General features: G+C 33.9%; 60 protein-coding genes and 1 other annotated feature (1 of these 61 running past the window's edge). Of the genes, 15 read left to right on the plus strand and 45 right to left on the minus strand.

The window, feature by feature from the left end; all coding sequences use genetic code 11:
- The 14 genes from Q9R40_RS05535 to rsmG all read right to left on the minus strand — a co-directional run.
- Positions 1-309, minus strand: a 309-nt coding sequence (locus tag Q9R40_RS05535) for an ATP-binding cassette domain-containing protein (protein ID WP_304676861.1), incomplete at its 3' end; no start/stop codon positions are given.
- 124 nt (positions 310-433) lie between these two features.
- Positions 434-1,183, minus strand: coding sequence for an aspartate/glutamate racemase family protein (locus tag Q9R40_RS05540; RefSeq protein WP_135014198.1), 750 nt, complete (start codon positions 1,181-1,183; stop codon positions 434-436).
- A gap of 2 nt (positions 1,184-1,185) precedes the next feature.
- A complete protein-coding gene (locus Q9R40_RS05545) occupies positions 1,186-2,757 on the minus strand; it encodes a UDP-N-acetylmuramoyl-L-alanyl-D-glutamate--2,6-diaminopimelate ligase (protein WP_004898025.1) in 1,572 nt (523 codons plus the stop codon).
- Between the two features lie 36 nt (positions 2,758-2,793).
- Positions 2,794-3,951: a cell wall metabolism sensor histidine kinase WalK gene (locus Q9R40_RS05550; RefSeq protein WP_011162523.1), complete on the minus strand. Its 1,158-nt coding sequence runs from the start codon at positions 3,949-3,951 to the stop codon at positions 2,794-2,796.
- Positions 3,952-3,956: 5 nt separating this feature from the next.
- On the minus strand, positions 3,957-4,643 hold the full coding sequence (locus tag Q9R40_RS05555) for a response regulator transcription factor (RefSeq protein ID WP_003649950.1): 687 nt from the start codon (positions 4,641-4,643) through the stop codon (positions 3,957-3,959).
- 150 nt (positions 4,644-4,793) lie between these two features.
- Positions 4,794-6,650, minus strand: a complete 1,857-nt coding sequence (locus tag Q9R40_RS05560; RefSeq protein WP_304676868.1) for an ABC transporter ATP-binding protein — start codon at positions 6,648-6,650, stop codon at positions 4,794-4,796.
- A 13-nt stretch (positions 6,651-6,663) separates the two neighbouring features.
- The gene (locus Q9R40_RS05565; protein WP_023599996.1) at positions 6,664-8,394 is read right to left on the minus strand and encodes an ABC transporter ATP-binding protein; all 1,731 of its coding nucleotides are present in this window, start codon (positions 8,392-8,394) and stop codon (positions 6,664-6,666) included.
- A gap of 135 nt (positions 8,395-8,529) precedes the next feature.
- On the minus strand, positions 8,530-9,363 hold the full coding sequence (locus Q9R40_RS05570; protein ID WP_304676869.1) for a DUF1129 domain-containing protein: 834 nt from the start codon (positions 9,361-9,363) through the stop codon (positions 8,530-8,532).
- Between the two features lie 11 nt (positions 9,364-9,374).
- Positions 9,375-10,475 (minus strand): redox-regulated ATPase YchF, encoded by a 1,101-nt coding sequence (gene ychF, locus Q9R40_RS05575; protein WP_304676870.1) that lies wholly within the window; start codon positions 10,473-10,475, stop codon positions 9,375-9,377.
- 22 nt (positions 10,476-10,497) lie between these two features.
- Positions 10,498-10,746 carry a DUF951 domain-containing protein gene (locus Q9R40_RS05580; protein WP_304676871.1) on the minus strand — a complete coding sequence of 83 codons (249 nt, stop codon included), beginning with the start codon at positions 10,744-10,746 and terminating at the stop codon, positions 10,498-10,500.
- A gap of 19 nt (positions 10,747-10,765) precedes the next feature.
- On the minus strand, positions 10,766-11,647 hold the full coding sequence (locus tag Q9R40_RS05585; RefSeq protein ID WP_300591777.1) for a ParB/RepB/Spo0J family partition protein: 882 nt from the start codon (positions 11,645-11,647) through the stop codon (positions 10,766-10,768).
- Positions 11,631-12,404, minus strand: a complete 774-nt coding sequence (locus tag Q9R40_RS05590; RefSeq protein ID WP_260316692.1) for a ParA family protein — start codon at positions 12,402-12,404, stop codon at positions 11,631-11,633. The genes Q9R40_RS05585 and Q9R40_RS05590 overlap by 17 nt, the downstream gene beginning before the upstream one ends.
- 15 nt (positions 12,405-12,419) lie before the next feature.
- Positions 12,420-13,301 carry a nucleoid occlusion protein gene (gene noc, locus Q9R40_RS05595; protein ID WP_304676872.1) on the minus strand — a complete coding sequence of 294 codons (882 nt, stop codon included), beginning with the start codon at positions 13,299-13,301 and terminating at the stop codon, positions 12,420-12,422.
- A gap of 21 nt (positions 13,302-13,322) precedes the next feature.
- Positions 13,323-14,042, minus strand: coding sequence for a 16S rRNA (guanine(527)-N(7))-methyltransferase RsmG (gene rsmG / locus Q9R40_RS05600; RefSeq protein ID WP_304676873.1), 720 nt, complete (start codon positions 14,040-14,042; stop codon positions 13,323-13,325).
- Positions 14,043-14,240: 198 nt separating this feature from the next.
- On the opposite strand from rsmG, the gene Q9R40_RS05605 reads away from it, so the two are divergent.
- Positions 14,241-14,777, plus strand: a complete 537-nt coding sequence (locus tag Q9R40_RS05605; RefSeq protein ID WP_260316689.1) for a CvpA family protein — start codon at positions 14,241-14,243, stop codon at positions 14,775-14,777.
- A gap of 44 nt (positions 14,778-14,821) precedes the next feature.
- Here the strand turns inward: Q9R40_RS05605 and Q9R40_RS05610 are convergent, their stop codons facing one another.
- The 7 genes from Q9R40_RS05610 to Q9R40_RS05640 form a co-directional block, all read right to left on the minus strand.
- Entirely contained in the window at positions 14,822-15,748 is a 927-nt protein-coding gene (locus Q9R40_RS05610) for an FAD:protein FMN transferase (protein ID WP_304676874.1), read from the minus strand.
- Entirely contained in the window at positions 15,745-16,548 is an 804-nt protein-coding gene (locus Q9R40_RS05615; RefSeq protein ID WP_304676875.1) for a tyrosine-protein phosphatase, read from the minus strand. Before Q9R40_RS05615 ends, Q9R40_RS05610 begins: the two co-directional genes overlap by 4 nt.
- 10 nt (positions 16,549-16,558) lie before the next feature.
- A complete protein-coding gene (locus Q9R40_RS05620) occupies positions 16,559-17,596 on the minus strand; it encodes a MupG family TIM beta-alpha barrel fold protein (RefSeq protein WP_297937341.1) in 1,038 nt (345 codons plus the stop codon).
- A gap of 130 nt (positions 17,597-17,726) precedes the next feature.
- Complete coding sequence (nfr2, locus tag Q9R40_RS05625; protein ID WP_004898036.1) at positions 17,727-18,281, minus strand: NADH-dependent flavin reductase subunit 2; 555 nt, start codon at positions 18,279-18,281, stop codon at positions 17,727-17,729.
- Entirely contained in the window at positions 18,278-18,826 is a 549-nt protein-coding gene (gene nfr1 / locus Q9R40_RS05630) for an NADH-dependent flavin reductase subunit 1 (RefSeq protein ID WP_304676876.1), read from the minus strand. Before nfr1 ends, nfr2 begins: the two co-directional genes overlap by 4 nt.
- A 136-nt stretch (positions 18,827-18,962) precedes the next feature.
- Positions 18,963-19,586, minus strand: a complete 624-nt coding sequence (locus Q9R40_RS05635) for a TetR/AcrR family transcriptional regulator (RefSeq protein ID WP_297937335.1) — start codon at positions 19,584-19,586, stop codon at positions 18,963-18,965.
- Between the two features lie 147 nt (positions 19,587-19,733).
- A complete protein-coding gene (locus Q9R40_RS05640) occupies positions 19,734-19,976 on the minus strand; it encodes a hypothetical protein (protein WP_146282704.1) in 243 nt (80 codons plus the stop codon).
- Between the two features lie 77 nt (positions 19,977-20,053).
- On the opposite strand from Q9R40_RS05640, the gene Q9R40_RS05645 reads away from it, so the two are divergent.
- Positions 20,054-21,466, plus strand: coding sequence for a C69 family dipeptidase (locus Q9R40_RS05645; protein ID WP_146282705.1), 1,413 nt, complete (start codon positions 20,054-20,056; stop codon positions 21,464-21,466).
- Between the two features lie 50 nt (positions 21,467-21,516).
- On the opposite strand, the gene Q9R40_RS05650 is transcribed toward Q9R40_RS05645, so the two are convergent.
- The 5 genes from Q9R40_RS05650 to Q9R40_RS05670 form a co-directional block, all read right to left on the minus strand.
- Positions 21,517-22,194 (minus strand): ABC transporter ATP-binding protein, encoded by a 678-nt coding sequence (locus tag Q9R40_RS05650; RefSeq protein ID WP_297937327.1) that lies wholly within the window; start codon positions 22,192-22,194, stop codon positions 21,517-21,519.
- 14 nt (positions 22,195-22,208) lie between these two features.
- The gene (locus Q9R40_RS05655; RefSeq protein WP_300591759.1) at positions 22,209-23,261 is read right to left on the minus strand and encodes an ABC transporter permease; all 1,053 of its coding nucleotides are present in this window, start codon (positions 23,259-23,261) and stop codon (positions 22,209-22,211) included.
- A gap of 6 nt (positions 23,262-23,267) precedes the next feature.
- The gene (locus Q9R40_RS05660; RefSeq protein ID WP_297937321.1) at positions 23,268-23,789 is read right to left on the minus strand and encodes a TetR/AcrR family transcriptional regulator; all 522 of its coding nucleotides are present in this window, start codon (positions 23,787-23,789) and stop codon (positions 23,268-23,270) included.
- A 131-nt stretch (positions 23,790-23,920) separates the two neighbouring features.
- On the minus strand, positions 23,921-24,520 hold the full coding sequence (locus tag Q9R40_RS05665) for a histidine phosphatase family protein (protein WP_297937318.1): 600 nt from the start codon (positions 24,518-24,520) through the stop codon (positions 23,921-23,923).
- 8 nt (positions 24,521-24,528) lie between these two features.
- Entirely contained in the window at positions 24,529-25,155 is a 627-nt protein-coding gene (locus tag Q9R40_RS05670) for a histidine phosphatase family protein (protein WP_061400515.1), read from the minus strand.
- 120 nt (positions 25,156-25,275) lie between these two features.
- Between Q9R40_RS05670 and Q9R40_RS05675 the strand changes: the two genes are divergently transcribed.
- Positions 25,276-26,007 (plus strand): alpha/beta hydrolase, encoded by a 732-nt coding sequence (locus Q9R40_RS05675; RefSeq protein WP_304676877.1) that lies wholly within the window; start codon positions 25,276-25,278, stop codon positions 26,005-26,007.
- A gap of 57 nt (positions 26,008-26,064) precedes the next feature.
- Here Q9R40_RS05675 and yaaA read toward each other — a convergent pair whose 3' ends face one another.
- Positions 26,065-26,823 (minus strand): peroxide stress protein YaaA, encoded by a 759-nt coding sequence (gene yaaA / locus Q9R40_RS05680; RefSeq protein WP_094497903.1) that lies wholly within the window; start codon positions 26,821-26,823, stop codon positions 26,065-26,067.
- The gene (locus tag Q9R40_RS05685) at positions 26,813-27,172 is read right to left on the minus strand and encodes a hypothetical protein (RefSeq protein WP_300724379.1); all 360 of its coding nucleotides are present in this window, start codon (positions 27,170-27,172) and stop codon (positions 26,813-26,815) included. The genes yaaA and Q9R40_RS05685 overlap by 11 nt, the downstream gene beginning before the upstream one ends.
- Before the next feature lie 114 nt (positions 27,173-27,286).
- Between Q9R40_RS05685 and Q9R40_RS05690 the strand changes: the two genes are divergently transcribed.
- Positions 27,287-27,976: a hypothetical protein gene (locus Q9R40_RS05690; protein WP_297937304.1), complete on the plus strand. Its 690-nt coding sequence runs from the start codon at positions 27,287-27,289 to the stop codon at positions 27,974-27,976.
- A gap of 68 nt (positions 27,977-28,044) precedes the next feature.
- Here the strand turns inward: Q9R40_RS05690 and Q9R40_RS05695 are convergent, their stop codons facing one another.
- From Q9R40_RS05695 to Q9R40_RS05730, 8 genes are all read right to left on the minus strand, one after another.
- Positions 28,045-28,944 carry a haloacid dehalogenase-like hydrolase gene (locus Q9R40_RS05695; RefSeq protein WP_304676878.1) on the minus strand — a complete coding sequence of 300 codons (900 nt, stop codon included), beginning with the start codon at positions 28,942-28,944 and terminating at the stop codon, positions 28,045-28,047.
- Positions 28,945-28,947: 3 nt separating this feature from the next.
- The gene (locus Q9R40_RS05700) at positions 28,948-30,279 is read right to left on the minus strand and encodes a PTS sugar transporter subunit IIC (RefSeq protein ID WP_304676879.1); all 1,332 of its coding nucleotides are present in this window, start codon (positions 30,277-30,279) and stop codon (positions 28,948-28,950) included.
- A 149-nt stretch (positions 30,280-30,428) separates the two neighbouring features.
- Positions 30,429-32,207, minus strand: coding sequence for a glycerophosphodiester phosphodiesterase (locus Q9R40_RS05705; RefSeq protein WP_304676880.1), 1,779 nt, complete (start codon positions 32,205-32,207; stop codon positions 30,429-30,431).
- An 81-nt stretch (positions 32,208-32,288) separates the two neighbouring features.
- Positions 32,289-33,050 (minus strand): serine hydrolase, encoded by a 762-nt coding sequence (locus Q9R40_RS05710; RefSeq protein ID WP_304676881.1) that lies wholly within the window; start codon positions 33,048-33,050, stop codon positions 32,289-32,291.
- A 202-nt stretch (positions 33,051-33,252) separates the two neighbouring features.
- On the minus strand, positions 33,253-34,104 hold the full coding sequence (locus tag Q9R40_RS05715; protein WP_304676882.1) for a MurR/RpiR family transcriptional regulator: 852 nt from the start codon (positions 34,102-34,104) through the stop codon (positions 33,253-33,255).
- Positions 34,105-34,152: 48 nt separating this feature from the next.
- Positions 34,153-34,929 (minus strand): DUF4931 domain-containing protein, encoded by a 777-nt coding sequence (locus Q9R40_RS05720; RefSeq protein WP_300591730.1) that lies wholly within the window; start codon positions 34,927-34,929, stop codon positions 34,153-34,155.
- Positions 34,930-35,080: 151 nt separating this feature from the next.
- Positions 35,081-35,503, minus strand: a complete 423-nt coding sequence (locus tag Q9R40_RS05725) for a type I 3-dehydroquinate dehydratase (protein WP_304676883.1) — start codon at positions 35,501-35,503, stop codon at positions 35,081-35,083.
- A gap of 60 nt (positions 35,504-35,563) precedes the next feature.
- Positions 35,564-36,421: a cytochrome C5 gene (locus Q9R40_RS05730; RefSeq protein WP_297937507.1), complete on the minus strand. Its 858-nt coding sequence runs from the start codon at positions 36,419-36,421 to the stop codon at positions 35,564-35,566.
- 210 nt (positions 36,422-36,631) lie between these two features.
- On the opposite strand from Q9R40_RS05730, the gene Q9R40_RS05735 reads away from it, so the two are divergent.
- The gene (locus Q9R40_RS05735) at positions 36,632-37,315 is read left to right on the plus strand and encodes a gamma-glutamyl-gamma-aminobutyrate hydrolase family protein (RefSeq protein ID WP_304676884.1); all 684 of its coding nucleotides are present in this window, start codon (positions 36,632-36,634) and stop codon (positions 37,313-37,315) included.
- 41 nt (positions 37,316-37,356) lie between these two features.
- Here Q9R40_RS05735 and Q9R40_RS05740 read toward each other — a convergent pair whose 3' ends face one another.
- Both Q9R40_RS05740 and Q9R40_RS05745 read right to left on the minus strand, forming a co-directional pair.
- Positions 37,357-38,967, minus strand: a complete 1,611-nt coding sequence (locus Q9R40_RS05740; RefSeq protein WP_304676885.1) for an ABC transporter ATP-binding protein — start codon at positions 38,965-38,967, stop codon at positions 37,357-37,359.
- Positions 38,968-38,986: 19 nt separating this feature from the next.
- On the minus strand, positions 38,987-39,493 hold the full coding sequence (locus tag Q9R40_RS05745) for an O-acetyl-ADP-ribose deacetylase (protein WP_297937279.1): 507 nt from the start codon (positions 39,491-39,493) through the stop codon (positions 38,987-38,989).
- Between the two features lie 188 nt (positions 39,494-39,681).
- On the opposite strand from Q9R40_RS05745, the gene Q9R40_RS05750 reads away from it, so the two are divergent.
- Genes Q9R40_RS05750 through Q9R40_RS05765 form a run of 4 tightly spaced genes read left to right on the plus strand, consistent with a single transcriptional unit; the run spans position 39,682 to position 42,839 of the window.
- On the plus strand, positions 39,682-40,254 hold the full coding sequence (locus Q9R40_RS05750; protein WP_304676886.1) for an ABC transporter transmembrane domain-containing protein: 573 nt from the start codon (positions 39,682-39,684) through the stop codon (positions 40,252-40,254).
- Positions 40,255-40,311: 57 nt separating this feature from the next.
- Positions 40,312-41,262 (plus strand): ABC transporter ATP-binding protein, encoded by a 951-nt coding sequence (locus Q9R40_RS05755; protein WP_304676887.1) that lies wholly within the window; start codon positions 40,312-40,314, stop codon positions 41,260-41,262.
- 6 nt (positions 41,263-41,268) lie between these two features.
- Entirely contained in the window at positions 41,269-42,639 is a 1,371-nt protein-coding gene (locus Q9R40_RS05760; protein WP_304676888.1) for an ABC transporter ATP-binding protein, read from the plus strand.
- 38 nt (positions 42,640-42,677) lie between these two features.
- The gene (locus tag Q9R40_RS05765) at positions 42,678-42,839 is read left to right on the plus strand and encodes a hypothetical protein (RefSeq protein ID WP_304676889.1); all 162 of its coding nucleotides are present in this window, start codon (positions 42,678-42,680) and stop codon (positions 42,837-42,839) included.
- 417 nt (positions 42,840-43,256) lie between these two features.
- Here Q9R40_RS05765 and Q9R40_RS05770 read toward each other — a convergent pair whose 3' ends face one another.
- Together Q9R40_RS05770 and Q9R40_RS05775 are read right to left on the minus strand one after the other, a co-directional pair.
- A complete protein-coding gene (locus tag Q9R40_RS05770; protein ID WP_053107342.1) occupies positions 43,257-44,051 on the minus strand; it encodes a helix-turn-helix domain-containing protein in 795 nt (264 codons plus the stop codon).
- A 122-nt stretch (positions 44,052-44,173) separates the two neighbouring features.
- Complete coding sequence (locus Q9R40_RS05775) at positions 44,174-46,117, minus strand: sucrose-specific PTS transporter subunit IIBC (RefSeq protein WP_004896489.1); 1,944 nt, start codon at positions 46,115-46,117, stop codon at positions 44,174-44,176.
- Between the two features lie 236 nt (positions 46,118-46,353).
- Here Q9R40_RS05775 and Q9R40_RS05780 point away from each other — a divergent pair, with 236 nt between their 5' ends.
- Positions 46,354-47,823 carry a sucrose-6-phosphate hydrolase gene (locus Q9R40_RS05780; protein ID WP_304676890.1) on the plus strand — a complete coding sequence of 490 codons (1,470 nt, stop codon included), beginning with the start codon at positions 46,354-46,356 and terminating at the stop codon, positions 47,821-47,823.
- Between the two features lie 10 nt (positions 47,824-47,833).
- Positions 47,834-48,820, plus strand: a complete 987-nt coding sequence (locus tag Q9R40_RS05785) for a LacI family DNA-binding transcriptional regulator (RefSeq protein WP_304676891.1) — start codon at positions 47,834-47,836, stop codon at positions 48,818-48,820.
- A 37-nt stretch (positions 48,821-48,857) separates the two neighbouring features.
- Here Q9R40_RS05785 and Q9R40_RS05790 read toward each other — a convergent pair whose 3' ends face one another.
- Positions 48,858-49,634, minus strand: coding sequence for a tyrosine-protein phosphatase (locus Q9R40_RS05790; RefSeq protein ID WP_304676896.1), 777 nt, complete (start codon positions 49,632-49,634; stop codon positions 48,858-48,860).
- Positions 49,635-49,839: 205 nt separating this feature from the next.
- Here Q9R40_RS05790 and thiD point away from each other — a divergent pair, with 205 nt between their 5' ends.
- The 3 genes from thiD to Q9R40_RS05805 all read left to right on the plus strand — a co-directional run bounded on the left by thiD (position 49,840) and on the right by Q9R40_RS05805 (position 52,783).
- Positions 49,840-50,655, plus strand: a complete 816-nt coding sequence (gene thiD, locus Q9R40_RS05795; RefSeq protein ID WP_297937261.1) for a bifunctional hydroxymethylpyrimidine kinase/phosphomethylpyrimidine kinase — start codon at positions 49,840-49,842, stop codon at positions 50,653-50,655.
- A 75-nt stretch (positions 50,656-50,730) separates the two neighbouring features.
- Positions 50,731-51,414 (plus strand): type 1 glutamine amidotransferase, encoded by a 684-nt coding sequence (locus Q9R40_RS05800; RefSeq protein ID WP_304676892.1) that lies wholly within the window; start codon positions 50,731-50,733, stop codon positions 51,412-51,414.
- The gene (locus Q9R40_RS05805) at positions 51,395-52,783 is read left to right on the plus strand and encodes an APC family permease (RefSeq protein WP_094497887.1); all 1,389 of its coding nucleotides are present in this window, start codon (positions 51,395-51,397) and stop codon (positions 52,781-52,783) included. Before Q9R40_RS05800 ends, Q9R40_RS05805 begins: the two co-directional genes overlap by 20 nt.
- A gap of 36 nt (positions 52,784-52,819) precedes the next feature.
- On the opposite strand, the gene Q9R40_RS05810 is transcribed toward Q9R40_RS05805, so the two are convergent.
- A complete protein-coding gene (locus Q9R40_RS05810) occupies positions 52,820-53,722 on the minus strand; it encodes a DMT family transporter (RefSeq protein WP_297937253.1) in 903 nt (300 codons plus the stop codon).
- Positions 53,723-53,839: 117 nt separating this feature from the next.
- Positions 53,840-54,079 (plus strand) — a binding site (T-box leader).
- Positions 54,080-54,140: 61 nt separating this feature from the next.
- On the opposite strand from Q9R40_RS05810, the gene asnA reads away from it, so the two are divergent.
- On the plus strand, positions 54,141-55,139 hold the full coding sequence (gene asnA / locus Q9R40_RS05815) for an aspartate--ammonia ligase (protein ID WP_304676893.1): 999 nt from the start codon (positions 54,141-54,143) through the stop codon (positions 55,137-55,139).
- A gap of 46 nt (positions 55,140-55,185) precedes the next feature.
- Here the strand turns inward: asnA and Q9R40_RS05820 are convergent, their stop codons facing one another.
- From Q9R40_RS05820 to Q9R40_RS05830, 3 genes are all read right to left on the minus strand, one after another.
- Positions 55,186-56,586 (minus strand): APC family permease, encoded by a 1,401-nt coding sequence (locus Q9R40_RS05820; RefSeq protein ID WP_304676894.1) that lies wholly within the window; start codon positions 56,584-56,586, stop codon positions 55,186-55,188.
- A gap of 17 nt (positions 56,587-56,603) precedes the next feature.
- Complete coding sequence (locus Q9R40_RS05825; protein ID WP_300591702.1) at positions 56,604-57,329, minus strand: gamma-glutamyl-gamma-aminobutyrate hydrolase family protein; 726 nt, start codon at positions 57,327-57,329, stop codon at positions 56,604-56,606.
- 163 nt (positions 57,330-57,492) lie between these two features.
- Positions 57,493-57,671: the final stretch of an amino acid permease gene (locus Q9R40_RS05830; RefSeq protein ID WP_304676895.1), read on the minus strand. The gene runs 1,204 nt beyond the window's last position; the window shows 179 of its 1,383 coding nt (coding positions 1,205-1,383); its start codon lies off the right edge, out of view — the gene reads right to left on this strand; the stop codon is at positions 57,493-57,495.

Below are 57,671 nucleotides of genomic sequence, written 5' to 3' on the forward strand. Positions count from 1 at the left end.
ATCTTTTTTCATTCCTTTTAAACTAGCCAAAAAACTCACTTGCTCTAAAACAGTTAATTTTGGCATTAAGCTCCGCTCTTCAGGCAAATAGCCAACAGAGTTATAGTCACGACTGGAAAAAGAATGACCATCAATAGTAATTTTTCCTTGGTATTTAACAAACTTTAAGATGCTATGAAAAAGAGTCGTTTTTCCTGAACCGTTTTTACCAATTAAGCCCAATATCTTTCCATTATCTGCCTTGAAGTTGATATCAAACAAAACTTGTTTGCTTCCAAAGCTTTTATTTAAGTTCTCTACTTGTAACATAATTTTTTCTTTCTAGGTAAATTTCATTAAAGTTAGTTTTAATTATATCAATATTTTTTCTTAAATATACTCTATTGGATCAAAAAAGCCTCTCAGTTGTCCAAATCTGAGAGGCTTTTTATCTTTATTTATACATATATTTTGCAGTAGCTTCTTTAGGATCCATTCCATTTCGAATCTTTAAAGCAAGTTCAATTGAAACATCTGCGATAATTGACTGCGGATCAATGACATTATATGGGTGATCTGGTGCTTTTTCCTGGGCAAGAGATAATTCAGTACATCCCAGTAAAATTACATTACATCCATATTCATCATGCATTGTTTTTAAAATTTTATGGTATAAGTCATGGTCAACAATACCTTTTTCCTTAATGTCACGATAAATCAGCTCATTAACCATTGGTTGAATTTCAGGACCACCTAGTTCAGCTTTTTTACCAACTCGTTCTAATTCATCCACATATAAATGATCATAAATAGAACCTTCAGTTGCAATTAAACCGATTTTCTCTTCTTTTGGAAAATCATCCACAAACTTGTGAACAGCAATACGCATCATATGTAAAAATGGTACATCAGTTAACGCTGCTAAGTCATTATAAAAGTAATGAGCAGTATTGCATGGCATTACGAAAAAATCAGGATTAAGTTTTGATTGACTTAAAACATCGTCCTTTAAATCATAGAAAAAATTAGGTTTACTATGATCCATAATGTATGCAGTTCGATCAGGAATTTGAGCATCATTTACTAAGATATAATTTAAATAGTCCTGATCCTTAGTAATCTTAACTCGGTGATTAATTAAACGGACGTAACTTTCAGTCGCAATTGTTCCCATGCCACCGATAATTGAGAAAAAGTGTTTCATCCCTATTCCTCATCATCTTTTTCTAGTTCATTAATTACACTTTCAGCAACTTTGATGTCAGTTGGATATGGTGTATCTACTCCACGAATCTTTTGGTATGGGTCGGCTCCCTTACCACAAATCAAAACAATGTCATCCTTATCAGACATTGCAATTGCATCATGAATTGCCTTTTCACGATCTAACTCAATTGTTACATCAACTTTTTCATGATCAATACCAGCATCAATTTCCTGTGCAATATCCATTGGATCTTCAAAACCAGGATCATCAGTTGTCAAAAAGGCTTTATCTGCATAAGCAGTTAAACTTTCACTAAAGCCTGGACGACGTGATACTCCTTTATCACCAGGAGCTCCAACAACTACGATGATTTTTGGATTGTTAAATTCACGCTGCATAAAGCTCATTAATGCCATCATTGAAGCCTTATTATGTGCATAGTCAACAATTACAGTACCATGATTCTTTGATGGCAAAGCTTCCATTCTTCCTGGAATAGTTACGTGACGAATGCCTTTAGCACATTCTTCATAATTTTCGCCAGCAAGTCCAGCACCAATAATAGCAGCAGTACCATTCATTTCATTGAAATCACCAATCATTTGAAGAGTGTAGTCACCAGCAATTGGTAATTTCTTAGCTTTATCGGATGCGCAGAACAATTTAAATTCAGTTTCTTTCATATCAGTTTCAACTGATTGGAAACGGAAATCAATTGGTTGCTTTAAGTTAGGATTTTCAAAATCATTTCTGGCAAATAGATAGATACTATCTGGATTAGTAGTAGTAGTTGCAGCTGCATAAATCTCATCAAAGTGATCAGACATTGCGTTGATAATACACTTACGTGAGTTAACCATTAATTGCAGTTTACAGTGCAAATAATCTGCAAAGTTAGGATGTTCATTTGGTCCAATGTGATCTGGAGTAATATTTAAGAAAAATCCGAGATCGTAAGTTAAACCAAAGACACGATTTTTCTTATAAGCCTGACTAGAAACTTCCATTACTAAATGAGTCATACCGTTATCAACAGCTGTTCTCATATCTCTGAACAAGTCTAAACTTTCAGGTGTAGTTAAACTCGCCTTAAATTTGTCTTCAGGCTTTGGTCCTACAATATCATCTACTGATGAAAATAGTGCTGTTCGACCACCATTAATTTGGTCAAGCATCCCCTTCAAGAAATATGCAGATGTTGTCTTACCCTTTGTACCGGTAAAGGCTACTACATACAAATCATCTTGCGGGAATCTGTAAAAGGCAGCAGATAAAAGAGCCATGGCTTTAGTTACATCTCTAACAACTAAAGCATGCATTCCTTTACCTTCTGGATATGGTTGTTCGGCTACATAACACGTAGCTCCACTATCTTTAGCCATTGACAAATAAGTAGGTCTAAAGCCTTTACCTTTACAGAAAAACAAAGTATTTGTTTTTATATCACGTGAATCATAGGAAATATAATCCATTTTAGTTGGAACCGCATCTTGAACAGCGCTTGATTTAAGCAAGTGGTGTTCCTTCAATATTAAGATGCAAGTGTTTAAAGAAATGCTAGAATCGCTCATTTTTTCTCCCCAATTTTTAAATCAATTCAGCCTAAATTATAGCACACCATCTTTTTTCTTTGGGCTATGGAGTGGTAGTTGAATAATAAAACTGGTTAATTCTGCCGTTGATTGACATTTAATATTACCACCATGCAAATCAACAATACTTTTGGTTATCGCTAACCCCAGTCCTGTTCCACCAGTTTTTAAATTTCTTGAACTTTCGACACGATAAAAACGATCGAAAATCTTTTGCAAAGATTTCTTAGGGATTTGTTCCCCATTATTTTCAACTCTAAGTTCTACAAATTCGTTATTTACCTTATTTGCAATTAAGTTGATTTCAGTTGCTCCATGTCCATACTTTAGAGCATTCGAAATCAAATTATTTAACATTCGCACAATCATCTTTGCATCTGCATCAATTACGAGGTCTCTTGGCCTGGTTATCACATTAAAAGTAATGTTTTTCTTTTCAGCTTCTAATTCAAAACCAGCAGCTACTTGTTCAAGCATCGAATTAACATGCAGCGGTGTTAAAACCAATTTATTATTTGTCGAAGAGCGCAGAGTAGTATATTCAAATAGATCTTCAGCTAGGGCCTTCATTTGAAGAGCTTTATCATAAGCTATTTGAATGTACTTAGTTTGATCCTCATTTAGCTCACTGCTCTTTAATAAGCCAAGATAGCCAATAATCGAAGTTAGTGGTGTTCTAATATCATGAGAAACATTAGTAATTAAGTCATCCTTTGATTGCTCTATCTGCCGTTCCTCTTCCATTGAAGCAACAGTACTATCAACTAACGCATTAATTGAATCAATCACTTTTTGCAAATCTGTCTTTACAACAAAGGGAATTCGATGATCAAAATGACCATCTGCAATATAGTGTAATTCATCAATAACGTGACGCAATTGCATTTGTCGATATCTTCTGATTAAGCGCCAGTACACTACAATGGCATCGCCGACTAACATAAAGCTAATAAAAAGCCGTTGCCAAGACCATAAATGCATCCCATTAGCAAAAGTAATAGTTTTCTTCAAAAAGAAAATTCCATTTTCTAATCTAGGATCATTTAAGACAGCTAGGTTAATCAAGATAATGATCGAAAGGTTCAAGAGTAAAAGCAAAATAACGGTTATTACGCCTTCACCGAAAAGTTCGCTTTTTTCTTTTGTGGTTAGGATTACTTTCTGCTTTTTCATCCCTACTAAGCCTCTACTTTATAGCCTACTCCCCAGACTGTTTGAATAACTTCTTCACCATCAGTTGCCTTTTGAATCTTATCACGTAAGTGAGAAACGTGTACCATAACAGTTTTTGCAGAAACAACTGATTCTTGTTGCCACACTCTTTCGAAGATTTCATCAGCACTAAAAACTCTATTAGGATGACTAGCAAGCATATATAAAATTCCAAACTCTAAGGCAGTTAATTGGATAACCTTACCAGTTAAAGTTTTAACTTCATGTGAATCTTTATTAATCACTAAAGGTCCTACTTCTAATACATCTGGCTTATCGTCTTTTACTTCTTTCTGGCTACGACGAAGAAGTGACCGTACACGTGCCATTACTTCTAATGGATTAAATGGTTTAACTACATAGTCATCTGCTCCAGTAATCAAACCTTGAATTTTGTCCATATCACTAGTTTTTGCAGAAACAACTAAAATTGGAATCTCCGAATCTTTTCTAACTTCCTTGATAACTTCAATACCTGACATTTGCGGCATCATAATATCAAGGATCATTAATGCAATTTCTGGATTAGTAGAAAGCTTTGTTAAGGCTTCTTTACCGCTATATGCAGCAATCGGTTCATAACCTTCATTTTTTAAATATATACTTAATAATTCAACGATTTCTTTATCATCATCAACAACTAAGATCTTCATGAGGATTGCTCCTTGTCTATAATTATTTATCACATAAAAAATCTATTATTAACATTCTACCTGTTTTCTTTCTAATTACCTAAATTAAACCACGTTTTTAAAGAATTATAAAAAATGGATCCGAGAAAAGTATCTAGGCTCCATTTTTAACTAATCTAATTCTTTTTTACCAGTGTACAACTCGTAGTAGTAGCCTTTTTGTTTTAAAAGCTCTTCATGAGTACCACGTTCAATAATATGACCATGGTCTAAAACCAAAATGAGATCTGAGTTAACAATTGTTGATAACCGGTGAGCAATAACAAAACTAGTTCTACCAGCAAGTAAGTTGTCCATACCGGCTTGAACCATACGTTCAGTTCTAGTATCAATACTTGAAGTTGCTTCATCTAGAATCATTACCGGTTCATCCGCAATCATCGCTCTAGCAATACTGAGCAGTTGCATTTGACCTTGAGACAAATCGCCGCCATCACCATCAATTACAGTTTCATATCCGTCATCAAGTTCATGAATAAACTCATCTGCATGTGCTAAACGCGCAGCTTGATATACTTCATCATCACTAGCATCAGGTTTACCAAAACGAATATTATCCATAATAGTCCCAGTAAAGAGGTGAGTTTCTTGTAAAACAATCGACAAAGAATGCCTCAAATCATTTTTTCTAATTTGAGAAATTGGAACACCATCATAGGTTATCTTTCCAGATTGAATCTCATAGAAACGATTAAGCATATTTGAAATAGTCGTCTTACCGGCACCAGTTTCACCAACTAACGCAACTTTCATTCCTGGTTTTGCATTAATATTAATATCGTATAAAATTTGATGTTCTGGAACATATGAAAAGTTAACGTGGTCAAAAACAATATGTCCCTTAATTGGTACTTTTTTAATGTCACCATTCTTTTCTGGAACATCCCAATACCAGCTATTCTTGACTTCCTTATTAGGAGACATGATAACATCGCCATTATCAACTTCAGAAGGCTCATCTTCTAGTTCAAAAATTCTTTGAGCACCTGCTAAAGCCAAAACAATTGAATTTAATTGTTGGGAAATTTGAGAAATTGGCATACTAAATTGACGTGATAATTGTAAGAAAGAGGCAATTGCACCTAAAGTCAAAGGAGCCCAACCATTAATTGCAGCCGCGCCTCCAATAAAGGCAATCAAAACATATAATAGGTTTCCCATATTACCCATGATTGGGAATAAAATTGTGGCATATGTATTGGCTTTTCCAGAAGCTCCACGCAATTCTTCATTAAACTTATCAAAGCCTTCTTCAGCTTCAGGTTCGTGAGAGAAAACTTTAATGACCTTTAAACCATTAAGCATTTCTTCATCATAACCATTAATTTGACCTAATTTATTTTGTTGAACTTTGAAGTAATAGCTAGATTTCACTGTTAAAAATCTAACAATTCCAAAGGACAAGGCAAAAATAATAAATGAGAACAAAGTCAATTGCCAACTCAAACTAAACATAGCTGCAATAACAAAAATTAAGCTTAATGCTGAGTTTAAGAATTGAGGTAATGATTGAGAAATCATCTGCATCAAGGTATCAATATCGTTAGTATAGCGACTCATGATATCGCCATAATTATTTTGATCAAAATAAGCAATTGGCAAAGATTCCATATGGGTAAATGTTTCATTACGAACACGGAACTGTACTTTTTGAGCTAACACTCCCATCAACATGCTAAACAAGTAATTGGAAATAAATCCAATTGCATAAATTCCAAACATTACTAAAATAGCGTTTAAAAGTGGTCCATAATTTGGAACTTTTTCATGTAAGAGTGGTGTTACGTAAGTATCAATCAGTCGCTCAATAAATAGTGACCCAATTACAGCAGAAGCAGCAGCCAAAACAATAGCAATTATTGAAACAACTAACATCCATGGGCTAGTTGTTAGAACTAATTTTAGTAAACGTCCCAGGACTTTTATCCGGTTTCCTTTAGGTTGTGTTCTTTCTTTTACTTGATCCATAACTTACTCTCACCTACTTTCCCGCATTATTTTCTTCTTGGAACTTAGCAATTGAACGATAAAGTTCATTAGTTTTCATTAATTCTTCGTGGGTTCCAATTGATTGAATCTTACCGTGATCCATAACAATAATTCGATCTGCATCCTTAATGGAAACAACTCTTTGAGAAATAATAATCTTAGTAGTATGTGGCATGTCTTTTGCTAAGGATTCACGAATTTCACGCTCAGTTGTCGTATCCACAGCAGAAGTTGAATCATCAAGAATTAAAATTTCTGGATTCTTCAAAAGTGCACGCGCAATAGTCAAACGTTGTTTTTGTCCACCAGAAACATTATTTCCGCCTTGTTCAATCATTGTATTATACCCATCTGGCATTTCACGAATAAAGCCATCTGCATGAGCAACCTTAGCTGCAGCTACAACTTCTTCATGTGTTGCATTTTCATTTCCCCATTTCAGGTTTTCTTCAACAGTTCCACTAAACAAAACATTCTTTTGTAAAACCATTGCAACTTTATCACGAAGGGCCTTCAATTCGTATGATTTAACATTATGTCCTGCTACTCTAACAGCACCAGATGTTACATCATAAAGCCGAGGAATCATTGAAACTAAAGTCGATTTAGATGATCCAGTCTCACCAATAATACCAATTGTTTCACCAGGGGTAATGTGTAGGTTAATATCCTCTAAAGCATAATGCTTCTCATCTGGTGAGTATTTGAAGTTAACATGATCAAAAACAATATCTCCATTAGTTACGTCTTTAAGAGGTTTTCGCGGATTTTCGATTGCTGGCTTTTCGGTTAAAACAGCTGCAATACGTTTACCACTAGCTTCAGAAATAACTAATTGAGTAGTGATCATAGCCAAAATATTCAAACTAAACAAAACAGAGTTTGAATATGAAAACATCGAAACTAATTGTCCAGTTTGCAAACTTCCACCAACGATTTCCTTAGCACCAAACCAGCAAATCGCTAAAGTAGAAATATTAAGAACTGCCATTACAACCAACGCATTAAGCGACATAATTTTCTGTGCTGTTGAGAATAACTTATAAATAAACCCTGAAGACTTCTCAAACTTTTCAATTTGAGATTCTTCTTGCACATAGGTCTTTACTTCACGAATTCCCCGAATATTCTCACGAACATCTTGGTTCATTACATCATATCCTCTAAAAATACGTGGGAAGTAAGGATATGCACTTTTAATAATTAATGCCAAAATTAAAACAAAGATAGGAGCAATTACCACAAAAATCAAAGATAGCCTTGGACTGATAATAATCGACATGATAATTGAAAAAATCAGCATTAATGGTGCCCGAACAGCAATTCTAATTAACATTTGATAGGCATTTTGAATATTGGTTACATCTGTAGTAAGTCGTGTTACCAAACTGGCACTAGAAAACTTATCGATATTGCTAAAAGAAAAATCTTGAATATGATAAAACATATCTTTTCTCAAATTAGCCGCAAACCCTGCTGCTGCGTGTGCAGAAACATAACTGGCACTCGCACCTAAAGCTAAAGAAATTAAGGTTAGTACGAAAAGAATTAGTCCCCACTTATTGATATAGCCCATATTTCCTTTCATAATACCTTTATCAATTAGAATACCAACCAAGTACGGGATCAACATTTCAATTAAAGCTTCACCGGCAACTAGGACTGGGGAAGTCAACGACAATTTTTTGTACTGTCTAATTGACTTACGCAACACATTAACCATATAAAACCCCCGTTCTTTACTTAAAAAAGATAAAAATAAATAGACGCCTCGCGCTGTCTATTCACTCCCCTAACAAATAAATTATTTGTTATCTTTATTTATACTGTAGACTAATTTAAATAAATAGTCACGTTTTTAATTTCGACGATTTTGTCTTCTAGCGGCAATTTCATTTTGACGCTTAATTTGCAATGGATCAACAACATGGTACTTTTGACGGAACCATCTGCGAACAAAGAAAGCAATTACCGCTAAAACAATGTAAACCCATGGATTCAAGACCGGGTTAATTACTCGCATAAATGGCATTGATGTAAATGTAATCCAGACCATTATAATCCCGAATAAAAATACACCTATCAAAATAATTTGCCACATTGGTGGACGTTTACTTTTATCTCTAGTAATTAAATCAGTGTAGGATGCCATTAAAATACCAAATAAAATTGTAACTGACGCAACAGTTAAAATTCCCATTTGTTGCATACTATCTTGTTGTTTAGAGCTGGTGTTAAATAGTTGTACTACACCAAAAAAGCCTGCAAAAATAACAAAGTATAATAAACCATTATCTACGGCATGCATCCAAAACTTAGTCTTAGGTGCTTCTTTTTTAGGATTAGCAATTTCAATTGCTTTTTCTCTTGGAGCTTTTTGATATAAGTTAGATGCTGGAATTCCCTTACGTTGCGCAACAATAATTTCTGGCAAAATTTGATCAATTGCTGGCTCTACTTGATCCATAGTATAGTTTTGATCTTCTGTCAAAAACTTCTCCAAACGAAAAATGTAATCTTGGTTTTTATTACTTAACTTATTACGCAACTCTTTTGGAGACATCTTTTTAATCTCTTCATCACGAGCATTTTGTTCATGCGCCTTTTTTAATTTTTCTTGTTGCGCATTATCTACTATTGAGTTCTTGGCAGCTTCAGTATTTTTACTTTTATTTTGATCTTTTGGATCCATTCAAAAAACTCCTAAACATTAAATCTAAATTCAATAATATCGCCATCTTGAACTACATAGTCTTTTCCTTCAAGACGAAGCTTTCCAGCTTCTTTAACTTTTTGCATGGTTTCAAGCTTATTTAAATCATCAAATGAAACAACTTCTGCTCGAATAAATCCACGTTCAAAGTCTGAGTGAATAACACCTGCAACTTGTGGTGCTTTCATGCCTTCATGGAAAGTCCATGCACGAGTTTCAGGACCACCAGCAGTAAAGAAAGTACGTAGACCTAAAATGTGGTAAGCAGCCTTAATCAAACGATCAAGCCCAGATTCTTCAACGCCTTCCATTTCAAGAAATTCCTTTCTTTCATCTTCATCCATTGAAGCAATTTCTTCTTCAGTAGCGGCACTAATTCCTAAAGCTTCTGCATTTTCACTTTCAGCATGCTTTTTGACAATTTGGTAATACTTATCGCTTTCTGGATCAGCCATTGAACTTTCAGCAATATTAGCAACATAAATAACTGGTTTAGAAGTAAGTAAGAATAGTCCCTTAACGATCTTTTGTTCATCTTCATTAAAGTCAATTGAGCGAGCAGCCTTACCTTCTTCAAGAACTGGTTTTAATTTATTTAAAACGGCTAATTCAGCCTTAGCTTCCTTATCGCCTTGCTGAGCAACCTTTTGCACTTTTCCAATTCTACGGTTAACTGCATCTAGGTCCGCAATCGCTAATTCAAGATTAATTGTGTTGATGTCTTCTTCTGGATCAACCTTACCAGTAACTGAAGTAATGTTGTCATCATCAAAAGCTCTTACTACGTGAACAATTGCATCAGTTTGACGGATATTTTCGAGGAACTTATTTCCAAGTCCTTCACCTTTTGATGCGCCTTTTACCAAACCAGCAATATCAGTAAATTCAAATGTAGTATGAACAATCTTCTTAGCTGGAATTAATTCTTGAATACGAGCTAGACGACTATCTGGAACTTCAACCATCCCCACATTTGGCTCGATTGTGGCAAATGGATAGTTTGCCATTTCGGCACCAGCTTTAGTAATCGCGTTAAACAAAGTAGACTTACCAACATTTGGTAATCCAACAATACCTGCAGTTAATGACATATTATTCTCCTCTTAATTGGTTTTATTCAAAGTGTGGTACAGCAATATTTTCCTTAGGAACATAATATCCCTCTTTTAAGTTAACAGGATCATTTGCTGCATGCAGCACTTTTTTTAATTTTTTATTGAATTCTGCTCGAGGCATCATAATTAAATGACCACACCCTAAGCACTTAATGCGAATGTCTGCACCCATTCGCAAGATTTCCCACTTATTTTCACCACATGCATGTGGTTTTTTCATCTGTACTACATCGCCCAAATGATACATGAAAAATCACTCCTATTAATTATTTATCTAAATTAATTCCTAGTAAATCCAAAATTCGATTTAATTCATCCGTTGATGAAAAATCAATGGCTAAATGACCATTTCCTTTTTTACCTTCGGTAATATTTACACTAGTACCAAATTTATCAGTTAATTGTGATTCACTAGCCCTAATGAAAGCTGATTTTTTAATAGCTTTTTTCTTAGGCTTATTTTCTTTTTCGTTTAATTTAGCTACTAGTGACTCTAATTGACGAACTGTAATTCCGTTCTTAACTACTTTTCTAGCCAAGTCATCAATACTGTCCTTATCTTTCAGACCAAGTAATGTTCTTGCTTGCCCCATTGATAGCTCTCCTCTTTGAAGGAGCCGTTTTGTTTTTTGAGGCAAAGTAAGGAGGCGAAGATAATTAGCAATATAGGGGCGAGATTTTCCTAATCTTTTAGAAACTTCTGCTTGAGTTAATCCCAAATTCTTTTGCAGCATCTCATAAGCTTGCGCTTCTTCTAATGGTGTTAAGTCTTCACGTTGCAAGTTTTCTAAAACTGCAACTTCCATCATTTGTGCTTCATCAAAGTCTCGGATGATGGCTGGAATTGTTTTCTTCTTAGCTAACTTAGAAGCACGAAAACGACGTTCACCGGCAATAATTTCGTAACCATTAACGGATTTCCGAATAATAATTGGTTGGAAAACACCATTTTCTTTAATCGATTCGGAAAGTTCCTTTAAGCTTTTATTGTCAAACGTTTTTCTTGGTTGATAAGGATTAGGTCTAATTTCATCTAAAGAGATTTCAGTAATCTCCTCAGTTTCTTGAACTTGTGGGCTCTCATCAAATAAAGCTTCTAAGCCTCGTCCAAGACCACGTTTTTTAGGTTCTTTAGAGTTTTTTACCATGAGCTTTCAACACCTCTTTTGCTAGAGAATCATATACTTGGGAACCGCGAGATTTTGGAGCGTATTCCGTAATTGGTTTACCATAACTTGGAGCTTCAGCTAACTTGGTAATTCGCGGAATAATTGTCTTATAAACCTTTTTATTAAAGTAAGATTGAACTTCTTTAACAACTTCTGCTCCTAAATTAGTTCTAGCATCCAGCATGGTTAGCAATACACCTTCCACACCCAAATTCTTGTTAAAGTGCTTTTGGACTAAGCGAATTGTATTCAATAACTGGCTTAGGCCTTCCATTGCATAATATTCACTTTGAACTGGGATCAAAATCGAATCTGAAGCAGTAAAAGCATTGATTGAAAGCTGACCTAAAGATGGAGGACAATCGATCAAAATAAAGTCATATTCATGGTTAACCTCATCGATTCCCTGCTTCAATCTTGTTTCACGTGCCATCATTGATGTTAATTCCATTTCAGCACCAGCTAATTGAATAGTAGCAGGAACTGCATCTAAATTTTTAGTTTCCGTATGATGAATGGTTTCAGATAAAGGAATTTCATCAATCAAAACATTATAGATATCTTTATCTACAGTTGACTTTTCAATACCTAAACCAGAAGTTGCATTTCCCTGGGGATCAATATCAACTATTAAAACTTTATAACCATGATTTGCAATGCTGGCACCTAAATTAATCGTCGTCGTTGTTTTACCAACGCCACCTTTTTGGTTAGCAACCGAAATAATTTGAACCATATCTACTCCCTTTGCCTACTTTTTAAGCAATTCAATAGTAATTTTATAGGAATCACCTTTTTTATCTTCTTTGTATTTCACGGTCATTCCTGAATCTTTTGCCATCTTAATTGCTTTTTTAATTGTATTTATTTGTACTTTAAAATCATTAGCTGTCCGAACCTGAACTTTCTTCTTAGGCTTTTTAGTTTGTTCAGTTTTATTCTCTTCGAGCGCTTCTTCTTTTTCTTTTTCTTGAGCGGTAAAATAACCATCAAGATCTTTTACCATCTCTTCAGTTTCTTTTACAGTTAAGCCACTTTTAATAACCTCGCTAACAGCAGTATCTTGATCTTCTTCATTCAAAGCTAAAAGTGCACGGCCATGACGTTGAGAAATCTTTTTATCAATTAAGAATCCTTGTACTTTAGGTGTTAGCTTAAGTAATCTTATCTTATTAGCAATGTAAGATTGGGTCTTTCCCATTTGTTCTGCTAATTCAGTTTGAGTTAAATTATTAACCTTCATCAATTGAACGTAAGCTTGTGCTTCATCAATCGGATTAAGATTTTCGCGTTGTAAATTTTCAACTAAGGCCAAAGAGGCTGCTTTTTCATCATCCATATCTTCAACAATTGCTGGAATTTTTGCCCATTTAAGTGATTGAGCAGCGCGAAAACGACGTTCACCGGCGATGATTTCATATTCCCCTTCAGGACCATCAGCTGGCTTACGCAAAATAATAGGTTGTAATAAACCCTGTTCTTTTAGTGTAGTAGCTAATTCCTCAATTGATTCATCACTAAAAGTATGACGTGGCTGATAGCGATTAGGCATAATTTTATCGAGTTCAATTTCTTGAACTTGTTTACTTTCAGGGATCTTTTTTTGACGATTGCCAAATAATGAAAATGCCATAAATTATTCCTCCAATTAAATTTAAAGTGGTTTTTTATTCGGTGTACCAGCTTGACGTGGATATTTCTTAGGAGTTGCTTTTATTTTTTCAACAACAATTAAAGTACGGTCATCAGCTGTATCAGGAAGAGTTAATTCTTTCACATCTTCTACTTTTCCTCCCAACACATCAATCGCATGCTTAGCTTCCGCTAATTCATCTTGTGCCTTGGGTCCTTTTAGAGCAACTAAATAGCCACCAACCTTTGCTAGTGGTAAACAATATTCACTTAAAACACTCATCCTTGCTACAGCACGTCCAGTTACCAAATCAAATTTTTCGCGTAAGTCTTTATTTTGACCGGCATCTTCTGCACGGCTATGAACTAAAGTAACTTTATCTAAACCTAAGTCGTTTACAAGTTCATCTAAAAACTTTAATCTTTTACCCAAAGAATCAACAATGGTAATACTTAAGTTAGGACACAAAATCTTAATCGGTACAGAAGGAAAACCTGCTCCTGCCCCAACATCACATAAAGTTTTTTCACCTTTAAATAGGTCTGGAAATTCTAAGAGCGGAGTAATGCTATCAAAGAAGTGCTTTAAGTAAACCTCATTTTTATCAGTAATTCTGGTAAGATTAACCTTTTTATTAAATTCAACTAATTTATCATAGTATGTCGCAAATTGTTTTTTTTGCTTATCATTAAGTTCAAAGCCATAATTTGCGAGCTCTTTTGCAAAAATTTCTGGATTCATTTTTCACCCGTGAAACCTAGTTTCACACTCCTAATTTACCGCAATTAAAGGCGGTTAACAACACTATTATCATCATAAACTAACGTATTTAATTATGTAGTATTTTTTAAGAATCGTCAAAAAACAACTAAGTCTTTAAAAATATGTATTTAAATTAAAATCGATAAGCTATAATGATTAGCAAAAGGAGTTAAATTCATGATTGTTACGCTTATTGTGATTCTTTATCTCGGTTATCAAACTTATAAAGGATATCAACTGGGATTTGCTCAACGTGTTATTAATATGATTTTTGGTGCAATTGTATTTGCAGCAGCTATTCTAGGCCAAAACAGCCTAGGAAATTGGTTCTATGAACAATTCTCTGGTAAGGTTGTTCCTACAACTGGCAACATTAGTCTTGAAATAATCGGTTACCGTTTCTTAGCCTTCTTTGTAATTTGGTTTATCGGTAAAATGATTTTAAAAATTTTCAAGGGTTGGCTTCCTAAACGTGACCGTACTAAAAAGGGAATCGGTAATCTATTAGACAATGTTTTAGGCGCAATAGTATCTTTTATCGCCGCTTACTTCTTAGTTTACGTAGCCTTATCAATGTGCCAAGCCTTTCAAAATCCTTGGTTTATTCAACAAACAGTTGATTCACCAATTTTACGAGTAATTATTTATAACACACCAGGCCTATCAAATGGCGTATTTAAGACAATATTTGGTATTAGTCGAACAGTTGGTTAAAATACTCAGAAAAAATAGGATTCGGAGTTACCGAATCCTATTTTTTATACACCAATTCTTTCCATTGAATCATCGTCATATACAAAGATTGCACCATAGCGACCTGCTTTATCATTTTTCCAGCCTGGAATAGGTCGCCCGGCAAAAAATAGTCGCTTACATTCAATTTCAGCTTGAACAGAATCACGGGTAAACAAGGTTACACCAGCCACATGCGTCTTAACTGGATATCCAGTCTTAGGATCAATAATATGATGGTATTTTTTCCCATTAATTTCTAAAAAACGCTCATACGTCCCACTCGTTACAGCAGAACATTCATGAACAGTAGCTGTTGTGAGATTATTGCCGCGTTTCTTTTTCGGATCTTGTACGCCAAGAATCCATTCTCCGCTTACTCTTTTAGGAGAATTATTTACAAATAAAACATTTCCCCCTAGATTAATGATCCCAGCACGAACATCATAGGAATGCCATAAATCTCTAATTCTATCGGCGATGTATCCTTTAGCGATTCCTCCTAAATCAAGTTCCATTCCTTTTTTAGTTAAAAAGACAGTCTGATTATCATCATCTAATCTAACATCTGCTGGATTCGTTAGACTCATCTTTTCTTTAATTTGTTCATCCGTTGGAACATGTGCTCCTTTAAAACCAATATGCCATAATTTCACAACTGGTCCAATCAGAGCGTTAAAACCGAAATTTTGTTTACTTTCATAAACGGCTAACTTAATTAGATTATACGTACTTGCAGAAACTTGCACAGGACGAATACCAGCCGCATGATTAATATCCATTACCTCAGAATGATCCCGATTTACTGTTAATCGATCTTCATATCCGGCAATCAAATCAAAACTCTGATCCAAAATCTTCTTATTTTGGTCGCCATAAATTTGCAGCGTGATAACAGTTCCTAATCCACGTCCAACTTTTGAAGTTGGAGTTGAAGCATAATTCTCTATCATTTTGATGCCTTCTTTGGTTCTAAGTATAATTCTCTCAAACTTTGAATCAACTCATCATCAACTTTAAGAACATTTTTAATGTAATTGTCTATCCCATCATACCTTTCATCAATTAATAGGAGAGCTGTATCCAAATATTCATTTGCGACACTGGCTAAGCTTCTAACATTAGCACGCAAAATCACACTACCACCCTCATTGATTATCTTTTGATTCATCTTTGCTTGATAATCACCTAGCATTAAATTAGAAAATAGATAATCTTGTCTGATAGTTTCCATATCGACACCCAAAAGATACAAGATTAAAACTGTAGCTAATCCTGTACGATCTTTTCCCTCAGAGCAATGAAAGATAATAGCTCCATCTTTAGTATTAGCAAAGATATTAAGCAAACTATTAAAAGCTTTTTGAGAATATTCCCTACCAATAGAAGAATGATATTGGTGACACATCGTCTTAAAGCCAGCATATTGATCTTTAGTGTAGGTCCTTTTCAATTGCATGATCTTTTGATCCGTTTCTGCACTTTGATTTCCATGAATTGGATTATCAATATGTTCCACTCCTGCTGGTACAATATCAGGAGCTAATTTAATTTCTTGAGGTGATCGTAAATCGACAATTTTAGTTAAGCCATAATTAAGTAAAAAAGTTTCATCTTCCTTAGTCATTTGGCATAGCTTTCCTGTTCTTAGAAGTCGATGCATCTTAATTTTTCGACCATCAAAACCTACATAACCGCCTAAATCACGAGCATTAGGCACATGTTGCAGTGGTAAAATGTTTGGCCTAATCATTTTGTAATCCCTACTTTTCTAAATTTTTAAAAATAACTTTTTGTCCTGGCTCAATATGAGGAAGCAAGCTGCACTCATTATCGCAGACTCTTCCAAGAACTCTCCCCTCTTTATTAGCGGGCAAGTTGTGCTTAGCAATATGAATTTCGTTACTATTTAAGCCATTACTATTGATACTAATTGTTCCCACAGGTCGATCCAAAGGTAAATCCTGTGCTTCAAATTTTGGAAGTTCACCTTCACTATGGAGTCTAACGATATCTTGAGCAAGATACAAATAATTATGCCATTGATTTTCATTGAGAAAAGTATTTTTTTCATCTACATGAAGCGTGATTGCATGATCCTTCGTATAGCGCGCAAAAGACTTAATCGTCTCACTAGTTAGACGATCGCCAACAATGACGTTATTGCAGGCCAAATCTTTTAAGTTGAGAGCTGCTGCTAATGGATATACGCCTCTTTGTGACTCAAGAGTAGTTTCTCCAGCAAAAAATGGTCCTCTTTTAACTCCATCTCCAGATATAAAAGCTGCTGTTTCTAAATTACAATTGTGAAGCCATCGATTTCTCTCTTCAAACCATTTATTATCCATCCCAGTTTCGGGCTGAGAATAAAAATCAAATAAGGCTCTAATATGATCGAAGTTAGCTGCCTCTTCTTTTAAATGAGTAATATCTTTTGGTTGTAAGTAAATTGCATTTAAAGATACCCACATAGTTTTAGACAATTTTGATACAAAACGCATTAATACTTGATCGTTAATTCTTAACCCAGTAACATTAAGCTTCTTTATTTCTTCTGCATCCGCTAAATCATAGCCTAAATAATGTAAATCATCTTGTGAAACATCTGCCATAACCTTTAATTCTAAATCCTTACACCAGCTAGTTAACTGATCTAACCTTTTTAAAACTATGTCTGCTTCATCCTGTAAGCTGGTCAATGAAGTAAAGACTTCCTTAAAACCAGCATTCCTCATTCCAAGCAAATAATTATGATCATCTGCAGTCAAATCTTTATCTAAATAAACTGAAAAACCGAGCATCTAAATCTCTCTTTTCTAAGCTTTGTGAAAATGCTTTCTTTCATTAAAATAATAAACTTTAATGACAAAAAAAGCTAGATAGAAAATTCTACCTAGTTTCTTTTGCACTATAAGAAAATAAAGTTTTAACTTATTTTTGAGCTTGTTCAACAAATTTAACAAAATTATTAAATGCTAAATCAATAGCATGAATAGTCTCTTGGTCTAATAAGTCTCCGGTATTTTTATCGAACTTATCTGCAGCATGACCAATTAAAACTTCATTTCCTGGCAAAACATTTGCACTTTGATCAGGAGAAAGCAAAATTTCACGCATTTCTTCTTGTGCTCTTGAAGCACCTTGAATTCCGTAAGATGTACCTAATACCATTGCTGGTTTCATCTTCATTACATCTGCATTTCCTTGAGCATGGCTTCCAGTCCATTCCATTGCACTCTTCAATGCAGAAGGAATACCATGGTCATATTCTGGAGTAGCAAAAATCACACCATCTGCTTCACGGATCTTATTTTTGAATTCTTCAACCTTACTATCTGGTTGTGCTTCTTTTTTAAAACGGGGTAAATCAGCAATTTCATATACTTCAATTTCAGCTTGGTCTTTATACCGCTTAGCCATAAATTGATCTAAAAAACGATTATATGAAAAATCTGCATTCGTACCAACAATTGCCAGTAATTTCATGTGTCGTTCCTCCTACTTACTTCAGCATAAAAACTATCAAATTCATCAAAGAAATGATCTAAAAACTTAACAGTTCCTGCTGGTAAGTTTCCATTTTCGTCAAATTGCTCTGGGGCTGTTCCCATCATAAACTCATCCCCATTAAATACTTTAGCTCCAAAACCAGGAGAAGAAAGCACCAGCTTTAAATGACTTTGTCCACGAGCAGATCCTTGAGGTAAAACTGAAGTACCCACAATAACTACAGGCTTGTCTTTAAAAGGGTGTTCAGCTGATGAAAGCCATTCTAATGCACTCTTTAAGGATGAAGGCACTGAGTGTTGTTGTTCTGGCGTAGAGATTAACACTGCATCTGCATCAGCTACCTTTTTAGCAAATCTAGCTACTGAATCAGGTTCTTCAACACCTTCTTTAAACATTGGAAGATCTCTGACCTCTCCCAATTCAATATCATATCTATCAATAAAATGCTTTTTAATAAAATTTAGTAGATCGCGATTATAAGAATGATCGGCGTTGCTACCTACAATGGCAAAGAGTTTCATTTCTACGTTACCTTTCTTTATAATTATCTTTCTATTAAATTATACTTTTTAATCTTACTATTTTAAAAGTCATAATTTAATTTTAACAAAAAAGCACCACTTTCAGTTGAACGTGGTGCTTAATTAACCTGTGAAACTAGCCTAGACGCTCTTCAAGAGAAGCGTCACCATCAGCAGCAAATAGTGGATTTTCTTCAACATTAGTGAGACGGTCATTTAACATTGCTTCATGAATTTGTGCCTTTAAAACACTAATCATTTGAGCTTGTGAAAAGTTTGCCATCTTGTTAATGAGAAGAGTTGCTAAACCTGTAGCAGCAATCCAGTTAGAAATCACAATATGATTGAGTCTTTCTTCAGAGAATTGTTCTGCGTCAAATTGTTGCTTGAATTTTTCAACTCCAAGTCCCATTAGAGTATCAACAATCATTTGATTACCAAATTTACCATCTACAAACATTGCCCTAAACAAATCAATGTGTTCTTTAGCAAAGTACAAGTATGAAAGATCTAAATCAATCAATGGTTCACCTGTAAAATTCTGTTGAAGAGTATTAGATTTCAATTCATCAGAAATTTTTGCTAAAACTTGATTACGTAAATCTTGCATGTTTTCAAATTCAAGATAAATTGGTTGAGTTGAGCACTTAACTGCTTTTGCAATATTTCTTGCAGTTAGACTTTCAATTCCACCACGAACTGCCAATTTATAAGCAGCGTCAAGAATCCTTTGTTTATCTATTTCTTTTTTTCTAGCCACTTTTATTACCTCACTTAATTCATATTCATATCAACATCAACACATTATGATCATCTAAAAAATAACATAAATGCCTAACGTCTGTTATTTCCTTCGTCATTATATTATAACAAAAATATGAAAAATTGGAGAATTTTGTGTAAATTTCTATAATCTTTTAAATAAACTTGAATCATCATCACCAGTAAATTGGTCATAATGTGAATTAATCATTTCCATAACTTGTTGTTTATCTAGGCCTTCATTTGCAGCAAATGCTAAAAATGCAGCTGAAAGAATGTATCCTTTTTCACGATTATCAACTAAATTATCAGAAAATTCCATATTAATGGTATTATCTTTGTAATCAGTTGTAAGAATAATTTTTTTATCTTCTGGTAATTCTGCCATTTTAATGCCCTCACTTATTTTTAAGTTTTATACGTTACAATATAGATTATATTATATCAATAGAAAGTGTGAAACCTATGACTTCTCCTGTTGGACGTTCATCCTGTACATCTATTTTAATCGGTAAGAAAGCTACTGTAGATGGTAGTGTTATTATTGGCCGAAATGAAGATGCTAAGACTGCTTGGCCAAAGCATCTTGCTTTTAATTCACATCAAATAATTAAAAATAATATCTTTAAATCAAAAGATAACGAGTTTCAGATGGAATTACCTAACGAACGTTTTTCTTACTCTTCTACTCCTGAATGGACAGACAAATATGGAGTATTCGAAGAAGACGGAATTAATGAGTACCACGTTGCAATGAGCGCTACTGAAAGTGCCTATGCTAATGATCGTGTAATGGCTATGGATCCTTTTGATGAAGAAAAAGGTATTTTAGAAGAAGCCATGGTAACTGTTGTTTTGCCATATATTAAATCTGCTCGAGAAGGTGTAGAACGTTTAGGCAAGATTGTTCAAGAACACGGTGCAGCAGAAGCGGATGGGATTCTATTCGCAGATAGAGATGAAGCTTGGTATATGGAAATTGGTTCCGGTCACCATTATGTTGCTCAACGCATCCCTGCCGATTCATACGCCGTAGTTGCTAATCAACTAGCAATTCAAATCATTGATTTCAACGATAAGGACAATTTTATAACTTCTCCTGGAATTCAAGAATTTGTTTATCAAAATAATCTTTGGCCAAAAAATAAGCCATTTAATTTCAGATTGATTTTTGGTACACATGATGATTCGGATTTAACTTATAATACTCCACGTGTTTGGAGTGGCCAAAAGCTTCTAACGCCTTCCATAAATCAAGATCCAGAAAGTTTTGATTTACCATTTATTAGAAAACCTGATCATCCTGTATCTATTCAAGACGCTCAACGCGTTTTAAGCGATCACTTTAATGGGACCCAGTATGACCTAACTAATTCTAAAAACGAAGGTCAACCTGCCTATCGTCCAATTGCTGTAGCTACTACTCAAGAATCTCACCTCCTGCAACTTAGAGAAGAAGATATGACTCATTGGCTAGCAATGGGAATTGCCGCACAAAGTGTTTACATTCCTTTTTACCCACAAGGAACTAAAGTACCAACTATGTTCAAGTATGGTAAGGAAGAATTTTCAACTAATTCTGCTTACTGGGTATTTAAAATGGCTAGCGTTTTAGTAGATCGAAATTGGAATAAATATGCAACTAATTTAGTTAATACACAAAAAGCAACGAATCTATCTTTAAATAAGCTACGAGCTGAATATGACAAGAAATTGACTCAAGAAAAAGATGAGGTTAAAAAAGTAGAGTTAGTAAACGAAGCTAATAAAAAATTAGCTGATGTTGCTATTAAGAACTATCAAAAATTAAATGCTAAATTAATTACTGCTCAAACTGCCGATTCACCACTTCGGTTTAAGATTGATCCTAATTTGTAGAATTGAAATAAAACACGTAGGTACGAAATTTTATACCTACGTGTTTTTGTTTATTCTGTTTTCAAGCTCAAGCGTCCATCTAACATTTTGTAAATCTTATCCGAATACTTATTAAGTCTTAAATCATGAGTAACTAAAATAATAGCCTTTTCTTTTTGCTTAGCTAAAGTCTTAAATAGTTTTCCCACTTCTTCAACTTTTTCACTATCTAATGAAGCAGTAGGTTCATCAGCTAAAATAATGGCTGGATCTGCATATAGTGCTCTTGCAATTGCCACTCTTTGCTGCTGACCACCTGATAATTCCTTAGGATATTTATTTACTAGTTGAGAAATTCCTAATTCATCTAACAATCCATCAAGAGCTTCTTTACTTAAATTACCGGTCTTTTTAACCTTATCTACTAAAATAAACTGTTCCCTAACAGTTAAATAAGGCACTAAATTATAAGCCTGTAAGACAAAGCCAATTTTATCTAGACGTAGTGCATCAGCTTGTTTAGGAGAATAGTTAGTTACGTTATCTCCTCCAATAAATACCTCACCCGAAGTAGGCTTCTGTAGTGCTCCTGCAATTGTTAAGAAAGTACTCTTGCCGGCGCCAGAAGGTCCTTCAATTAAGACAACCTCACCTTTTTGAGCTTCAAAATTTATATTTTTTAGAGCATTAACCTTGGCCTCTCCTTGACCATAGGATTTACTTACATCTTTTAATTCAATTACTGACATATAAATTTCCTCCCTTACACAGCTTTTGAAGGGTCAACCTTAAGAATTGATCGAATTGGAATTAATCCACCTATTACTCCCATTACAATCATCCCGGCAAATGTTGAAATCATGATCCATGGGGCAAAATCGATTGGTACAGTAGCTGGCATTACGCTAACAGTAAGCAGCATTAAAAGATATGCTAAGACCGTACCTATAATTACTAAAATTAATGATTGACTAAGAGTAGCGCCAATTAATGTCTTGCTTGGGATACCTTGTGCTCTTAAAACAGCATAATTTGGCATTTTTTGAATAGTTAAAATGTATAAAAATACTGCAATCACAATTAACGAAATTACGAATAGAAAACCAATCATTAATTCAAAAGTTGAGTTTTGGGCTGTATAACCAGGTAATTTATTAACAAAAGTCTGCTTATCATAAGATCTAACATTCTTAGCTTTAAAATCTAAGTTTTTCTTAGAAATAATTCCGGAAGCTTCAACATTCGGAGCCATTGGTCTTAATTTTTTCCACGCTGTCATCGTACCATAAGCAATTGGCGCAATATTAATCTTGGCATTTTTTAAGAAACCAACAATTTTGTACTTTTGATCGCTACCATTTAGAGTTACTCTGTCGCCCAAGCGATAACCACGATTCCAGAGAATTTGATCAACAGCTATTTCGTCATCATGCTTTGCTTTACGACCAGAAACTACTTCCAGATCTTTATAAATGTATTCATCTTTATTTAATCCAATAAATTGAGCTGAAACTGTTTGATGTTTCTTTTCTTTCATTACAATCGGAACTATTCCGATATAGCTATCATTTTTTGTCTTTTTAAAATCTTTTAGATTTTCTTTAGTTAGTAAAGACTGGTTTAAACTTACATTCGAATTGTCATTCAAAACAACTGATTGAGTTTGCCAGCTATTAACTGCTTGTGTATTTTCTGAAGCTAGACCTACTGACAATGATGACAGCATAAAAATTAAATATGCAATTAAAAATATCATCAATGTAATTAAGCCGTACCGTAGCTTCTCATATTTTATTTCTTTTAGAGCTAAAAACATTTTTGCCTACTTCCTTTGTAATAAACATAAACTTTCATGGTATCTGTTTAGAATTTTTTCTTTCTTCTCTTTATTAAATAAAGCTAAATGTATTGCTTCATGAGTTAAAACCATGGCAGCCCAGACTTGAGAGTCGAGATTAAGAAAAGCATCCTTCTGCTTTTTATCATCTCCAAGAAAAGCTTGATTCTGGCTAAGATGTAATTTGATGAGATCAAAGTACATACTATTTTCAGTCTGATTAATAAAATCAACTGTCATCTTATAAAAAGATTCGGGATCAAACTCTCTTAACCTTGTTGGAAGTCCCATATGAACTTCTTTCATCGCAAGACGATAAAGATAAGTATATGCACCTTTTAAATCGCCAAAATACTTATAAAATGCTCCTCTAGCAATTCCAGCATCCTTCACAATTCGTGCTACTTGTCCCTTAGCTAAGGGATAAGTACTAAATTCTTTTAATAGCGCGCCTTCAATCTTTCGTTTCTTTTCATCCGAAAGATTTATAAAAGTTTCACTAACCATGCCTTCCCTCCTTGTGACACCGTGTCACTTTCGATGTGTCTTAAGTCTATTCCTAAAGTGACACTGTGTCAACATATAGATATAAAAAATGCTTAATTTCGATAAGATATCAAAATCAAGCCTTAAATTTATTATGCTAAAACGCGATTGTAGTAAACCAAAGTTCCATATTCTTGATTAATGTGTAATTCTGCTAGACCACAATTTTGCATTTGGTCAAAATACTTAATATCGCCATTAGTTAAAAAATGAGCACAAATCATTCGACTTACTACACCATGACAAACTACTAAAACTGTATCATTAGCATGTTCTTTATATAAATCATCAAAAAATGTAGCAATTCTTTTTCTAAAATCTTCACGCTTCTCTACATCTGAAGCATATTTATAGATATTATCGTTAATTAGTCCTTTACTATTAAATGCATCTGGATACTTTTTACGATATTCCGAAGAAGATTTTCCATCCCAAGAACCATAGTTTAGTTCTTCAATCCGCTTATCGGTTTTTATTGGAGTTTTATCTCCCACAAAAATTCTTGCAGTTTGTTGGGCTCTCTTTAAGGGACTTGCATATACTGCATCAAATTGACTAGGATCAAAATTCTTAGCAGCTTTTTCTGCGTAAGCACGTCCTTCTTTACTTAAATCCGGGTCAACACTTGATCCTTGAATCATTCCTTGTTTATTTAATTCAGTAGTTCCATGACGTAAAATTACTACTCGCATAACATAATCTACCTCTTAATTCCGTAATACAAGGGTTCCGTCCGATTAAAAGTCATTAATCTTGGTCGCTCAATATCATTTTTTTCAAAATGAAGTTCAGTAAAACTAACATTTCTTACTGTCATTACATCTTCAATTTTTAGTTTAAACCATCGAGCTATTAAACTCCTAATCACAAATCCGTGACAAACAATCATAATTGTTTTGTCATTAGCATCGAGTTGAATTTCAGATAAAAATTCTTCAACTCGATCTGCTACTTGACTAAAAGTTTCACCGTTTTTAGCGTATTCTGCATATTTACTGTTAATAGTTCCTAAATCATCGAAAGCATCAGGATATTTTATCTTAAGCTCTTCGGCATGTTGGCCGTCCCAAGAGCCAAAATTCATTTCTCTAAGTCGATCATCAGTAATAATCTCTTTCTGAAAATCAGTTAAAATTTGTGCTGTTCTTTTAGCTCTAATTAATGGACTTGCATATACTCGATCAAGCTTACTATTATCAATTAATTTACTTACTTCTTCTACTTGTTTAACACCTGCTTGGCTTAAGTTAGGGTTACTAGTACCGCCGGAGATCACATCTGAAGTATTATGTTCACTAACCCCATGTCTTACTAATAACAGATCCATTTCATCACAATCCTTTATATTTTATACAAGAAAACATTATACTAAAAATTTATTAAGCTACTAAATTATCTCATATGTCAGACTATAATACAGTTAGACAAAAAGAAAGTAGGCATTAATATGGCAACAATTACACTTGAGCGGGATGGATTACAATTAGTTGGAACTCGGGAAGACCCTTTCGGAGAAATATATGATATGGCAATTATTTTTCATGGTTTTACCGCTAACCGTAATACTTCTTTGCTAAAAGAAATTACTAACAGTCTTCGGGATGAAAATATTGCTAGTGTTCGCTTTGACTTTAATGGCCATGGTGATTCAGATGGTAAATTTGAAAATATGACTGTTTTAAATGAAATTGAAGACGCAAATGCCATTTTAAATTACGTTAAAACAGATCCACACGTACGTAATATTTATCTAGTCGGTCATTCTCAAGGCGGTGTCGTTGCTTCAATGTTAGCTGGGCTTTATCCTGATATTATAAAAAAGGTGGTACTACTAGCACCAGCTGCTACTTTAAAAAGTGATGCTCTTGAAGGTAATACACAAGGAGTTACTTATAATCCAGACCATATCCCAGACCGTCTGCCTTTTAAAGATTTAACCCTAGGTGGATTTTACTTACGCATTGCTCAACAATTGCCTATCTATGAAGTATCTGCTCAATTTACTAAACCTGTCTGCTTAATCCACGGTACAGATGATACTGTTGTTTCCCCGAATGCCTCAAAGAAATACGATCAAATTTATCAAAACAGCACTTTACACTTAATCAAAGGTGCAGACCATTGTTTTAGTGATAACTATCAAAAATCTGCTGTTAAATTAACAGCAGATTTTTTATAGAATAATAATGCGTTTTAATTTATATAGAAAAAGAGAAATCGTCTGATCTCTCTTTTTCTACAATTTCTTAAATATATAATTTTCATTTGAGGAATCTGCTGCTGAAAAAACATAACCAAAATCAGAAAATTCTTTTAAATCTTCTGGTCTATTAATTCCCTCTTTAGCCGCAAAGCGAACCATTTCTCCTCGCGCCATCTTAGCATGTGTAGCACTTTGTCTCCACTTTCCGTTTTTATTTTCTAAAAACTTAATTGTAATCATTTTTTGATTATTCTTTAAATATGGAGAAATCAAACGAGAATATTCTAAAGACGCTAAGTTAATAACTGTATCTGTATCGGCAAAAAGCTCTTGATACGGAAGATCTTTCCAAAAGTTATAGAGACTGTAGTATTTAAAGCCAGTCATTTGAGTCTTCAATTCCAAACGATAGGGAATTATACCATCAAAAGGTCTCAAAATACCATAAAAGCCTGACAAAATACGCAAATGATCTTGAAGATAGTCTAGTCCTTCTTCGGGTAAAATATCCCCAGCCAAATACTGATACTGAATTCCTGAAAAGGCTAAAAGTGCTGGCGTTAATTTAGAATCGAGTTCACTTGTTAAAAGGTTATTTTGGTTTGTACGAACAATATTATCATTCGCTTTCCATAGGTCTTGTAACTGATTAAAATTTCTTGTTTTTAAAAAGTCTAATAGCTCCTGAGTCTTATCTAAAAAAGCGGGCTCTGATCTAACCAAAAAAGTATCTTGATCAACCCGCATCTTTTTAGCGGGAGCAATAATTATTTTCATATTATTATCTGACATTGGCAACCACAATAAATAAAGCAATCAAGCTAATAACTGCCAGAGTAGCAGAAGCAATTAGCTCTATCTTTCGTTTTTTCTTATCTTGCAAGCTAGCGGTAATATATCTAGCACTAGCAGCTACACTAATAAACAAGAACATAATAAATAGCCATAAAAATAGGCCAATAATATTAGGGAGTGCCCAGTAAATTTGTAAAGAAACTAGCACTGCTAAGACAAGTGTACTGACAATTAAGCCACGGAGAAAATTAATATTTTCATGTTTATGATAATGAAGCACAGTTTGGTAACCAAAATAAACAATGAAACCAATGGTAATATATAAAACAATATTAAAAATAATCATTTTTTGTCCCTTCTATAGTCCTCCCTAATTATACGTGAAACTATTTTGCTTTGCTTAAAATTTCTTTTCCACTTATAATCAATCTTGAATATGACATAGAAAGCGAATAGTAAAATGAGTGAAAAAGAAGATTTAAATATTGGACTTGTATTGCAGTATCAAGTTGCTCCAAAAGGTGTAATTGATGCCGATGCTCTTGTACGATATGCAAGAGACTGTGGCTTTAGAGGCGTAAGTATCAAAGACGCTAATGATGCACAAATGACAGAGATGAAAGCGGCTTGTCAAAAATATACAATTAAATTTTGTCAAAAAAGACCAGCGGAAAAATTAATTTCTCCTGATGTTCTAGCAAAATTAATTGCTGCTAGATTAGATAATATGAACATCTATTTTGAAGTCGAATTAAACGCAGATGGATCTATTAAGTCTGAATCAGATCCTGCAATGGAAACTTTACGTAAGTGGATTAGTCGCTTTGGACATGCATATTATGAAAGTCGGGCTGACCATGAAATAAAGCCAGATGAAGACAATGTTCATGTCTTTTATAATGCCATTGCTAAATATCAACGCTACGTTTTCATCCATATTCCACTTGAAGAAAGTATCGAACTAAAGCATGTTCCGCACGTTGAAGAGGCAGCTTGGATTGATACTAGAAATGAAGTGGAGTTTGAACAAGATGGCGATCATGTACGTATTAAGCTTGACCGCCAAGAAAATAGTGAGGAATTTTCTGTCTATGGCTTACGTCTGCAGCTTCACCGGCCAGAAGATGATTTAGGTAAAACTGAATATTAAAAACAAAGAAGATATCAAAGTAACCTTTACTAAGATATCTTCTTTTTATCTATTATTTATTATCTTTTTTAACGATTAATTGAACGTGCCATCCGGGAAATTGTATGATTCATTCCGCGAATTGTCTTACTTAATTCAAAAATAGTATCTGTTGGCGGCACTACTCCCCAACCAGCATCTCCAATATGTTGGATATCAACACCACAAATTTTATTTTGAAGAGCAATATCATGAACAGTTTGAGCTCCAGAGCTTTCTTGACTAGTTCCAATTGTGCTCATTACTAGTCCACCATCTCTATGAACAATTTTTACTATCTTAATTAATTCCTCGCTAGTAAAACCAGGAACTGTTCCAACAGCAGGCACTAAAATGACGTCTGCACCAGCATCTAGAAAAGATTTAACTGATTCTTCACTAGCTACCGGTTCGTCCACCCCAGCTCCATGCATTTTTCCCGCAATAATTAAACCTGAGAAATTTTCTTTAGCTGTTTTTACAGCTTTAGCAATCATTCTGTTAGTTACACCAGTACCAGGATTTCCAGTAAAACAAACGAAGTTAAAACCTAATTTTTCAGCAGCTTTCATCGATTCAACTGTTGCAGTTCTTCCTGAAGAAATCTGCAACTTCGTTGATTCCATCTCTGCTTTCTCATCAACTGGCTCCAAGTTTACTCCAATTGGGCGTCCAGTTAATTTTTGAAGTTTTTTAACTGTATTTTCTGGCTTATCTATCTTTAAGCCACTTACCTTAGGCTTTAAAGTATCAAATAAATTCAATAAAATTAAATCTGCTCCAAAAGCAGCAGCAATTTCTGAAGTAGTTAGATTATCAATTGCTGGCTCAGTAACCACATTCTCACTTAAAACAGTTCTACCTTCACTAGCCTTGATACTTTGTTTTAATTGAGTACCATTCATTTTTAAAATTTCACTAGCATTTGCACTAATTATTCTAGTAACCATATGTTATCCTTTCTTACTTTCTTCAATAATTTGTCGTTTATTTAAAGCGCTCATAAATGGTAAATAAATCAAAATATCAACAATGATATTAAATAATTGCAAGATTGATCCTGCAATACTATTAGTTGCTAAGAAACCTGAAATAAGTGGCGGCATTGTCCATGGAATAACTGTTCCGTTACATAGTGGCACCCATCCCAGTTTCATTGCTATATAAGTAGTAATAGCATTAAACATAGGTGCAATAATGAACGGAATAATTAAACTCAGGTTCAAAACTACTGGCAAACCAAACATAGTAGGCTCATTAATATTAAAAATTCCGGGAACAATAGTTAATGGAGCTAAAATTTCATTCTGTTTACTTGCACGTTTTCTCCAAACTAAATAACCTACACATAAAACTAAGCCTAAAGTAGCACCTGCTCCACCCATATATACGAAATTATCAATAAATGGCTGAGTAATAATATTACCACCATGGGCTAAATCTAATTTTCCTGATTGATTCAGCACTCTATTAGCATCCGTTTGCATTAACCAGATTGGGGACATAGCCGTATTGACTACGTTTCCTCCATGAATACCGACAAACCAGAATAAACTTACCAAAATAATTGATACTAAAGTCCCCAGTAAGGTATTACCTAATAATCCTAATGGCTTAGCTAGAATATTCATGATTACATCATGTAAGTTACCCCAGTGGGCCCATGAAAATAGCCAGTAGATACATCCTGCTAAAAAGATACAAACTGTACCTGGAATTAAAGCGGAGAAGCTTTTTGCGACTGCAGGTGGAACTGTATCAGGCATTTTAATTTGAATATTATGATTAATAAACCATTGAAAAATCCAAGCGCTGAGCAAGCCTAAAAAGATTGCCACAAATAATCCACGACTTCCAAGATAAACATATGGGAAGCCTTCAGCAGGAGTCTTTCCTCCACTCATGATACTTGGTGTCACAATAAAGAAAACTGACGCTGAGATAATCCCAGCAGAAACGCCATCCGTTTTATATTGATTGGCATAGCTCCATGCAATTCCAAAAGCTGCAATCAATCCCATAATTCCGAAAGATCCATTGCTTACTTTAACCAGAATCTGTGACAAACTCACTCCATGAACAGCAGTTTTAGTTAAAAAGTTGGTCCAAGCATTGATTGGAAAACCATTAATAACCATAAATAGTGATCCAACAATGATTAATGGCATTGCCATTGCAATTCCGTCACGAATTGCAATTAACGGCTTAAAGGCACCAATTTTTGCTGCAACGGGCATTATATTCTTGTTTACCCAGGCATTGACTGCATTTGACCTATTACTCATTTTTTCTAATCCCCCTTTTATTAATATTTTTGAGCTATTCTTTAATTATTGGTATATACCCATTTTAACATGAAGCGCTTTCTTTTATCAAAACATAAGCATTTTCTTCTATACAAAAAGCATCCCTTTCAGGGATGCTTTCTTACTAATTATTTATTATCATCAGGCAATATTAAAATGAAGTTTAACAGTTTATTAGCGTAACTACGATTATCTTCAAAATCTTTAACTGTCTCATTTAATTCAGCTAGTTGATCAGTAATAATTCCATTGACATTGTCATACATCATCTTCATCATCATTTGTGGACTATTAACTGTCCAAGCATATACTGGCTTATTTTGAAGTTGAGCCTGCCATATAAAATCATTATTTAGGGTAGAATATTCCATTGAATACCCATCTGCAACACTTTGGGGATAAGTGAAATTATAAGGCTCAATATACAAGACAAATAACTTAGGATTAATCTGGTGTAAGCCCTCAATAACACGATAATCTAATGATTGAACTTGATATTTACGCTTAACAATTAGCTTGCCATATTTTTTATTAAAATTTTGAAGCATTTTTGGAGAATCATTAGGTGTTGTTTTAACTTCGATTAATAATTTTTGCTTTAGTTCCTTAGCAGCTTTTAGGTATTGATCAAAACTGGCGATTTTAGCTTGGTGACCATCTTCATGAAGCGTAATTCTGGTCAACTGCTTTAAAGTTAAATCCTTTGGAGTTTTATTAATACCAGCTAACTCTTTCAAATTTTCGTCATGCATAACTACAAACTGATTATCTTTTGTCTCATGCAAATCTATTTCCACATAATCTGGATGAAGTTTTGCTGTCTTTTTTAGAGCCGGAATAGTATTCTGCACCCCATTCTTATCACTTACTCCCCTGTGTGAAATAGTGACTGGACGCTGCATATAGGCTCCCTTTAAATACAAGGCACTATTGATTCCTGCAGCTAATACAAAAATGATTATTAAGCAGGAATCTACTATTTTAACTGTCTTTTTACTTTTTACTTTTTTCTGATCTTCCCACTTAAAACCATTTAACGGTGTGACGACAATTAAGATAGAAATAACACTAATCCAAATTGCAATTAACTCACTGAGGATCTGAACCAGCAACAGATTAAAAATCGCAAAACTAAAGCTAAGCTTTTCTGGCAAATGATCTAATCCCAATTGACAGAAATAAATTATTAAATTGCAGCTAACTAAAATTACGCTAACACAGATTCCTGCAACCAATAAGCTACTTAAGAGGGCCCACCAATTTTTGTGGCTGGTTAACTCCCAGCTTTTTTTCATCGCAGGCCATGTCTTTTTTTCTTGATAAATCATCAAGGGAAGCGTCAGAATCAATCTGATACCAAAAATAAAAGCTAGCAAATAAAAAATTATCAATCCACTAATCAGCCAAATGTTTCTAGTCATAAAATCCAAAATAAATTCTGGAATTTGAACTTTGGCTAATAACGGTGTTCGATAAACCATATCTGCAAAAGGTACAATTAATAAAAAATACAGGCCTAGTAATAAGATAGACCCTACTCGAACAGAACGATATGTCTGACATAATTCTTGAAATAGTAATTTAAGAGAAAATCGATTCTGAGAAATTTCTCTAATTCCCAATAATATTAAGGCAAATACACCATAAATTACTAAAAGCAGGATAACCAATTCAAAGATTAAAAGTAGAGCAACTCCACTATGAGTGGTAATAATGGTAACAATGTTTTGATATGAAACGAATGGAATTGCGCTAGCTTTTAAAATTCCAGTTGTTACATATCTGAATAACGGAATTATTAGCATCTGCGTAAAAATATCTATTCCGATAAACAAAGCTACATACTCTAGCCAATGCATTCTAAAATTTTTAGAATACATATCTATTTTTCGAAAAATATTTTTCAAAAATTATTCCTCCACTCCCTATTTTCTACCCTTGCAATTTAGTTTATTAAAAATAGGAATCCTTATCTATTCTCAGGATTCCTATTTTGCCAAGTCAGCACTTTTTACATGCAAAAAAATCAATTTACTTAATTCTTGAAAGAATAAGCGATCTTCTATATTTCTTCCTTCATAACTACTCAAAACGGTACAAAATACTGTTACTTTTTTCGTCATAAAAGCACAAACCTCATGGCATGCCTGACGATCCCGTCCCAATTTATTGTAGGTAAGAAGATTCTCCCCATAAAAAGTTAAATCTGTTGAAATAGTATGATTACTCAATCCTTTACGCACTAAAGCACAGAAGAGATTCTGAGTAGTCATTAAATGTGTAATCAACTTATCAACACTAGCAGCTGTACATTCATTATCTTGACCGTTAGCTGAATAGCGCATTAACTCTCGCCCCAATCGGATGCCGGAATAATTCTTTTTTAACCACTCATCAATTTCATAAATATCAAATTTTTCAATTAATAGATTAGTAGCTACATTATCCGATAGTGCACTAGTTAAATAAACTAGGTCTCGAACGCTCCAATTAGTACGACGTAAATCACCAATAATACCGGCGCCACGCACACGAGAAAGATCAGTAACTTCCATTTTTTCATCCACGACTTCAGGGGTCTTTTTCCACTGATCTTCAATATATGCAGCAATAGCTAAGTCAATCAAGCTTCCTGCTGGAAAAATTTTCTCAGCTTGATATTGATACATAATTTGATCGCTACACCTAACAATTACACCTGCATCAATATCATACTTTTGGATAATGTCAGTAATTCCATCCTTTAACATAAAGCAATCGCCTTTCTTATTAGAATTAGACAAAACTTAACTTACGTTATCTTATATATTATATCAGTATCTTTTATTATAAAGTTATTTTAAAACTTTTTATTATCTTATATCAAGATAGCTTTTAATTTCAAAAGAAAAAGATGCTTAAGTGCATCTTTTCTAGTAGGTTACAGTCTTTATTTAATTTGTTATTAGAATACTACTCATCTAATTGCTTTAATTGATTAGTTACTAGTTCTGTTTCTTTAAACTTTTCTTCTAATCTAGGTAAATCTTGATTAATCGTTGCTAAAAATAAGACACTTGAAACAAACACTTCAGAAAAAAGTGAGTTTATCGCACCTACTCTAAGTAGTTTTTCATCTGTTGATATACCTAAAACTACATCACTGACTTCAACCAAGGGAGACTGATGAGAACGAGTGATAGCAATAATCGGAGTATGATTCTTACGTGCTTGTTCAGCAAGTAATAATATTTCTTGAGTCAGGCCACTATAAGAGAAAATAACCAAAACATCTGTCGAATGGGAATAACAGATTCTCTCTAAGGCAATATGAACGTCTTGATTAAAAATGACATTTTTATCACTACGAATAAATTTATAGTAAAGATCTTGAGCTGGTAAACTGGATGCACCAACACCAGCTAAATAGATTCGATCAGCATTTTTCAAAAAATTGATAGCTTGATTTAAGGCCATTCCATCAATCAAATGAGCTGTTTTTTCAGTATTATGTTCAATACTTGATAGAAGTTTTTGTAAAACAATATGTGGATTATCATGATTATCCACAATCGGTTCAATTGTATTTTCATTTTCTTGTGGTGTATCTTGAGCAAGTTGAATTTGAAAATCTTTTAGTCCCTTAAAACCCAATTGTTGACAAAAACGAATCATCGAAGCCGCACTAGTTTTAGTGATTTTTCCTAAGCCTTGTGCATCTTCTTGTAAAAAAGTCTTTGGATGAGCCAATAAATAATCGGCAATCTTTTTAGATGCTCCCTTAAAATTAGGATAATTGTTTAAAACTTTAGTAGATAAATCCATAACGTACCTCTATTTCTATTCAACATTCTAAGGTACTGAAATATTATTTCAAGATTTTCGTGCAAAATTTAATAATCTCTTTGCTTCTTTCATCAAGGTATCATTATCATTACACTCAGATAATTTATAGCCTACAAAATAAGGCGGTGCATAAAAACGTGGGATAATTTTACAACAGATTCCGTCTTTATTGGGATAGAAAAACAGGTTATATGAATCACATTTTCCTCCATACATCTTTTCTAAGGTATAACGGATAGCGTATTGAATCCAATCTGCCCAAAGATCTAAGCCGTTTTTATCTATTAAATTAACATTTAATTCCTGAAAGCCTTGAACTGGATGTGTCGCAAAATTAACTTCCATATTATTTGTCTTAAAAACAGTAATTCCAGTAAAATTATTTTCGTGAATATATTTATAGCCATCTTCTTTATACAAACCGACAATTTGCATATGTGGATGAGATAGTGATCCATTAGACTTAGGTCCAAAATTTTTATACCAAAGGACTGATCTGAATTCTCTGTTTTGCCTCATCTTGTCGAAGCATTCGAGAGCAAACTTCATTAAGCGGCGATTATATTCTTGTGAATATGTAGCAACATCCCCACTATGTTTATCTGATTCAATCAGTACGGTTTGTTTTGTATCCCTTAAAGTTGGAAACTTATTCGCAAGCCAAATCATCGATCCATTTGTTTGATAAATGTTGGTCAAATTATCTACATCACAAAAAGGACATGCATTACTTTTATCTTTATTAAAACTCGATGGTTTATCTTTAGCTATCGCAAATTCAAATATAAGTGGATCGTTATTCAAATTTATTCTCCATCTCTGAAAAAAATATTTGCACTTCAGCTCACACTCTACTATAATAATCTATGAAGGCGATTGAAGCGCTTTCATATAACATTTTGTAGCTTTCCTTAACTTTACTCTTTCGGTCACTTTTCCGAAAGAGTTTTTTTATCTAGAAAAGTACAACTTGTATTTCCTTAGATTTCGCATCTTTAATTAACCCTTCTACTCTATCAGCCACATGCCCTTGCTCGATATCAACGGCATATCCCAATTTAAAATCAATTACAATTTTTACTAGGTTTAAATATGCATCTTCACTATCTAATTCAGTCTTACCACCGAATTTTTGACTACGAAATGTAATTAAAACAGGAATAGATCCCATCACATCTTTTACTTTTCCCGCAACTTCAAGTAACCTATTCATTAAAACTACGTCCTTAAAATAATCAATTCTCCACTCCATCATCTCAGGTTGGAGTTTTTTTATTTCCTCTGCTTGCTTTAAAATATCCTTTTCACTTACACCAGTATTAATAGATATTAAAATCATTTGCTTGTTAATTTCTACTTTTCTTTGATCAAAACTCATCTTTTTTCTCCAAATAAAAAATTGCTACCTAAATTATAGTAGCAATTTTATCTTCATTCATTAAAATTTATCACGTTTAATGCTCCGAATAATAGCAATTACAAATACTAGGATACTACATCCCATACCAAAGTAAGCCATATAGCCGACACTAAACATTTGACCAATCTGTGCTGGATTAATTTGATGGTTAATAGCAAATTGATATGCCCATTGATGAATTAAGGCTGGTGTTAGAACAAATAACACTGTTGAAATACCAGATCCTACTAACATAGCACGACGTGAATATGGTTCTCTAAAAAATTGTGCCAAAACACAAATAGCAGGAGCTACCATTAAAAGGAAAGTCCAAATCATAATCCATCTACCTGCAGGATCATTCATAAATTGCCCACTATTTGTCGCATAACGATATGTTCCCCATAAACTGCCGCCTAATAAGTTATCAAGTAAACCAACTACGTTTGCTCCTTGCGCTGCATAAATATTATTGGTACTAGCAGCCGCCCCTTGAAGCATTTTTAACATATCTTGTGAGCCAGTAGTCTGAAAATTAATAGTTACAACTTGTCGCATATAAGTGGATAAAAACATGATCATTGAAGCTCCTAGCTGCAATGCTTTAAGTAAATGAAGTGTTTTGTTTCCACCTAATTTAAATTCTAGACTAAGAGTTCGATCAGGATTTTTACTTTTTACAATGATAAATGCTCCAGCAATTGCAGCAATTATTAAAATTACTAGACCAAGCCACCACCTGGTCATAATAAATAGAATTGCTAGCACAATTAAAGCTACTGAAATGTATGGCCGGTTTAAGAATAAGTCCCAAATGTTTACTTTACCATGGCTTGCTAGTCGCTTTCGATACTCTTCTCTAGTTAAAACTTTTTTCTTATCTTTAGAATCTTCCATCTTATTCACTATTCTCTACCTTTACCTTATTGTGCTAATCAATATTAGCATGTTAGAAGACTATCCGCATTACTTTTTTAAGAAAATTATGTAACTTAAAAAGATCGTGATAATTGCTTTTAACACACTATGTTAAAATAATATTATTAAAAATTCAGACCTAGTTTTAAATTTTTATAAATATCCAATTTATTAGGGGAGTGTTTATTAATGAAAACTATCGGTATTACTGCAGGTATTAAAAATAGTGAGGTAATTGTTGATCGAAGTGTTGTTGATACGGTGGTAAAACTTGGATTTCTTCCTCTTGTCTTTGCTCCCGTAAGCTTAAAGACTATGCCAGTACCTAGCGTCAATTTCGATGCTTTGATTCTTAGCGATGGTCCTGATATTACGCCAATTTTTTATAATGAAGAGCCACTTCCTGAGCTTAGAGAAACTGATCCCCATCGAGATCAATTTGAGTTAAACTTGATCAAAAATACTCATGATTCCAACTTACCAATTTTAGGAATTGGCCGCGGAATGCAGATGTTAAATGTCGCTTTTAACGGTACACTTTTCCAAGATATTTATGCTCAAAATTCTGGTGCAGGTGTTCAACATATTCAGCCAAATGATCTCTCTTTAGAAAGTCACCATGTTAATGTAACTGATGAAAGTGAACTTGCTAAAGCTGTAGGGACTCATCCCTACGTTAATAGCCACCACCATCAAGCTATTAAGACTATTGCTAACAACTTTAACATTGTAGCAACTACCCCTGACGGTATTATTGAAGCTATTGAATCAACTGATCAAACAATGTTAGGTATTCAATGGCGACCAGATAAGCTATTGAACGATCCGAAGCAAGAAAAAATTTTTACTAACTTTTTTGCAAAATTAAACTAAAGAAATAAGCTTGAGAGGTATGAAACTTCTCAAGCTTATTTTTAATTATTTTTGTTTTTACTTCCTTCACTCATGTCTAAATGAACAATTTTATTAAACATCGCTTTTTCTTTTGGTGAAATTTTGTGAGCAACTTCAATTACTGCAACATCAGGATTTTTCAAAAGAGTTTCATGGATTGCTAGAGACAAGTTCGGATCTAGAGCACTCGTAGCTTCATCAGCTAACAAAATTGGTCGCCCTGACAATAAGGCACGAGCAATTTCAATTCGTTGGATTTGTCCACCTGATAAACCATTGCCAGCTTCGCCAACTTTATGGTCAAGCCCCTCTTTTTTAACTAATTCATCTAAACCAGCTAGATGAATAACTTCCTTTAATTTTTCGTCGCTAACCTTTCTACCTAAGGTAATATTGAACCGCAACGTATCATCGAACATAAAAGGTTTTTGATTAACATAAGAGAAATAATTATGAGCTTTTGCCCAGTCCCCAGTTACATTCTTTCCGTTAATCAAAATTTCACCCTTTACTGGTTTCTTTAAGCCAAGCATTAGGCGCAGCAAAGTGGTTTTGCCCCAACCACTGGGGGCCATAAGCAGAATCTTTTCTCCAGGTTTAACCTGTAAATTAACATCTGTAAAAATTGTATGCTTATCTGCCTTAGTTCGATACGAAAGATTTTTTACATCTAGTCCTTCAAACTTCTTGGCTTTTTCTGAATTTTCTTTTATTTCATAATCAAGAGCTTTTTGTGTTTTCTTCCACATTGGAACTGTTGATTTAACTTGATTAAATTCATTAAACAAAGTTACGACTGGCGTAATGAAGTTCATTGCTAAGTCTACCATCATAAATAAGGTACCAACACTTAAGCTTCCCTGCATCATCATTATCCCGCCAATAGTACATGGAATAATGAAACAAAATAATTCAGCAGCAGAATATATTAATTCCAAGGCCCAAGCTTGAGTTAAGTTCATATTTCGCAGAGCATTTTCCATATTTTGAGCTGATTTTGTTGCTCTTACAACAATATTATCTCTAACATTATAGAGTTTAGCTGATTGAGCACCATTTAATGAATCAGAAACATTCTGAGTATAATTAGCATTTGTTTTAGCCCAAATTTTAGACTTTTTAGTAATAATCTTACTAGTAAAAATTTGTACAATAGCTGGAGCAGCCATTGCAACTACGAAAATAATGGTCATTTGCCAGGAATTATATAAGGCAAACGCTAGTGACCCGACAAAAGTTAAGCCTTGATATATCATATCAAGTTGAGCCGTAATTCGATTTGTTTCGATTTGCTTTAAGTCATTCGTCATAAGTGACAAGCCATTTTTTATATCAGTTTCACCTTGATCAACCAAATATTGTAAATTAGCCCGCTTGAAAACCATATTAACATCACGAATGATTCCCATTTTTACACGCTCATAGATGAAATTACTCATCATAAAGCATAGCTGCCCTAAAGCTGTTAAAGCTGCTAAACGCACTAAATGCATTACATCCTTTGAATGCGATGATGCGACATTCAGCATAATTTTGATCATGTAAGCCACAAATAAGATATTACAAGCCTTTATTGCAGCCAAGATCGCAAACCAAATCACCTGACTTCGTTTTGCATATTTTAAACTCATCTAAAACTCCTCACTTTAGTTAAGACGTTAGTTTATTATATATGGCTTTATTTTCTGAATCAAATACACAAAAGTAGACCTTAATATTGAATTTTTGTTGTTTAAGCCAGCTTATTGTAGTTTCAACAGCTATTTTGGCAGCTTCTTCTTTTGGATAGCCGTATACACCAGTTGAAATGCAAGAAAAAGCAATTGAATGTAAATTATAATTTTTAGCTAAATTGAGACTGTTGCGGTAACAATTCGCTAAAAGTTCTGCATCTTTTTGAGCAAAATTCGGATTATAAACTGGTCCTACAGTGTGAATAACATATTTAGCTGGTAAATTGTAGCCTTTAGTTATCTTTGCTTCCCCAGTGTCGCATCCCTTAAGCGTTCGACACTTTGCTAGTAATTCTGGACCAGCAGCCCGGTGAATTGCGCCGTCTACCCCTCCGCCGCCTAAAAGAGTACGGTTGGCAGCGTTAACAATTGCGTCGACTTTTAATTTGGTGATATCTGCTTGAATTACGTGAAGATTAGTCATTGCTTCCTCCGATCATATTGTTGGACCCATCATTATTAGATAATATCTAAAACAGTATTAAAAATATATTGCAATTTAACTGAACAAGTATTAATATTTTTATTAATTTAAATCTAATTTTATAAAACACATTTATTTACTCCTATAGAAAAAGATGTAAAAAAATTCATAGAATCTAGATGATTAAAATGACCACAAAAAAATTAATTAGAATTGATTTAACTCTTTTTATTGTAATACTACTTTTAGAAATATTTTTTTCATTGGGAGCGTCAGCGAGCTCTTATATTATTCAATTTGCATATAATCAACTAGCTAAAAACATTTTGATTGGTTTCTTATTTTTCATAGTTAGTAGTATTTTTCTTTCATTTCTTGCAACTCTTCTTAGTTCATTGGCCACATATCTTTTCAGCAAACAAACTCAAAAATATATACATTATATTCGAGATAAGATAGTTAAACATTACTATTACAACAATAATTCGAAAGTAGCTGAAATGGAAAATGAACTAAATAGTAATTTGCAATTACTTAATAAGAATTATGCTAATCAGCTTTTAAATATTATTCAATCCATTTTTCTTTTAATTACTTCAATCAGCACGCTTTTTCTTATGAACTGGTCACTTACATTATTAGCTTGTATATTAGCAATTACTACACTTTACATACCATGTTTTACAAGAAAAAAGAGCTCACTGGCAACTAAACAAATTTCAAATAAAAACAGTAAGTACTTATTAGCAATTGAAGATTGATTTAATGGCCTAGAGGAATTAAGAAAATATGCAGCTTTTGATAAATTAAACTTAGTGATGCAAAAAACAAGTAGACAATTAGAAAATGCCTTTGTAAAAAAGCAAAAAATTATTTCTATTGCCGACTTTTTAAATGGTTGTACTAATTCTTTTTCTCAAATAGCAATTACTTTTTTAGCTGCAATTTTATTTTTTAATCATCAAGTAACTTTTGGAGTTGTAATCGCTGCCGGAAACTTTTCCACATCGATTTTAAGCTCTTTACTAACCATTACTACTGCCATGACTCGTATGCAGTCAGTTCAAGAAATAAATAAACAAATTATTGAATTACAACAATTTAATAGACCTTCAAAAAAACCTAATAATGAAATTTATTCAATTAGCACCCACAATCTTAGTATTTCATTTAAAAACGGAGAAACTTTATATTACCCGAATCTTGAAATAAAGAAAGGAGAAAAAATTCTTTTATGTGGTGATAGTGGAGTAGGAAAATCTACTTTATTTAAACTGATTTTACATCAAATAAAACCTACTTCAGGACAAGTAATTTTTAAAGATAAGTACAATCGTAAACTCGAGCCTAATTATGCTCAAATAGGCTATATTCCTCAAGATGGACATTTATTTCCAGTATCTATCTCTGATAACATTACGATGTTCAATGCTTCATTAAATTCTTTAGTTAAAAAATTTGTTGAACGCACTTGCCTAAAAAAAGATGTTTTAAATATGTCCAATGGAGTTGAAACTAAAGTTGATTTAGATAAAAGTAATTTTTCTGGTGGTCAAAAACAAAAAATTATTCTAGCGCGAAATGAAATACGGAATTTTCCTATTATGCTAGCCGATGAGGCAACAAGCGCAATTGATTCCACAAACACATACCATATTCTTAAAAACTTAGTTTCATCTAATCAAACAGTGATTGTAATAGCACATAATCTAGACCCCATCACAGAGAATTTATTCGATAGAAAGATTCATCTTAAATATGAGAGGTGATATTCTATGTCATTTAAAGGTTTATACAATGTAAATAAAACCAGAATGATTGCTTTACTTTGTCTAGAAGTACTAACTTCTGCTCTATCTATTGGAGTTAGTTATATCAATACTTACCAAATAACAGCTCTTAAAGAACGTAAATTACAACAATTTTTTATTTTAATTTCATTATCTTTAAGTTTGCTCGTTCTCAATTATATAGGTCTTAACATATGTCAGTACTGGATTGAAGCACAAATTCAACAATATAATCATCAAATTAGGATCAAATTGGTAAGTCATTATTTTAATGATGGTAAAAATCATAATTCTGCCAGTATTCAAAATAGATTAACTAATGATTTGAACCTAATAAATGAATCTAAACTTTTAGTATATACAGATATTCCTTATTATCTAACCCAAATTATCTTTGCATCAATCGGGTTACTATTTTTTAATTGGAGTCTACTAGTTATTGTTTTAACAGTTGGCATTTTAAATTTTTATTTACCTAAATTACTCCATTCTTCGCTACAAAAAGCTGCTTTAAAATTATCTCAAGCCAATAAGAATTACTTGAATACAGCTGAAAAGTGGTTAACTGGACTAAGTGAATTACAAAAATTTTCTGCTGGTTCACAGCTTTTTAAGGTTATGAATCACGCATCTAACAAATTAGAAGATGCTAATATCGCAAGGACTAAAACAATTCAGTCCTTAATCATTCTCAATAAAGGATTAGCTTCCTTATTACAGCTTTTTCTTTTAGGAGTTACAGCCTTTTTAGTTACCCAAAATATAGTTTTATTTGGTGTAATAGTTACTGTGGAAAGTTTTAGTTTGTATATTAATACAGCAATTAAAATGCTTACAACGGACATAGGTCAAATTCACTCTGTAGACAAACTTAATACCGAAATACAGAATGCAACTTCTAGTATTAATCAATTTATAAATTTAAAATCTCCCGTCAGCCTATCTACTAATAATCTTTCTATTAAGTTTTCTGGCGGTAAAATAATTAAATTCCCAGATTTAGATATTAAAGCAGGTGAAAAAATTCTTTTAACTGGAGACTCAGGATCCGGGAAAACAACTTTGTTTAAAATTATTCTAGGAAAAATAAAGCCAAACACAGGTACGATAAGCTTTAGAAATAAAAATGGACAAAAAATTGATCAAAATGAGGCTAAAATAGGCTATATTCCCCAAGACCCTATTCTTTTTCCAGATAGTATTAAGAATAATATCACAATGTTTGATGCTAGTCTTAATAACAAAGTGGCTACATATATTAATAAGTTTTCTTTTAAAAATGATATTCAGAAAATGCCTCTAAAAATAGAAACAAAATTAGATGTACAAAATTTGGTGGTCAAAGACAAAAGATAATTTTATCTCGTGCCTGTATACATAATGATACTTTTCTTTTGATTGATGAAGGCACAAGTGCCATTGATCAAAAGGCAACTTTTGAAATTTTACAGGAACTGCTTAGAACGCCTATTACTATTATTTTTATTGCCCATAACTTTAACCAAGATATGAATAAGTTATTTGATAGAGAGATTCATCTAAGTAGTGAACAATAAAAAAATTCATCACAAAAATAAGCTCATCCCCTAAAACGGAAATGAGCTTATTTTGATTTATGATCATGAGTATATATTATAGGCAAATATATGCAAGATTGATAAAAAAATAATTATTAGGAATTTGCTAATCAAAACTTATTCTTGTGAAATATAAAAATATACCAAAACATATATATAAGAAAAATAATTGATAATATTCCAAATGTTACAGTCATTAGATCATTTATATTTCTAATAATAAGTATAACGATCGGACCTATACAACAAAATAAATAGCTTATTTCTAATATAAGTTTATTAACATTCATTTTTTATTCGTTCCACTAATAGATAAAATATTATTAATTTCAAGGCTTTGAATATATAATACAAAACTGTTAAAAATCCATCAGCGAAGTGTCTATCATGACACAACTAAAATGCTATATAGGCTGTAATCGACTCCATCCCATGTCTTTCAAAAAAGTCTAAAATCTTTTTTGCTTCTAATTTTTCTTCATTAAAAAGATAACCATAATAATCTGCCATCACTTTAAAAAATATAGTTCTTGGCTCAACCGGTAACTTATACAAGAAATTCCTCAATTTGCTTATCATCTCAAAATTTCTATCATGTTTTAAGAACATTATGTTTAAATAATTAACCATTATTCCTCCAAGTATTTCTTGAATTTTCCTGCTGGCTTTATCTATTTCCTTATACTTTCTTAAAATCATATTTAGTTCATACTCAATCTCTGATTCATCAAACAGAGATATAGCCATAGCAAACAAGCGCAAGTTATCTTCTCCCCACTCATCTATATTAAGTATTAATTTCTTAATCATTGCTTCTTCTTTACATGATAGTTTATTCTTTTTAAAAAAGTTCTCTAAAAGAAGAGCATGAGCATAAACATTTCTGTATTGATAATCTGTAGCACAAATTTTTCTTATTTCTACAATTTTTGAAAGATTTTGTTCATAATATGCATTTCTTAACTGCTCTAAATATTTTTTACTTTTTCCCTTACTTTCTATACCCTGAAAGAAATCGGAAATATTAACTCTATTTCGTTCAAGTATTTCAATCAAATCTTTTGCGTTAATTTCATGTAATCCTCGTTCGATTTTTGAATAATAGGATTTTGTTAAAATATCTCCTACCATCTCTGTTTGACTTAGTCCTAGTTCTAACCGTAGTTTTTTCAGTTCTTTCCCAATTTGCATTATTTCATCTCTTTTCTAAGTTAATGATATGTAATTATATAATTCTAGTCCTAAACTTAGAACAAAAAATAAGCTCATCCCCAAAGTAGGAAATGAGCTTATTTTGATTTACTTATCAATAATTATCTCTTAGTAACTGCGATTAAGTCGTCACCATGCTTCTTTTCTACGCCATCAATACGTTGAACATTTGCATAACTAGTAGTGTTAGTAATTACAGTCATAACAGTTGTATCGTATCCTGCTTTCTTCACAGCATCTAAATCAACTGTTCCAAGCTTTTCACCTTTTTCAACATGTTGGCCTTGTTTTACATCAGTAGTAAATCCTTCACCCTTCATGTTTACAGTGTCAATACCAATATGAATTAAAACTTCTGCACCTTCGTCGGATTTAATTCCATAAGCATGCTTAGTTTCATAAGCAACTGTAATTTCACCAGTTACTGGGGAGTAGATAGTACCTTCACTTGGTACCATTGCAGCACCCTTACCCATTGCTTCAGTAGAGAAGACTGGGTCATTTACATCTTTTAAGCTTTCTGCTTTGCCTGAAACAGGAGCAGCAATTACTTCATCATGTAATTCTTTATCTTCTTTGATAATTTGTTCAGCTTTTTCTTGTTGTGCTACTTGATCACCAGCAGATTCAACAGTACCGGATTCTTCTACTACGTCTTCCTTAAAGTGACGTTTGCCATATACAAAGGTTAAACCAAAGGCAACAATGAAACTAATTGCTACAGAAAGTGCCCACATTGGAATGCTCTTTGGAACCATTGACAAGAATCCAAGGAAACCAGCTGAACCAAGAGCAGCAGCAGTAACATGCATTAATCCTGCAAAAGCAGCACCAACACCTGCACCAATTAAAGCACAGAAGAATGGGAACTTGTACTTCAAGTTAACACCAAACAATGCTGGTTCGGTAATACCAAGTAATGCAGAAACACCAGATGAACTTGCTAAGCCCTTAACCTTTTCATTCTTAGTTAAGAAGTAAATAGCAAATGTAGCAGCACCTTGCGCAACGTTAGCCATACATGCGGTAACAAAGATAAAGTCACCGGATCCACGACCACGTGCATATTCAGCTAAAAGTTGAGTTTCAACTGCTGGGAAACTTTGGTGAAGACCAGTAGTAACAATAGCTGAGTAAGATAAACCAAAGATACCCATACCAAAGGCACCAGTAGTATTGTAAAGCCAAACAATAGCAGTAGTTATTGCATCTGACACACCTTTAAAGACTGGTCCAATAATTGTAAAAGTTAAGAAACCAGTGATCATAATTGAAAGAAGTGGTGTGAAAGTAAAGTCAACTGCAGATGGTAGCCACTTGTGGAATCTCTTTTCTAAGAAAGCTAAAAGCCAAACTGCTACTAAAACCGGAATAACTTGGTATTGGTAATTAGTTTGAGAAACGTGTAAACCAAAGATATCCCAATATTTACCAGCTCCACCTAAAGCTGGAGTGGTCATAATCATACCAATAGTTGCACCCAAGAATTGGTTAGCTCCAAAACGTTTAGCAGCAGACATACCAACTAAGATAGGCATGAAAATAAATGGAGCAGCGGACATTACCTGGATAATTTCAGATAATCCTTTAACGCTCGGTGCCATTTGAACAACTGACTTAGCTCCAAATAAACCTGGAGAAGTTAAGAAGTTGTTCAAAGCCATTAATAAACCACCGGCTACTAAGGCTGGAATAATAGGAACAAAGATGTCAGATAAAAGCTTAATAAAGGCCATTACTGGATTGAACTTTTGATCCTTTTGAGCAACCTTCTTTAAATCATCAGTTGAAAGCTCTGATAAACCCGTCATTTTAATTAATTCATCGTAGACGTTATTAACATCCCCAGGTCCAATAATAATTTGAAACTGACCGTTAGTTTTAAAAGTACCCTTGATATCTGGATCGCTATCAAGCATTTTCATATTTACTTTACTATCGTCTTTTAAGACTAAACGTAGACGCGTAGCACAGTGAGCAGCGGCTACTAAGTTGTCGCGACCAACAGCTTCAATAACTGTTTCAGCAACTTTTTTGTGATCCATGTCTGTCTCCTCCTTGAAAATGTGTAAGCGTTTTAAATATTTACATGTATTATGATAGCGTATTCTAAAATTATGTCAAGCGCTTATCACAAAAAATGTTATTATTTTGCCACATTTTAATTTCTATTTTTTCAAAATATTAGTTTAATACTGTTATTCGTTTGACATATAGACCAGCTTTAAGTTAACATTCTTATATAAGAATGCGTTTACATATTCAATGAGGTGAATAAGTTATGGAATGGACAAGAGAACAACGTTATCGCAAATATAAAGATTGGGATGCACAGACTTTATTAAATCTTCAAGCTCAAGCTGCAACCTCTCCTTATCAAATGCACTATCATATCCACCCACTTTCTGGATTAATCAATGATCCTAATGGATTTTCCTATTATAATGGTGAATACCATCTATTTTGTCAGTCTTATCCATTTGGACCAGTTCATGGAGTTAAATCTTGGATTCACTATGCTTCTCCGGACTTAGTGCATTGGCATTATTTTGGTTCAGCAATCGATCCAGACAGTGACTTAGATAATGCAGGTGCCTACTCAGGTTCAGCAATGGAACATGATGGAAAACTTCTATTAATGTATACAGGGAATCACCGCGATAAAGACTGGACTAGAATTCCTTATCAAGTAATTGCGGAAATGGATAAAGATAATCATATTACTAAACCTAAGGACGCCGCAATCTTGCCTCCAGATCATGTTAGTGAACACTTCCGTGATCCACAATTATTTGAGCATGATGGAAAATATTACGTTTTACTTGGGGCCCAAGATGCTAAGACTAAGAAGGGTCACATTGATATCTATGAATCAACTGATCTCAAAAATTGGCATGAAAATGGCTACTTAGACTTAGGCAAAGACGAAATGGGCTATATGATTGAATGTCCTAACCTAGTTTTTGTTAATAATTATCCTGTTTTAATTTTCTGTCCTCAAGGATTAGACAAGTCAGTTGCTGACTACAAAAATATTTATCCAAATATGTACTGGATTGGAAAAGATATTAACTTAAGTGAAGCAAAATTTACTCCTCTTCAAGAACATCCAGCTAATTTAGATGATGGCTTTGATGTCTATGCCACTCAAGCTTTTAACGCACCAGATGGCAATGCTTATGCTATTTCTTGGGTTGGTCTTCCAGACTGTACTTATCCAACCGATAAAGAGAACTGGGCTAATTGCTACAGTCAAGTTAAGCGACTAGAAATTAAAGATGGGGCGTTATATCAACATCCAGTAGACGCAATTAAGAAATTACGTCATAATGAGAAACAGCTCAATAATGAAAAGATAATTAGTCAAGCAGCCGGTAAGCAATATGAACTAAAACTTCACTTACTAGCTGGTCAAAGTGGAAAATTACACTTAGCTTCTAATGAAGATTTATCAACAAGCCTAGTCCTGGATTTTAATACAGATCAAAATGCAAAATTAACAATTGATCGTGCTTCAAGTGGTCCAGCTGTTAATCCAGATTATGGAGCAACTAGAACAATTGACCTGAAAGATGATCAAGATCTAGATTTAGATATTTTCATCGATGGCTCATTATGCGAAATTTTCATCAATAATGGTCGTCATGTTGCAACTTTAAGATTCTTTGCATCAACTCCAAACCAAAAAATTGCTTTTGACAAAGACACTAAGTACACGGGACGACTATGGAGCATGAATTCTATATTATAGGAAGATAATAATGGTCAAATTAACCGATGTAGCTGCCAAAGCAGGCTGCTCCGTTACTACAGTTTCACGCGTAATTAATAATTACGGCTATATTAGTCAAAAAACACGTAAAAAAGTTCATGAAGCAATGAAAGAGTTGAATTACCAACCTAATTCAGTTGCTCGATCTCTGCAAGGCAAGAAAACCAAATTAATTGGTTTAATTTTCCCGGATGTTTCTAATCCTTTTTTTGGAGAATTAGTTTCTAAAATAGAAGATCGCCTTTTTAAGCATGGCTATAAAGCAATCCTTTGTAACGCAGGCAATGACAAAGAAAAAGAGCGTACTTATTTACAAATGTTAATGGCTAATCAAGTCGATGGTGTTATTGCTGGTGCACATAACTTAGGAATTGAAGAATATCAAAGAACTGGCTTACCAATTGTATCTTTTGATCGAAAACTGTCGGACAATATTCCGATTGTTAGTGCCGATAACTTTAAAGGCGGCAGTTTAGCTACTCAGGAGCTTTATAATCATGGTGCGCGTCACATTTACTTTGTCGGAAATCCCACTTTAGATGGACACCCTACTCAAAAACGGCTCCTGGGCTACAAAGAAACAATTAAGGAACTCAAGTTAACAGAACATATCCATCCAGTAATCTTTAACGAAACTCTCGCCTTAAAAGAAATGGCAATTAGAGACTTACTAGAAAATCATAAAGTAGATGGAATAGTCGCGTCGGATGACCTCACTGCTCTTCTTATTTTAAATATCAGCCATGATTTAGGTATTCATATTCCTAAAGATTTAAAACTTATTGGCTTTGATGGTAGTAAAGTTGTCCGTGATTTTGAACCACGTTTATCTACAATTGTTCAACCTATTCCCTCAATTGCACAATTACTTGTTAAACTTTTAGAAAAAAGAATCGATAATCCAACTGAAGAACTGGGTAACTATACCTACTATTTACCCGTAGAATTACTTAAACGTGAATCTAGTGGAAACTAAAAAACATTAGGCACTTCAATGTGTCTAATGTTTTTTGTTACTCTAAATACATTTTCCTAAAATCTTTTAGATCTTGCTTTGAAAAACCAAGTTCTTTCGTAAAGTAATTTTCAAAACCACCATACCCGCTATCAATTGTCTGAGTAATTCCTTCAATAGCGGTACCTTCCCCTTCCGTAACATTCATTCGATTAACCATTTTAATCATCTCAGAATCACTTGGAAGTTGTTTTTTAAGACCAAACGTATACAGCTCATTTGTTAATAAATAGTCACGGGCAATTGTATGCTCATCAACACCAAGGCCCTTTAAAATTAATGCTGTGGTCATTCCTGTCCTATCTTTACCAGCACTGCAGTGATACACTAACGCTTCATTCTCAGGCAATGTAAGCAGAGATGCAAACACACGAGCAAAAGCCTTTTGACTAGCAGGACTTAAAATCACATTTTGATAAATCTCACCTAAATAACTATTAACTTTCGGAATATGATGTAAAAAGCGATACAGTTTATGACTGTCATTAACAAAATTACCGCTGCTATCCTCTGCATAAACATGACAATCGAGAACTTCTACTCCTTTCCATTGTCCGTCCGGGGCCATTAATTGTTCATTACTTGTACGCAAATCACAATCTACTGTGACTTTCATTTCTTCTAACTTTTCCTCATCGCGTTTAGTTAGACTACTTAAGGAATCAGAACGATAAATTTTATTCCACTTAACATGTCTACCTTCATTATTTTCATAGCCACCAATATCGCGAAAATTAACAGTACCATCAAAGGTAACTAAACGATTATGTTCCATATTTTTCATCCTTTATTCTCCATATTATCTCTCAGTTTATATTCTAGACTATTTTCTAAACTAATTAAGTATTTGAGATTTAAGTTCAAGAAAAGTTTTTCCCTTCTGCCTTGCGTACAGAACACTTTCACTTTGTTAGTTTATTTTTTATAATTGATAGTAATAATTTACCAAAAATAAATTTTAGGAGGATTGAGTTAGCAAGATGACAAAAGAACATATTGAGGCTTTAACAATTGCAGGTCATGATAGCGACGGAAGTGCTGGGATGCCAGCAGATTTACATGCTTTTTATGCACGTGGTGTTTATGGAATGGGGCTTTTAACTGCTGCTGTCGCAGGAAATTCTCAAGGTATTTTTGCACAACAATTAATGCCATTAGATTTTATTCAAAAGCAATTTGATGTTTTAAATGAAGACTTTAAAATAAAAGCTGTTAAAACAGGGATGCTAGCTAATAAAGACATCATTGATGTAGTTGCTAAAAACTTAAAACATTACCAAATGCAAAATATTGTGCTTGATCCAGTAATCATCACTAAACATGGAGCTACCCTTTTGGCAGATGATGCCTATCAAGCTTTTCTTGATGAATTAGTTCCCCTTGCAACCATTATTACACCGAACTTTTTTGAAGCTCAGAAATTAACTGGACTTGAACTAAAGAATGAAAATGAGATTAAACAAGGTGCAAGAAAACTACAAAAAATGGGTGTTAAGAACGTTTTAATTAAGGGTAGTCACCATAATAGTAATCAAACCGAAGTTAAGGACTACCTTTTATTAGCAGATGGTTCAGAAGAATGGTTAACTAAGCCATATTTTAAAACAGACCGAGTTAACGGAACTGGTGATACTTTATCAGCGGTAATTACAGCTGAATTAGCTAAAGGTACTGATCTCAAAACTGCTGTTAAAATCGCTAAAGATTTTACCTATGAAGCAATTTCACATCCAATAAATGTTGGCTCTAAATATGGCCCAATCAACCATCTAGCCGCCCAAGAAGAAATGAACTAATATTTTTTACTAACTAGGATTTAAGGCAATTTTAAGTTATACTTTGAACATACAATTTAAATAAGGATGATAATTATGGCAGATAAAACAATAAAAATTGCATACTTATACGAAGATTTAATGAATACTTATGGAGATTCTGGCGATGTTAAAGTAATTCGTTACCTATTGGATAAGCAAGGCTATCAAACTGAAGTTGATAACATTTCATTAGACGCTAGTTTTGATGCTAATGACTACGACTTTTTATTCTTTGGTGGTGGTCAAGACTTTGAACAAACTGTTGTAGCTAAAGATCTGCCACGTCATAAAGAAACAATTGAAAACTATATCAAAGCCGGTAATCCAATGCTTTGTATCTGTGGTGGTTATCAATTGATGGGAGACTATTATAAAACTAACTCTGGCATTACCATCAAAGGGTTAGGAATCTTACCTCTACATACAATTTTTAAGGTAGACAAGCGAATGATTGGTGATACGCGCTACATGACTGAATGGGGCGAAGTAAAAGCCTTCGAAAATCATTCAGGACAAACTTACTTTGATAATACTAATATGCTTCATCCCTTTGGTGAAATGATTGAAGGTTACGGCAACAATCCTCAAGATAAAGTTGAAGGTTTACGATACAAAAACTTTATTGGATCATATTCACACGGACCGCTACTTCGAAACACAAATGTGGCAAACGCAATTGTTAAAATGATTTTAGAACGTCACAAGGAGCGCACTGCTAATGAAGTTGAATCCGTTTAGGAAAGAAAGCCTCAAGCGTTATCTTGGTACTGATAAGCACTTTGTCAAAACGCTCGGGGCTTTTGACTTATTAACTATTGGTATTGGCGCAGTTATCGGTACAGGAATTTTTATTTTACCAGGTACAGTGGCCGCAAAAGAAGCGGGCCCTGGTGTCACCCTTTCATTTCTAATTGCTGCATTAGTTTGTACTCTAGCGAGTATGTGTTATGCCGAACTCTCTTCTAGCATCCCGGTTGCAGGCTCGGCTTATTCCTACGGAAATATTCTTTACGGAGAAGTTATTGGCTGGATTTTAGGCTGGGCATTAATCTTAGAATATATGTTATCAGTTGCTGCCGTATCTGCTGGATGGGCTTCTTATTTTAACTCCTTGCTACACAGCTTTGGCTTACACATCCCGCATCATTTTGAGGGACCATTTGATCCATTAAATGGTACGTACCTAAATTTATGGGCAGTTATTAGTGTTTTATTAATTGGAATCTTACTTTCTCGTGGAATGAAAGCATCCATGAAATTTAATAATGCTGCTGTTTTAATTAAGATAGCAATCATATTTATTTTTATTGGTGTTGGTCTATTTTTTATTAAGCCTAAAAACTATCAGCCATTCACGCCATATGGAACTACGGGCGTTTTACGTGGAGCTACAACAGTCTTTTTCGCATTTTTAGGTTTTGATGTTGTTTCATCTTCAGCAGCTGAAGTTAAAAATCCTAAAAAAAATATGCCTATTGGAATCATCGGTACTCTAATCGTGGCGGCACTTCTTTATATGGGAGTCTCAGTAGTTTTAACTGGAATGGTAAATTATAAACAACTTGATGTAGCCAATCCGGTTGCCTACGCTCTAAAGGTAGTTAACCAAGGTTGGGTAGCAGACTTATTATCGATTGGTGCTATTATCGGCATGAGTACAATGATGTTAACCATGATTTACTCAAGTTCACGTTTAATTTATTCTATTGGACGTGATGGGCTTCTACCTAGCTTTTTAGGAAAAATTGATAAACATGGTCTTCCAGAAAATGCCTTGTGGATCGTAACAATTGTTATTGCCATTATGGGTGGTCTCTTTTCTCTTGAAGAACTTACCAGCTTAGTTTCAATTGGAACACTGCTTGCTTTCACCTTTGTTTCATTTGGAGTTATTTTATTACGAAGAAGAAAAGATATTCCAGAAGGAGACTTTAAGGTTCCATTCTATCCAGTAATTCCAATTCTTTCGGGACTTGCCTGCATTGGAATGATGTGCTTTTTATCTGTTAAAACTTATATTTTTGCTAGTGTTTGGTTCTTATTTGGGCTATTTATTTACTGCGTCTATGGATATAAACATAGTAAAATCAGCAAAAGAAATGATTAATTACAAAAAGAGTAGTTACTCAAAAATCACGAGTAACTACTCTTTTTTATTATGACTTTTCGGTTCCCAATTAAGTGCTAATACCGCACAAATAATCATTATTGAACCAACCCAATCAATTGGAGCCATCACTAATCCAAAAATAATTACTGACCCAATCGTTGCGGAAACCGGCTCAAAAGCATCTAATAAACTAGCAGTTGATGGTTTGATATAACGAAGTGATCCCATCATCCATTGAAATGGAATTAGAGTTCCAATCACGATTACACCAGCCATTAGCCAAAAAATATTAATATTATTCGGAATCTTTGGCCATACCGGATGTGCTATTACCAAAGCAATGCCTGAAAAAAGTAAACCCCATCCTGTTACTACTAAGCTTGATGTATGATCAAGTAATCGTCGTGGAATTAGAGTATTAGTGGCTACTCCTACTGCCGAAATAAGGCCCCAAAACAAAACAGAAGGAGTTAAGGACAACTGATTAAAGTGCCCATGTGTAGCTAAAAAGAAAACTCCTATAAAAGCAACAACAGCGGCTATTACATCTACTGCACGTAATACCTGGTGCTCAAAGACTACCATATAAAATAAGACAAAAAATGGTCCGATAAACTGTAATACAGTAGCAATTGAAGCGTTAGCTTCTTGCACAACAATAAAGTAGCAATATTGCACAGGTAATAATCCCAACAAGCCGTACGCAATAACGGTAATTGCATCTTTTTTATCAGTCATAGTTTTAAGTGGGTGCTTACCAGTAATTTGAGCAAAAAGCAGTAGCAAAACTCCACTTATTACCATTCGAACTTGTGAAATCCAAATTGGCGTTATACTTGAGTTGATATTAAATAATCCCTTAGCAAATAACCCAGAAATGCCCCAAAAAACACAGGCTAATGCTGCCAAGCACGTCCACAATCTCTTTTTTGTCATATTTTTCCAACTTTCCTAATCTTATGCAAGATTCATCATAACACACTAGAAAAAAATTATCTTTTTACCTCTTGCTTTTTCAACGCAAATCGAGTTAAATATAATTAATATAAAACTTAAAAAGCAATGAAGAGACGAGTAGATAATTTTATTCTTTCAGTGAATTAGCGTTAGTGAGAAGCTAGTAGACCCTGAATTATCGAATAACACTTTTTCGCTGTGCTGCTAGCCTAAGTTATAGTAAGCTACGCCGTCATCGGTACGTTATCAAGCCGAGGAGCATGATTGTGTTCTATTAAGCTGGTCTATTTTAGACAATTTAGGTGGTACCGCGGAAAAAAGCCTTTCGTCCTGAGAAACTCAGGAGTGAAGGGCTTTTTCTTTACTCTTAAAATTTTTCTAAGGAGTACATATAATTATGACATTAATATTACCTAAGGATTACCATCCAAGTTTAACCATTCGTGATACTGAAGCCGCAATTGTTTTCATTAGAGAAACTTTTCAAGATAAAATTGCTGAAAAATTAAACCTTCAAAGAATGTCAGCACCAATGTTCGTTGAAAAATCTACTGGCTTAAATGGGATTGAACGTCCCGTTGCTTTTGATATGAAGGCTATGCCAGATGACACAATCGAAGTTGTACACTCTTTAGCCAAGTGGAAACGTCTAGCACTTAAGCGCTATGGTTTTGGAATGCATGAAGGTCTTTATACCAACATGAACGCAATTCGCCGTGATGAAGATTTAGATAATTTTCACTCAATCTACGTAGATCAATGGGACTGGGAAAAGATTATTGCTAAAGAAGAAAGAAACATTGAGACTCTTAAAACCACTGTCAAACAAATTTTTAAAGCGATTAAAGAAACTGAAAAAGAGCTCAGCGCGCGCTATCCTGGTTCTACTTACCGCTTACCTAGTGACATTACTTTTATTACTACTCAAGACCTTGAAGATCGCTGGCCAGATTTAGCACCAGAAGAGCGTGAAGATAAAATAGCTAAAGAGAAAAAAGCAGTATTCTTAATGAAAATCGGGGATAAATTAAAGCGTAGCGGCAAACCGCATGATGGCCGTGCACCAGATTATGATGACTGGGAATTAAATGGTGACTTACTATTTTGGTATGAACCCTTACAACGTAAAATAGAAATCTCTTCAATGGGGATTCGAGTTAGCGAAGAGTCACTGAAAGAACAACTCAAAAAAGCTCATACTGAAGAAAGAGCTGGTTTACCCTTCCATAAAATGCTTTTAGAAGGTAAACTTCCTTATACAATCGGTGGCGGTATTGGTCAATCTCGCTTATGCATGCTTTTGCTTGGAAAAGCTCATATTGGCGAAGTCCAAGCAACTATCTGGCCTCCCGAAATGATCGAATCGTGTGAAGCTGCTGACATAAAAATTCTATAGCACACAAAAAGACTGTCTAAGCCAATGAGCTTAACAGTCTTTTTTATTATTTACTAGTTTTACGATCTTTTCTAGAGATAATAAACATAATTAGAGGTAAAAGGATAAATCCAAAAATCATCATTGCTACAGCATACCAATTAATTCCCGTTACTTGGCCTTGTGCATTGACTACCCCAAACTGAGCCTTCCAGTTATATTCTATTAGTAAAAAAATTACTAGAGCAATGGAAAGAATTGGAACGACAATATCAGTCCACATATTCTTTTGCGCATCTAAAACTGGCTCTGCGGTTTTTCCACGATAGAATTGAATAACTGCCAATGGAACTACAATAAAGCCTAAGAAACGTACCATAGCACTTAAAGTAATCAAATTAACCATATTATATTCAAATGCCATTGGAATTAAAATTGCAAGTAATACGGAAATAAAGAAGGTTCTAATTGGGAAATTATTCTTAGTTCTTTTAGTTAAAGCCTTTGAGAATTGATTTTCACGTGCCATAGCTTCTAAAATTCGTGGGGCATTGAAACTAGAAGCAACATTAATACCAAACATTGAAACTAAAGCACCAACTAAGATAACATCCCTTAAAACTTCATTCTTAAAGATAGCAGCAATTGCGACAACTTGCTTTGTTGTCATTAATGCTTTTGGATCGAGCATCATTGCAACAGCAACAACGCCAATATAAATGATCGCAATAACAATAATTGCTAAAGGAATGGCACGTGGAAGGTTTTTAGCGGGATTCTTCATATCATCTGACCCAGAAGCAACTGATTCAAATCCAGTAAAGGCATAGAAGGCAGATACGATTGCCATTACAAAACCTGTAGTAGTTAAAGTAGGAACAATCTTCTGACCATTTTGAGTAATTTGATCTACCTGACTTAAATTACTTGAAGCACCACTTACAATTAATAAAACTACCCCTGCAACAATAATTAATACTAGAGCAGCTAACTTACCAATAGTTGCTAAGTTCATAACATACTTAACAACTTTTTGACCAAATAAATTAATTACCGTAATAACAGCCATTAATATTAAAAAGCCAATAGTTACGCTCATCGTCTCATTTGGGTTACCACCAAAAATAGAAATAGTAGATTTAATAACCCCAACTGCCATTACACCCCAGGCAACACTAGCTGAAAAATAACGCAAAATTCCCATGTAGAAACCAACATTATTTCCAAAAGCTGCCTTTGAGTATGCATAAGCTGCTCCAGATTTAGTTACATATTTTGCTGCTGCTGCAAAAGAAATAGCTAAGATAGATGCAAAAATTGCAGCTATAAAATATACAATTAAAGCTTTAGATCCAGCCTGTTGAACTACGCTGCCAGGTGTTAAAAATATTCCTGAGCCAATAATCGAATTAATGGCTAACAAAACAATAGACCAAAAGCCTAATTTACTTGTTTCACTTTCGTTCATCTCCTAATAACTTCTTTCTATTTTTTCTTTGCATTATCAATAATATATTTAAACAGATTATTTTGATAAGGAACTACGCGATGAAGCATTTCAGGATGCCATTGAACAGCAATAACTGATGCATCCTTATTTTCAATTGCCTCTACTACTCCATCCACACAGCGAGCTGAAACCTTAAAATCGTCTGCTACATCCTTAATTAATTGATGGTGAAAAGAATTTGTTCGCATCTCTTCTTTGCCTAACAATTCTGCAATCTTAGTACCTGCTACTGTTTTTACAGTATGAGTAAGCAAAGTTGGGGTCTGACCTTGACTATGCTTTAACGTTTTTTCTTTTCTATAACTAAGATCCTGATATAAGGTTCCACCATGATACACATTAATAATTTGTGCACCACGACAAATGCCCAAAACTGGAATACCATTTTCTTCAGCTAATTTTAGGAGTCGCATATCAAATTTATCTCTTTCAGGCCAAATATCCCCTAATTTTTGTTCAGGCTCTTCACCATAGTTATGAGGATCTACATCATGACCACCAGATAAAATTAATCCTTGAACGTTTAAAAGCTGCTCTTTCACAACTTCCTTATCTTCATTGAAAGGAATGATGTAAGGAATGCCACCATTTTGAATTATAGAATCAACATAATCGTCATTAACATAGCTCCGACGATAGCCTGGAAAAATACCACCATCATCAATAATTATCGAACCAGAAATTCCAATAATTGGTTTCATATTTACTCGCTCCTTCAACTTACTTTTTACCAGTTAAATTTAATTATAAATTATATGGTTTAATGCGTAAACACTATGACTTAAAATTAACACTTTTTTCCCATCATAAGCTAATATTATGTCCTGATAAAAAAGACCATCCCTAAAGGAATGGTCCAATTAATTATTTTTTATTACGATGTTTAAGCATATACACAAGGCTTGCTAATACCAAAACTCCAGCGCCCACACCCACAGAGATTCGTGTCTCTGGATTAATAAACATAAACACAACAATCACTAATAGCATTGCAAATGCAAAATAATTTGAATATGGGTATAGAGGTAACTTAAACGGATGTT

Origin of the sequence: uncultured Lactobacillus sp. (genome assembly GCF_948948975.1) — a bacterium.
Classification (GTDB): Bacteria; Bacillota; Bacilli; order Lactobacillales; family Lactobacillaceae; genus Lactobacillus.

Bases quoted from the DNA above. Each gene is read 5' to 3' on its own strand.
- Q9R40_RS05580 (WP_304676871.1), bottom strand. From the start codon at position 10,746: ATGTATCATTTGGGCGATGTAGTACAGATGAAAAAACCACATGCATGT.
- Q9R40_RS05550 (WP_011162523.1), bottom strand. From the start codon at position 3,951: ATGAAAAAGCAGAAAGTAATCCTAACCACAAAAGAAAAAAGCGAACTT.
- Q9R40_RS05605 (WP_260316689.1), top strand. From the start codon at position 14,241: ATGATTGTTACGCTTATTGTGATTCTTTATCTCGGTTATCAAACTTAT.
- nfr2 (WP_004898036.1), bottom strand. From the start codon at position 18,281: ATGAAATTACTGGCAATTGTTGGTACGAATGCAGATTTTTCATATAAT.
- Q9R40_RS05740 (WP_304676885.1), bottom strand. From the start codon at position 38,967: ATGAGTTTAAAATATGCAAAACGAAGTCAGGTGATTTGGTTTGCGATC.
- Q9R40_RS05540 (WP_135014198.1), bottom strand. From the start codon at position 1,183: ATGAAACACTTTTTCTCAATTATCGGTGGCATGGGAACAATTGCGACT.
- Q9R40_RS05690 (WP_297937304.1), top strand. From the start codon at position 27,287: ATGAGTGAAAAAGAAGATTTAAATATTGGACTTGTATTGCAGTATCAA.
- Q9R40_RS05655 (WP_300591759.1), bottom strand. From the start codon at position 23,261: ATGTTTTTAGCTCTAAAAGAAATAAAATATGAGAAGCTACGGTACGGC.
- Q9R40_RS05785 (WP_304676891.1), top strand. From the start codon at position 47,834: ATGGTCAAATTAACCGATGTAGCTGCCAAAGCAGGCTGCTCCGTTACT.
- Q9R40_RS05660 (WP_297937321.1), bottom strand. From the start codon at position 23,789: ATGGTTAGTGAAACTTTTATAAATCTTTCGGATGAAAAGAAACGAAAG.
- Q9R40_RS05670 (WP_061400515.1), bottom strand. From the start codon at position 25,155: ATGGATCTGTTATTAGTAAGACATGGGGTTAGTGAACATAATACTTCA.
- Q9R40_RS05805 (WP_094497887.1), top strand. From the start codon at position 51,395: ATGAAGTTGAATCCGTTTAGGAAAGAAAGCCTCAAGCGTTATCTTGGT.
- ychF (WP_304676870.1), bottom strand. From the start codon at position 10,475: ATGTCATTAACTGCAGGTATTGTTGGATTACCAAATGTTGGTAAGTCT.
- Q9R40_RS05755 (WP_304676887.1), top strand. From the start codon at position 40,312: ATGCAAAAAACAAGTAGACAATTAGAAAATGCCTTTGTAAAAAAGCAA.
- Q9R40_RS05560 (WP_304676868.1), bottom strand. From the start codon at position 6,650: ATGGATCAAGTAAAAGAAAGAACACAACCTAAAGGAAACCGGATAAAA.
- Q9R40_RS05730 (WP_297937507.1), bottom strand. From the start codon at position 36,421: ATGGAAGATTCTAAAGATAAGAAAAAAGTTTTAACTAGAGAAGAGTAT.
- Q9R40_RS05545 (WP_004898025.1), bottom strand. From the start codon at position 2,757: ATGAGCGATTCTAGCATTTCTTTAAACACTTGCATCTTAATATTGAAG.
- Q9R40_RS05810 (WP_297937253.1), bottom strand. From the start codon at position 53,722: ATGACAAAAAAGAGATTGTGGACGTGCTTGGCAGCATTAGCCTGTGTT.
- Q9R40_RS05695 (WP_304676878.1), bottom strand. From the start codon at position 28,944: ATGGTTACTAGAATAATTAGTGCAAATGCTAGTGAAATTTTAAAAATG.
- Q9R40_RS05715 (WP_304676882.1), bottom strand. From the start codon at position 34,104: ATGGATTTATCTACTAAAGTTTTAAACAATTATCCTAATTTTAAGGGA.
- Q9R40_RS05685 (WP_300724379.1), bottom strand. From the start codon at position 27,172: ATGATTATTTTTAATATTGTTTTATATATTACCATTGGTTTCATTGTT.
- Q9R40_RS05665 (WP_297937318.1), bottom strand. From the start codon at position 24,520: ATGCGAGTAGTAATTTTACGTCATGGAACTACTGAATTAAATAAACAA.
- Q9R40_RS05790 (WP_304676896.1), bottom strand. From the start codon at position 49,634: ATGGAACATAATCGTTTAGTTACCTTTGATGGTACTGTTAATTTTCGC.
- Q9R40_RS05750 (WP_304676886.1), top strand. From the start codon at position 39,682: ATGACCACAAAAAAATTAATTAGAATTGATTTAACTCTTTTTATTGTA.
- Q9R40_RS05760 (WP_304676888.1), top strand. From the start codon at position 41,269: ATGTCATTTAAAGGTTTATACAATGTAAATAAAACCAGAATGATTGCT.
- Q9R40_RS05825 (WP_300591702.1), bottom strand. From the start codon at position 57,329: ATGAAACCAATTATTGGAATTTCTGGTTCGATAATTATTGATGATGGT.
- Q9R40_RS05710 (WP_304676881.1), bottom strand. From the start codon at position 33,050: ATGTTAAAGGATGGAATTACTGACATTATCCAAAAGTATGATATTGAT.
- Q9R40_RS05585 (WP_300591777.1), bottom strand. From the start codon at position 11,647: ATGGTAAAAAACTCTAAAGAACCTAAAAAACGTGGTCTTGGACGAGGC.
- nfr1 (WP_304676876.1), bottom strand. From the start codon at position 18,826: ATGAAACTCTTTGCCATTGTAGGTAGCAACGCCGATCATTCTTATAAT.
- Q9R40_RS05620 (WP_297937341.1), bottom strand. From the start codon at position 17,596: ATGCTCGGTTTTTCAGTTTATTTAGATAAAGATTTGACTGCAGATGAT.
- Q9R40_RS05645 (WP_146282705.1), top strand. From the start codon at position 20,054: ATGACTTCTCCTGTTGGACGTTCATCCTGTACATCTATTTTAATCGGT.
- Q9R40_RS05615 (WP_304676875.1), bottom strand. From the start codon at position 16,548: ATGATTAGGCCAAACATTTTACCACTGCAACATGTGCCTAATGCTCGT.
- Q9R40_RS05570 (WP_304676869.1), bottom strand. From the start codon at position 9,363: ATGGATCCAAAAGATCAAAATAAAAGTAAAAATACTGAAGCTGCCAAG.
- Q9R40_RS05735 (WP_304676884.1), top strand. From the start codon at position 36,632: ATGAAAACTATCGGTATTACTGCAGGTATTAAAAATAGTGAGGTAATT.
- Q9R40_RS05780 (WP_304676890.1), top strand. From the start codon at position 46,354: ATGGAATGGACAAGAGAACAACGTTATCGCAAATATAAAGATTGGGAT.
- Q9R40_RS05800 (WP_304676892.1), top strand. From the start codon at position 50,731: ATGGCAGATAAAACAATAAAAATTGCATACTTATACGAAGATTTAATG.
- Q9R40_RS05675 (WP_304676877.1), top strand. From the start codon at position 25,276: ATGGCAACAATTACACTTGAGCGGGATGGATTACAATTAGTTGGAACT.
- Q9R40_RS05745 (WP_297937279.1), bottom strand. From the start codon at position 39,493: ATGACTAATCTTCACGTAATTCAAGCAGATATCACCAAATTAAAAGTC.
- Q9R40_RS05700 (WP_304676879.1), bottom strand. From the start codon at position 30,279: ATGAGTAATAGGTCAAATGCAGTCAATGCCTGGGTAAACAAGAATATA.
- thiD (WP_297937261.1), top strand. From the start codon at position 49,840: ATGACAAAAGAACATATTGAGGCTTTAACAATTGCAGGTCATGATAGC.
- Q9R40_RS05555 (WP_003649950.1), bottom strand. From the start codon at position 4,643: ATGAAGATCTTAGTTGTTGATGATGATAAAGAAATCGTTGAATTATTA.
- Q9R40_RS05725 (WP_304676883.1), bottom strand. From the start codon at position 35,503: ATGAGTTTTGATCAAAGAAAAGTAGAAATTAACAAGCAAATGATTTTA.
- Q9R40_RS05820 (WP_304676894.1), bottom strand. From the start codon at position 56,586: ATGAACGAAAGTGAAACAAGTAAATTAGGCTTTTGGTCTATTGTTTTG.
- noc (WP_304676872.1), bottom strand. From the start codon at position 13,301: ATGGCATTTTCATTATTTGGCAATCGTCAAAAAAAGATCCCTGAAAGT.
- Q9R40_RS05610 (WP_304676874.1), bottom strand. From the start codon at position 15,748: ATGATAGAGAATTATGCTTCAACTCCAACTTCAAAAGTTGGACGTGGA.
- asnA (WP_304676893.1), top strand. From the start codon at position 54,141: ATGACATTAATATTACCTAAGGATTACCATCCAAGTTTAACCATTCGT.
- Q9R40_RS05770 (WP_053107342.1), bottom strand. From the start codon at position 44,051: ATGCAAATTGGGAAAGAACTGAAAAAACTACGGTTAGAACTAGGACTA.
- Q9R40_RS05640 (WP_146282704.1), bottom strand. From the start codon at position 19,976: ATGGCAGAATTACCAGAAGATAAAAAAATTATTCTTACAACTGATTAC.
- yaaA (WP_094497903.1), bottom strand. From the start codon at position 26,823: ATGTCAGATAATAATATGAAAATAATTATTGCTCCCGCTAAAAAGATG.
- Q9R40_RS05590 (WP_260316692.1), bottom strand. From the start codon at position 12,404: ATGGTTCAAATTATTTCGGTTGCTAACCAAAAAGGTGGCGTTGGTAAA.
- Q9R40_RS05650 (WP_297937327.1), bottom strand. From the start codon at position 22,194: ATGTCAGTAATTGAATTAAAAGATGTAAGTAAATCCTATGGTCAAGGA.
- Q9R40_RS05775 (WP_004896489.1), bottom strand. From the start codon at position 46,117: ATGGATCACAAAAAAGTTGCTGAAACAGTTATTGAAGCTGTTGGTCGC.
- Q9R40_RS05565 (WP_023599996.1), bottom strand. From the start codon at position 8,394: ATGGTTAATGTGTTGCGTAAGTCAATTAGACAGTACAAAAAATTGTCG.
- rsmG (WP_304676873.1), bottom strand. From the start codon at position 14,042: ATGAATCCAGAAATTTTTGCAAAAGAGCTCGCAAATTATGGCTTTGAA.